This is a genomic window from Saccharopolyspora aridisoli, assembly GCF_004348445.1.
Classification (GTDB): Bacteria; Actinomycetota; Actinomycetes; order Mycobacteriales; family Pseudonocardiaceae; genus Saccharopolyspora; species Saccharopolyspora aridisoli.
In genome coordinates, this window is sequence record NZ_SMKV01000023.1 from 1 (window position 1) to 56,287 (window position 56,287).

Annotated in this window: 54 protein-coding genes (1 of these 54 cut by a window edge); 25 read left to right on the plus strand and 29 right to left on the minus strand. The window is 69.1% G+C overall.

What is annotated here, in order from left to right; translation table 11 throughout:
- Both E1161_RS18045 and E1161_RS18050 read right to left on the minus strand, forming a co-directional pair.
- Nucleotides 1–874: AMP-binding protein (locus E1161_RS18045; protein ID WP_165939854.1), on the minus strand; the 874-nt coding region annotated here is incomplete at its 3' end.
- Between the two features lie 95 nt (nt 875–969).
- The gene (locus tag E1161_RS18050; protein WP_235875123.1) at nt 970–1,887 is read right to left on the minus strand and encodes a response regulator transcription factor; all 918 of its coding nucleotides are present in this window, start codon (nt 1,885–1,887) and stop codon (nt 970–972) included.
- Nucleotides 1,888–2,329: 442 nt separating this feature from the next.
- On the opposite strand from E1161_RS18050, the gene E1161_RS18055 reads away from it, so the two are divergent.
- Both E1161_RS18055 and E1161_RS18060 read left to right on the plus strand, forming a co-directional pair.
- Entirely contained in the window at nt 2,330–4,702 is a 2,373-nt protein-coding gene (locus E1161_RS18055) for a molybdopterin cofactor-binding domain-containing protein (RefSeq protein WP_132624787.1), read from the plus strand.
- Between the two features lie 9 nt (nt 4,703–4,711).
- Nucleotides 4,712–5,188 carry a (2Fe-2S)-binding protein gene (locus E1161_RS18060; protein WP_132624789.1) on the plus strand — a complete coding sequence of 159 codons (477 nt, stop codon included), beginning with the start codon at nt 4,712–4,714 and terminating at the stop codon, nt 5,186–5,188.
- 60 nt (nt 5,189–5,248) lie between these two features.
- Here the strand turns inward: E1161_RS18060 and E1161_RS18065 are convergent, their stop codons facing one another.
- Both E1161_RS18065 and E1161_RS18070 read right to left on the minus strand, forming a co-directional pair.
- Complete coding sequence (locus E1161_RS18065; RefSeq protein ID WP_132624791.1) at nt 5,249–7,540, minus strand: FdhF/YdeP family oxidoreductase; 2,292 nt, start codon at nt 7,538–7,540, stop codon at nt 5,249–5,251.
- A 399-nt stretch (nt 7,541–7,939) separates the two neighbouring features.
- Complete coding sequence (locus E1161_RS18070) at nt 7,940–8,230, minus strand: hypothetical protein (RefSeq protein WP_235875124.1); 291 nt, start codon at nt 8,228–8,230, stop codon at nt 7,940–7,942.
- Between E1161_RS18070 and E1161_RS18075 the strand changes: the two genes are divergently transcribed.
- Nucleotides 8,218–8,460 carry an SDR family oxidoreductase gene (locus tag E1161_RS18075; RefSeq protein WP_165939855.1) on the plus strand — a complete coding sequence of 81 codons (243 nt, stop codon included), beginning with the start codon at nt 8,218–8,220 and terminating at the stop codon, nt 8,458–8,460. The two genes, E1161_RS18070 and E1161_RS18075, sit on opposite strands and share 13 nt — an antisense overlap.
- A gap of 586 nt (nt 8,461–9,046) precedes the next feature.
- Here E1161_RS18075 and E1161_RS18080 read toward each other — a convergent pair.
- Genes E1161_RS18080 through E1161_RS18095 form a run of 4 tightly spaced genes read right to left on the minus strand, consistent with a single transcriptional unit; the run spans nt 9,047 to nt 13,380 of the window.
- Entirely contained in the window at nt 9,047–10,426 is a 1,380-nt protein-coding gene (locus tag E1161_RS18080) for an Nramp family divalent metal transporter (RefSeq protein WP_132624795.1), read from the minus strand.
- Between the two features lie 25 nt (nt 10,427–10,451).
- Nucleotides 10,452–11,612, minus strand: a complete 1,161-nt coding sequence (locus E1161_RS18085; protein ID WP_132624797.1) for a sialidase family protein — start codon at nt 11,610–11,612, stop codon at nt 10,452–10,454.
- The gene (locus tag E1161_RS18090) at nt 11,609–12,370 is read right to left on the minus strand and encodes an HpcH/HpaI aldolase family protein (RefSeq protein ID WP_132624799.1); all 762 of its coding nucleotides are present in this window, start codon (nt 12,368–12,370) and stop codon (nt 11,609–11,611) included. The genes E1161_RS18085 and E1161_RS18090 overlap by 4 nt, the downstream gene beginning before the upstream one ends.
- Before the next feature lie 26 nt (nt 12,371–12,396).
- A complete protein-coding gene (locus tag E1161_RS18095; protein WP_132624801.1) occupies nt 12,397–13,380 on the minus strand; it encodes an aldo/keto reductase in 984 nt (327 codons plus the stop codon).
- 187 nt (nt 13,381–13,567) lie between these two features.
- Here E1161_RS18095 and E1161_RS18100 point away from each other — a divergent pair, with 187 nt between their 5' ends.
- The 4 genes from E1161_RS18100 (at nt 13,568) to E1161_RS18115 (ending at nt 19,591) form a co-directional block, all read left to right on the plus strand.
- Complete coding sequence (locus E1161_RS18100; protein ID WP_207920288.1) at nt 13,568–14,767, plus strand: four-carbon acid sugar kinase family protein; 1,200 nt, start codon at nt 13,568–13,570, stop codon at nt 14,765–14,767.
- A complete protein-coding gene (gene pdxA / locus E1161_RS18105) occupies nt 14,764–15,762 on the plus strand; it encodes a 4-hydroxythreonine-4-phosphate dehydrogenase PdxA (RefSeq protein ID WP_235875125.1) in 999 nt (332 codons plus the stop codon). Before E1161_RS18100 ends, pdxA begins: the two co-directional genes overlap by 4 nt.
- 20 nt (nt 15,763–15,782) lie before the next feature.
- Nucleotides 15,783–16,538 carry a DeoR/GlpR family DNA-binding transcription regulator gene (locus E1161_RS18110; RefSeq protein WP_132624803.1) on the plus strand — a complete coding sequence of 252 codons (756 nt, stop codon included), beginning with the start codon at nt 15,783–15,785 and terminating at the stop codon, nt 16,536–16,538.
- 257 nt (nt 16,539–16,795) lie between these two features.
- Nucleotides 16,796–19,591 (plus strand): type 1 periplasmic-binding domain-containing protein, encoded by a 2,796-nt coding sequence (locus tag E1161_RS18115; RefSeq protein WP_132624805.1) that lies wholly within the window; start codon nt 16,796–16,798, stop codon nt 19,589–19,591.
- Nucleotides 19,592–19,697: 106 nt separating this feature from the next.
- Here the strand turns inward: E1161_RS18115 and E1161_RS18120 are convergent, their stop codons facing one another.
- Both E1161_RS18120 and E1161_RS18125 read right to left on the minus strand, forming a co-directional pair.
- The gene (locus E1161_RS18120; RefSeq protein ID WP_132624807.1) at nt 19,698–21,002 is read right to left on the minus strand and encodes a family 43 glycosylhydrolase; all 1,305 of its coding nucleotides are present in this window, start codon (nt 21,000–21,002) and stop codon (nt 19,698–19,700) included.
- A 77-nt stretch (nt 21,003–21,079) separates the two neighbouring features.
- Nucleotides 21,080–22,225, minus strand: coding sequence for a damage-control phosphatase ARMT1 family protein (locus E1161_RS18125; RefSeq protein ID WP_207920289.1), 1,146 nt, complete (start codon nt 22,223–22,225; stop codon nt 21,080–21,082).
- 385 nt (nt 22,226–22,610) lie between these two features.
- Here E1161_RS18125 and E1161_RS18130 point away from each other — a divergent pair, with 385 nt between their 5' ends.
- The 4 genes from E1161_RS18130 to E1161_RS18145 all read left to right on the plus strand — a co-directional run bounded on the left by E1161_RS18130 (nt 22,611) and on the right by E1161_RS18145 (nt 27,118).
- Nucleotides 22,611–23,492 carry a crotonase/enoyl-CoA hydratase family protein gene (locus E1161_RS18130; protein ID WP_132624809.1) on the plus strand — a complete coding sequence of 294 codons (882 nt, stop codon included), beginning with the start codon at nt 22,611–22,613 and terminating at the stop codon, nt 23,490–23,492.
- A gap of 437 nt (nt 23,493–23,929) precedes the next feature.
- Nucleotides 23,930–24,856 carry an esterase/lipase family protein gene (locus tag E1161_RS18135; RefSeq protein ID WP_165939856.1) on the plus strand — a complete coding sequence of 309 codons (927 nt, stop codon included), beginning with the start codon at nt 23,930–23,932 and terminating at the stop codon, nt 24,854–24,856.
- 244 nt (nt 24,857–25,100) lie between these two features.
- A complete protein-coding gene (locus E1161_RS18140; RefSeq protein ID WP_235875126.1) occupies nt 25,101–25,634 on the plus strand; it encodes a TetR/AcrR family transcriptional regulator in 534 nt (177 codons plus the stop codon).
- Nucleotides 25,631–27,118 (plus strand): MFS transporter, encoded by a 1,488-nt coding sequence (locus E1161_RS18145; protein WP_132624813.1) that lies wholly within the window; start codon nt 25,631–25,633, stop codon nt 27,116–27,118. The genes E1161_RS18140 and E1161_RS18145 overlap by 4 nt, the downstream gene beginning before the upstream one ends.
- Nucleotides 27,119–27,363: 245 nt before the next feature.
- On the opposite strand, the gene E1161_RS18150 is transcribed toward E1161_RS18145, so the two are convergent.
- The 3 genes from E1161_RS18150 to E1161_RS18160 all read right to left on the minus strand — a co-directional run bounded on the left by E1161_RS18150 (nt 27,364) and on the right by E1161_RS18160 (nt 29,997).
- Nucleotides 27,364–28,677, minus strand: a complete 1,314-nt coding sequence (locus E1161_RS18150) for an MFS transporter (protein WP_132624815.1) — start codon at nt 28,675–28,677, stop codon at nt 27,364–27,366.
- Nucleotides 28,678–28,888: 211 nt separating this feature from the next.
- Nucleotides 28,889–29,146, minus strand: coding sequence for a DUF397 domain-containing protein (locus E1161_RS18155; RefSeq protein WP_132624817.1), 258 nt, complete (start codon nt 29,144–29,146; stop codon nt 28,889–28,891).
- Nucleotides 29,146–29,997 (minus strand): helix-turn-helix domain-containing protein, encoded by an 852-nt coding sequence (locus E1161_RS18160; protein ID WP_132624819.1) that lies wholly within the window; start codon nt 29,995–29,997, stop codon nt 29,146–29,148. The genes E1161_RS18155 and E1161_RS18160 overlap by 1 nt, the downstream gene beginning before the upstream one ends.
- A 52-nt stretch (nt 29,998–30,049) precedes the next feature.
- Between E1161_RS18160 and E1161_RS18165 the strand changes: the two genes are divergently transcribed.
- Nucleotides 30,050–30,331 carry a zinc finger protein gene (locus E1161_RS18165; protein ID WP_235875127.1) on the plus strand — a complete coding sequence of 94 codons (282 nt, stop codon included), beginning with the start codon at nt 30,050–30,052 and terminating at the stop codon, nt 30,329–30,331.
- Nucleotides 30,332–30,452: 121 nt separating this feature from the next.
- On the opposite strand, the gene E1161_RS18170 is transcribed toward E1161_RS18165, so the two are convergent.
- Entirely contained in the window at nt 30,453–30,752 is a 300-nt protein-coding gene (locus tag E1161_RS18170; RefSeq protein ID WP_132624821.1) for a DUF4190 domain-containing protein, read from the minus strand.
- Nucleotides 30,753–30,864: 112 nt separating this feature from the next.
- Nucleotides 30,865–31,875, minus strand: coding sequence for a hypothetical protein (locus E1161_RS18175; protein ID WP_207920290.1), 1,011 nt, complete (start codon nt 31,873–31,875; stop codon nt 30,865–30,867).
- Nucleotides 31,876–32,176: 301 nt separating this feature from the next.
- Between E1161_RS18175 and E1161_RS18180 the strand changes: the two genes are divergently transcribed.
- Both E1161_RS18180 and E1161_RS18185 read left to right on the plus strand, forming a co-directional pair.
- On the plus strand, nt 32,177–32,800 hold the full coding sequence (locus tag E1161_RS18180; protein ID WP_132624823.1) for a ClpP family protease: 624 nt from the start codon (nt 32,177–32,179) through the stop codon (nt 32,798–32,800).
- Nucleotides 32,797–33,387, plus strand: a complete 591-nt coding sequence (locus tag E1161_RS18185; protein ID WP_132624825.1) for a ClpP family protease — start codon at nt 32,797–32,799, stop codon at nt 33,385–33,387. Before E1161_RS18180 ends, E1161_RS18185 begins: the two co-directional genes overlap by 4 nt.
- A gap of 116 nt (nt 33,388–33,503) precedes the next feature.
- Here E1161_RS18185 and E1161_RS18190 read toward each other — a convergent pair whose 3' ends face one another.
- The 4 genes from E1161_RS18190 to E1161_RS18205 all read right to left on the minus strand — a co-directional run bounded on the left by E1161_RS18190 (nt 33,504) and on the right by E1161_RS18205 (nt 36,875).
- Nucleotides 33,504–33,824, minus strand: a complete 321-nt coding sequence (locus E1161_RS18190; RefSeq protein WP_132624827.1) for a helix-turn-helix domain-containing protein — start codon at nt 33,822–33,824, stop codon at nt 33,504–33,506.
- Nucleotides 33,825–33,988: 164 nt separating this feature from the next.
- Entirely contained in the window at nt 33,989–34,849 is an 861-nt protein-coding gene (locus E1161_RS18195) for a PI-PLC domain-containing protein (RefSeq protein ID WP_132624829.1), read from the minus strand.
- 353 nt (nt 34,850–35,202) lie between these two features.
- Complete coding sequence (locus E1161_RS18200) at nt 35,203–35,862, minus strand: YdcF family protein (RefSeq protein ID WP_132624831.1); 660 nt, start codon at nt 35,860–35,862, stop codon at nt 35,203–35,205.
- Between the two features lie 50 nt (nt 35,863–35,912).
- Nucleotides 35,913–36,875 carry a S1C family serine protease gene (locus tag E1161_RS18205; RefSeq protein ID WP_132624833.1) on the minus strand — a complete coding sequence of 321 codons (963 nt, stop codon included), beginning with the start codon at nt 36,873–36,875 and terminating at the stop codon, nt 35,913–35,915.
- 317 nt (nt 36,876–37,192) lie between these two features.
- Here E1161_RS18205 and E1161_RS18215 point away from each other — a divergent pair, with 317 nt between their 5' ends.
- Nucleotides 37,193–37,876 carry an MFS transporter gene (locus tag E1161_RS18215; RefSeq protein WP_235875129.1) on the plus strand — a complete coding sequence of 228 codons (684 nt, stop codon included), beginning with the start codon at nt 37,193–37,195 and terminating at the stop codon, nt 37,874–37,876.
- Between the two features lie 11 nt (nt 37,877–37,887).
- A complete protein-coding gene (locus tag E1161_RS18220; protein ID WP_235875130.1) occupies nt 37,888–39,060 on the plus strand; it encodes an FAD-dependent monooxygenase in 1,173 nt (390 codons plus the stop codon).
- A gap of 12 nt (nt 39,061–39,072) precedes the next feature.
- Here E1161_RS18220 and E1161_RS18225 read toward each other — a convergent pair whose 3' ends face one another.
- Nucleotides 39,073–39,831: an ABC transporter permease gene (locus E1161_RS18225; protein WP_132624841.1), complete on the minus strand. Its 759-nt coding sequence runs from the start codon at nt 39,829–39,831 to the stop codon at nt 39,073–39,075.
- A gap of 36 nt (nt 39,832–39,867) precedes the next feature.
- Entirely contained in the window at nt 39,868–40,845 is a 978-nt protein-coding gene (locus tag E1161_RS18230) for a LacI family DNA-binding transcriptional regulator (protein WP_132624843.1), read from the minus strand.
- Nucleotides 40,846–40,961: 116 nt separating this feature from the next.
- Between E1161_RS18230 and E1161_RS18235 the strand changes: the two genes are divergently transcribed.
- Nucleotides 40,962–41,873, plus strand: a complete 912-nt coding sequence (locus E1161_RS18235; protein WP_132624845.1) for a dihydrodipicolinate synthase family protein — start codon at nt 40,962–40,964, stop codon at nt 41,871–41,873.
- Nucleotides 41,874–41,994: 121 nt separating this feature from the next.
- A complete protein-coding gene (locus tag E1161_RS18240) occupies nt 41,995–43,278 on the plus strand; it encodes an Nramp family divalent metal transporter (RefSeq protein WP_235875131.1) in 1,284 nt (427 codons plus the stop codon).
- On the opposite strand, the gene E1161_RS18245 is transcribed toward E1161_RS18240, so the two are convergent.
- On the minus strand, nt 43,275–44,279 hold the full coding sequence (locus E1161_RS18245; RefSeq protein ID WP_132624847.1) for a tetratricopeptide repeat protein: 1,005 nt from the start codon (nt 44,277–44,279) through the stop codon (nt 43,275–43,277). The two genes, E1161_RS18240 and E1161_RS18245, sit on opposite strands and share 4 nt — an antisense overlap.
- A 363-nt stretch (nt 44,280–44,642) precedes the next feature.
- Here E1161_RS18245 and E1161_RS18250 point away from each other — a divergent pair, with 363 nt between their 5' ends.
- The gene (locus E1161_RS18250; protein WP_132624849.1) at nt 44,643–45,530 is read left to right on the plus strand and encodes a LysR family transcriptional regulator; all 888 of its coding nucleotides are present in this window, start codon (nt 44,643–44,645) and stop codon (nt 45,528–45,530) included.
- 9 nt (nt 45,531–45,539) lie between these two features.
- Here the strand turns inward: E1161_RS18250 and E1161_RS18255 are convergent, their stop codons facing one another.
- The 3 genes from E1161_RS18255 to E1161_RS18265 form a co-directional block, all read right to left on the minus strand.
- Nucleotides 45,540–46,283 carry an SDR family oxidoreductase gene (locus tag E1161_RS18255; protein ID WP_132624851.1) on the minus strand — a complete coding sequence of 248 codons (744 nt, stop codon included), beginning with the start codon at nt 46,281–46,283 and terminating at the stop codon, nt 45,540–45,542.
- 28 nt (nt 46,284–46,311) lie between these two features.
- Nucleotides 46,312–47,067: an oxidoreductase gene (locus E1161_RS18260; protein WP_132624853.1), complete on the minus strand. Its 756-nt coding sequence runs from the start codon at nt 47,065–47,067 to the stop codon at nt 46,312–46,314.
- A 208-nt stretch (nt 47,068–47,275) separates the two neighbouring features.
- Entirely contained in the window at nt 47,276–48,091 is an 816-nt protein-coding gene (locus E1161_RS18265) for an oxygenase MpaB family protein (protein ID WP_132624855.1), read from the minus strand.
- Between the two features lie 237 nt (nt 48,092–48,328).
- Between E1161_RS18265 and E1161_RS18270 the strand changes: the two genes are divergently transcribed.
- From E1161_RS18270 to E1161_RS18285, 5 genes are all read left to right on the plus strand, one after another.
- Nucleotides 48,329–48,787, plus strand: coding sequence for an AMP-binding protein (locus E1161_RS18270; RefSeq protein WP_235875133.1), 459 nt, complete (start codon nt 48,329–48,331; stop codon nt 48,785–48,787).
- Entirely contained in the window at nt 48,679–48,951 is a 273-nt protein-coding gene (locus E1161_RS28155; protein ID WP_235875139.1) for a hypothetical protein, read from the plus strand. Before E1161_RS18270 ends, E1161_RS28155 begins: the two co-directional genes overlap by 109 nt.
- Before the next feature lie 117 nt (nt 48,952–49,068).
- Nucleotides 49,069–49,689 (plus strand): TetR/AcrR family transcriptional regulator, encoded by a 621-nt coding sequence (locus tag E1161_RS18275; protein WP_207920291.1) that lies wholly within the window; start codon nt 49,069–49,071, stop codon nt 49,687–49,689.
- A 267-nt stretch (nt 49,690–49,956) separates the two neighbouring features.
- Nucleotides 49,957–50,610, plus strand: a complete 654-nt coding sequence (locus E1161_RS18280; protein WP_235875137.1) for an ABC transporter permease — start codon at nt 49,957–49,959, stop codon at nt 50,608–50,610.
- A complete protein-coding gene (locus E1161_RS18285) occupies nt 50,589–51,482 on the plus strand; it encodes an oxygenase MpaB family protein (RefSeq protein WP_132624857.1) in 894 nt (297 codons plus the stop codon). Before E1161_RS18280 ends, E1161_RS18285 begins: the two co-directional genes overlap by 22 nt.
- Before the next feature lie 597 nt (nt 51,483–52,079).
- Here the strand turns inward: E1161_RS18285 and E1161_RS18295 are convergent.
- Nucleotides 52,080–52,562: a GAF domain-containing protein gene (locus E1161_RS18295; RefSeq protein WP_165939857.1), complete on the minus strand. Its 483-nt coding sequence runs from the start codon at nt 52,560–52,562 to the stop codon at nt 52,080–52,082.
- A 285-nt stretch (nt 52,563–52,847) separates the two neighbouring features.
- On the opposite strand from E1161_RS18295, the gene E1161_RS27285 reads away from it, so the two are divergent.
- Entirely contained in the window at nt 52,848–53,012 is a 165-nt protein-coding gene (locus E1161_RS27285) for a hypothetical protein (RefSeq protein WP_165939858.1), read from the plus strand.
- Between the two features lie 214 nt (nt 53,013–53,226).
- Here the strand turns inward: E1161_RS27285 and aztD are convergent, their stop codons facing one another.
- The 3 genes in view from aztD to E1161_RS18310 are tightly spaced (at most 25 nt apart) and all read right to left on the minus strand, a layout consistent with a single transcriptional unit that may run on beyond the window.
- The gene (gene aztD, locus E1161_RS18300) at nt 53,227–54,387 is read right to left on the minus strand and encodes a zinc metallochaperone AztD (RefSeq protein WP_132624863.1); all 1,161 of its coding nucleotides are present in this window, start codon (nt 54,385–54,387) and stop codon (nt 53,227–53,229) included.
- Nucleotides 54,388–54,412: 25 nt separating this feature from the next.
- Nucleotides 54,413–55,324, minus strand: a complete 912-nt coding sequence (aztC, locus tag E1161_RS18305; protein WP_132624865.1) for a zinc ABC transporter substrate-binding protein AztC — start codon at nt 55,322–55,324, stop codon at nt 54,413–54,415.
- Nucleotides 55,321–56,287 carry the 3' portion of a hypothetical protein gene (locus tag E1161_RS18310; protein ID WP_132624867.1) on the minus strand. The gene runs 191 nt beyond the window's last position, so only the last 967 of its 1,158 coding nucleotides appear in the window; its start codon lies beyond the right edge, outside the window — the gene reads right to left on this strand; the stop codon is at nt 55,321–55,323. The genes aztC and E1161_RS18310 overlap by 4 nt, the downstream gene beginning before the upstream one ends.

The window sequence follows — 56,287 nt, forward strand, 5'->3', positions numbered from 1 at the left end:
GATGATCCAACTCCGCGATGAACATCGTCGGCACCCCGTACAACGACGTGCACCGCTCCTGCGCCACCGCCCTCAACGCCGACCCCGGATCAAAACCCTCCGACGGGATCACCATCGCCGAACCATGGCTCGTGCACGCCAAGTTCCCCATCACCATCCCGAAGCAGTGGTAGAACGGCGGCACGATCGCCACCCGATCCACCTCCGAATACCCGCACAACTCCCCCACGAGGAAACCGTTGTTCAAGATGTTGTGATGCGACAACGTCGCACCCTTCGGAAAACCCGTCGTACCCGACGTGTACTGGATGTTGATCGGATCATCCGCCGACAGGGTCGACTGCGCCGACCGAACGCGCTCCGGGTCGGCCGCGCGCCCCGAATCCAGCAACCGCTGCCAGCTCGGGTCGTCGAAGTGCACGACCTCGTCCAGTGCCGCGCACCTGCTGCGCACCTCGTCCACGATGGCTGCGTAGTCGGAGCCCTTGAACGACTTCGCCGAGATCAGCATCCGGACCCCGGCCTGGTTGAGCACGTACTCCAGCTCGTGCGACCGGTAGGCGGGGTTGATGTTGACCAAGATCGCGCCGATCTTGGCGGTCGCGTACTGGGTCAGCGTCCACTCAGCACGGTTGGGCGCCCACACGCCCACCCTGTCCCCCTTGACGATGCCCGCTTCGAGCAGACCGGCCGCGACGACGTCCACCTCCGCGAGGAAGTCCCGGTAGGTCCAGCGACGCCCCGTGGACACCTCCACCAGCGCGTCCTGATCGGGGAAGCGGGCGGCCGTGCGTTGGAGGTTCTCCCCGATGGTGTCGCCCAGCAACGGCTCGTCTGAAACACCGGACGCGTAGGACAGCTCGACCGCAGGCACGATTTCCTCCCGGCAGGTGGCGTGTGTTCGTGCCCGCACACAGTAGGGACCGGGGTCGTGCCCGCGTTACACCCGAATTGGGGTAGACCCGGGCTTCAGGGCAGCAGCCAGGCGGATCGCGCGCGCACGACGGCCTCGTGCCGGGTGCGCGCGCCCAGCCTGCGCATCGCCGCGCGCAGGTACGCCTTCACGGTCTCGGGTGCGAGCGAAAGCCGTTCCGCCACCTCGGCATTGGTGCAGCCGAGCGCCACCTGCGAGAGGACGTCGATCTCCCGGCGGGACAGCCGGAGCTGCGGTGCCGACTCGGTCTCGCCCGTCCTCAGGTCGGTGAGGCGCTGCGCGACCTCGTACATCCGGGTCCGCAGGTTCACGTCCTCCACCGAACCGGCGATCGCGCACAGCTCCGAGTGCACCGACCGCAGCTCTTCCAGGTTGGCCACGTCGGCGACGTCGGGGCGCCGGGTGGCCGCGACCGCTTCGGCCATCGACATCCGCCGGTCGACCTCGTCGCGGACCGCCAGTTCGGCGGCCAGGCGTCGCCCCGCCGCGATCAGCGAGTCCCGCGCCCGGTCCCCGACGGCGACCCGCTGGCGGATCGCTCCGTAGAGCACGGCACGGCACTTCCCGCGCACCCGCACGGGGACCGCGAGCACCGCAGACAGCCGCTCGGCCATCACCGGGCCGTCGTAGTCGTGGGTGATGTGCCTGGCGGCTCCGTAGTCGACGACGCCGATGGGCCTGCCGAACGCCAGCGCCTGGCCGCCAACTCCCCTGCCCTCCTGCACTTCCAGGTCGCGCAGGCGCGTGGTCAAGGTGCCGAAGCACTCGGTGAGCCGGACGCTGGAGCTGGTGACCTCGCCGCCGAAGGCGACCGGGAAGTCCGATCCCGTCGACACCGAGCGCAGTTCAGCGCGCAGCGCGTCGCGATCGTCCGGTCGCAGACGAGCTTCCCCGCCCATCCGGTCGTCGGGTCTCCGCGTCACGGCGCCGTTGCCGTCTCCGCTGCCGGCCATAGTGTCCGTCCTCCATCGGCTGATCGACGCGTTCCGGTTCACGCCGAAGACACCCACCACCCGTAGTGGCACTGAGTTGTACGACCATACCCGCCATTTGGCCGCTGGAACGATTTCCTCCGCGCACAGCACGCCCCACCTACCCACTTACGGGGGCATCCGTACGGGTGGTTGTTCGAGCACTTCCAGTAACGAGATCATGACGCCGGTCACAGTCCCGAACCGCTGACCTCCGGTGTTCCGGTTCCGTTCGTCCGGCACTGTCCGTGACCTCCCGATCACCCCATCTCGGGGGTATTGGAGGCGGAATCCGGTCCTGCAACATGACTCGCCAACCGACTCGCACCGACGAGTTCCCACCATCCGGAAAACCACCGCGACACCGAGTTCCCGAACCTCGCGACGCTTCCGAACTGACAAGCCCGTCGAAAGGTTGAGCCCCATGCGCTCCAGTCGCACGGACACCACCGCACCCGGCGCCACCAACCCCAGCAGGCGCCGCTTCCTCGGATACCTGCTGGCTGCGCCGACGCTGGTGGCCGCCGCCGAGCTGGGCGGCGGATCCCTCCTCGGCTCCCCCGCGGCAGCAGCCGCGACCGGCGCGGGCGTGCCGCCGACCCCGCAGGTCGCCGATCACGTCGACCTCACCGACGGACTGGTCTACGCCGCACGTCCCACCGCGAACCTCATCTCCATCCAGCTCAACGAGGACGGCTCCGCCACCTTCGCGCTCCACCGCACCGAGGTCGGTCAGGGCCTGACCACTGCGATCGCGATGCTCATCGCCGAGGAACTCGAGTTGCCCCTGGAGAAGGTGCACATCACCCTCGCCGACGCACGGCCCGAGCTGGTGTTCAACCAGCTCACCGGCGGTTCCGCCTCGATCAGCGCGCTGTACTGGCCGGTGCGCACGGCGGCCGCGATCGCCAAGGGCCGGCTGCTGGAAGCCGCCGGCCACGTCCTCGGCGAACAGGCTGACCTGCTGACCGCCAAGCTCGGGACGATCACCTCGGCGGCGGGCAACGCCATCGCCTACGGCGACCTCGTCCACAAGGCGGCCAGCGACACCACGACCGAGGTCGAGGTGGACCTCAAGCCCGAGTCGGAGTTCAAGGTCGTCGGCAAACCGACCAGGCGCATCGACGCGCTGGAGGCGGTGACCGGGCGCAAGGAGTTCACCACCGACCTGCAGGTCCCCGGCGCGAAGCCGACGATGGTCTGCCGGCCACCGACGATCAACGGCACCGTGCGCGCGGTGAACAACATCGACCAGGTGCGCACGATGCCGGGCGTCACCGACGTCGTGCAGATCAGCAGCGGTGTCGCGGTGCGCGGCGAGACCTTCGGGCAGTGCATCGACGCGGTCAACGCGCTGGACGTGTCGTGGGGACCGGGCCCGGTGGACGGCGAGTCCGACGCGACGGTCGAGCAGAAGCTGAAGGCCGCGACACCGCCACCGGTGATCCCGCCGACGCCGGCGTCGCAGACCTTGGAGCGCCAGTACACCTTCGGTTTCGTCAACGGCAGCGCGCTGGGCGTCAACTCCGCGATCGCCGACGTCCGACCCGACCGAGCCGAGATCTGGTCGACGGTCAAGATCCCGATCGTCGCGCAAGCGGCCATCGCCCAAGAGCTCGGGCTCGCGCAGCCCCAGGTGACCGTTCACGTGGTGCCCGGCGGCGGTTCGTTCGGCCGCTGCCTGTTCCACGACGCCGCTTCCGAGGCCGCCGAGATCTCGAAGGAGGTCGGCAAGCCGGTCAAGCTCATGTGGCACCGCGCCGACGACTGCAGGCAGGGCCGCGTCCACCCGATGTCGGTGGGCACGATCCGGGCGTCGTTCACCAACGACGTGATCAGCCTGGAACAGCACCTCGCCAGTGTGCGCACCGATTTCAGCCACGGCTTCGGCGAAGCGCTGACCTCGACGGCGACCCGGCTGCCGCTGGCCGGGTACTCGGTCTCGGAGGTCATCTTCACGCTGACCACGCCGTCGCTGTACAACTTCGGCGTCACCAAGACGTTGCTGACCGAGACCCACCAGAGCCCGTCCAACAACCAGAAGCGCGGCGGCTTCAACACCGGCAGCACGCGCAACGTGTACTCGCCGGACGTGGCGACCACGCGGGAGCTGTTCGTCGACGAGCTCGCCGAGAAGATGGGCATGAACCCGTACGACTTCCGGCGCAAGTACGTCAAGAACGAGAACCTGCTGAAGGTCCTGGACAAGGCCGCTGAGGTCGGCGGGTGGGGCCAGCCCACCCCGGACGGCGTCGGCCACGGCATCGCGCTGCACCACGAGTACAAGAACACCATGGCCTGCTTCGTGGAGATCGACTGCCGTCCGGAGACGGTCAACCGGCCGGTCCGCGACGGTGTCACGGGGCCTCGGGTGACGCGGGGGGTGCTCGTCACGATCCCCGGGCACATCGTGGTCAACCCGCTCGGGCTCGAAGCCATGATGCAGGGCGGCTTCATCGACGGTCTCGCGCAGGCGCTGACCGCCAGCGTTCACCTCGACGAGGGCCGCATCGCCGAGGCCAGCTGGGACAACTTCTTCTACTGCCGGCAGTGGAACCTGCCGTTCGAGTTCACGCCGGTGATCCTGCCCGCCGAGGAGAGCGAGATGCCCTCCGGTGGCGGCGAGATGGGCGTCGCTCCCGCGTTCGCGGCCACCGCCTGCGCCTACCGCGCGGCCACCGGCAAGACGCCGACGTACTTCCCGATCAACCACAACGATCCGCTCGCGTTCGAGCCCTACCCGCACGTCCCGCCGTTGCCGCCGTCGCCGACCAACGGCCTGGACCACACCTACTGAGGAGGCAGAATGCCCGAGCACACCTTCAAGCTCAACGGCAAGCAGATCACCGTGGACGTCGAGGACGACGTGCGGCTGCTGTGGGTCATCCGCGACCTGCTCGGCGTCACGGGTCCGAAGTACGGGTGCGGGATCAACGTCTGCAAGGCGTGCACCAGCCACATCAACGGCAAGGCGTTCAACCCCTGCTCGGTGCAGGTCAAGGACGTCGGGGAGTCCGATGAGATCACCACGATCGAGGGCCTGCCGGACACCGTCGGCGAGGAGTTGCACCCGATGCAGGAGGCGTGGCTCGACCACGACGTCGTGCAGTGCGGCTACTGCCAGCCGGGCCAGATCATGGCTGCGGTCGCCAAGGTGAAGCAGGCCCGCGCGAAGGGCCGTGAGATCACCGACGCCGACATCGAGGAGATCCGCAACGTGTGCCGCTGCGGCACCTACTTCCGGATCCGGGAGGCCATCAAGGACGGCTCCACCAGGATGTGACCCCACCCGAAGGGGCCGCGCCGCACCACGTGCGAGGCGGCCCCTTATCGGGTTCCGGGGTCAATCCTGCCCGGCGACCGGTTCCAGGCGGACGATGACGCCCTTGGACGTCGGCGTGTTGCTGACGTCGGCGACGCTGTCGAGCGGGACGAGCACGTTGGTCTCCGGGTAGTACGCGGCCGCCGATCCCCGCGCCGCCGGGTAGGCGACCACGCGGAAGTTCGGCGCCCGCCGCTCGACCCCGTCGTGCCACACGCTGACCAGGTCCACCGCGGAGCGGTCGGCGATCCCGAGCTCGTCGAGGTCCGCGGGGTTGACCATGACGACGCGGCGGGCGTCGTGGATGCCGCGGTAGCGGTCGTCGTTGGCGTAGGGGATGGTGTTCCACTGGTCGTGCGAGCGCAGCGACTGCAGGACCAGGTACCCGTCGGGCGCCGCGAGCCACTCGAAGTCGTTGGAGCTGAACACCGCCTTGCCGCTCGGCGTGCGGAAATCACCGCTGTTGACCGGGTTCGGCAGCGTGAATCCCGCCGGGTCGGCCACTCGCCGGTTGAAGTCCTCGAAGTCGGGCACGACCCGCGAGATCCGGTCGCGGATCGCGTCGTAGTTCGCCTCGAACTCCTCCCACGGGATGGCCGGGTCCTCCCCCAGCGTCCGGCGGGCCAGCCGGGACAGGATCGCGACCTCGCTGAGCAGCGCCTCCGAAGCCGGTTCGAGCCGGCCGAAGGACGCGTGCACCATGCTCATCGAGTCCTCGACGGTGACGAACTGCTCGACGCCGCCCTGCACGTCCCGGTCGCTGCGCCCCAAGGTGGGCAGTATCAGGGCGGTTTCACCGCACACGGTGTGGGACCGGTTGAGCTTGGTGGAGATGTGCGCCGTCAGCCGGCATTGGCGCATCGCCTTCTCGGTCACCTCGCTGTCCGGCGTGGCGCGGACGAAGTTGCCCGCCACTCCGAGGAAGAACCGCGCGCGTCCGTCGAGCATCGCCCGGATGGAGTCCACCGAGTCCCAGCCGTGCTCCTTCGGCGGTGCGAAGCCGAATTCAGCTTCGAGGGAGTCCAGGAAGGACTGCGGGACCCGTTCCCAGATGCCCATGGTGCGGTCGCCCTGGACGTTGCTGTGCCCGCGCACCGGGCACGCACCGGCGCCGGGTTTGCCGATGTTGCCGCGCAACATCAGGAAGTTGACGATCTCGCGGATGGTGGCGACGCCGTGCTTCTGCTGGGTCAAGCCCATGGCCCAGCAGGCGATGACGCTGTTGCTGGCAAGGACGCGGTCGCGCACCTGCTCCATCTCGGCGCGGGTGAGCCCGGTCGCGGCGTGCACCTCGTCCCAGGACAGCTCGCGCGCCTGGCGGGCGAACTCCTTGAAGCGGGTGGTGTGGGTGCGGATGAACTCGTGGTCCAGGACGGTGCCCGGTGCGGCGTCCTCGGCTTCGAGCAGCAGCAGGTTCAGCGCCTTGAACAGCGCGAGGTCGCCGCCGGGGCGGATCTGCAGGAACTGGTCGGCGATCGCGGTGCCCCGGCCGAGCACGCCGCGGACCTTCTGCGGGTTCTTGAACCGCATCAGCCCGGCTTCGGGCAGCGGGTTGACGGCGACGACCTCGCCACCGTTGTGCTTCGCGCGTTCCAGCGCGGTCAGCATCCGCGGGTGGTTGGTGCCCGGGTTCTGGCCGATGACGAAGATCAGGTCGCAGTGGTGCAGGTCGTCGAGGCTGACGGTGCCCTTGCCGACGCCGAGCGTCTCCTGCATGGCCGAGCCGCTGGACTCGTGGCACATGTTGCTGCAGTCCGGCAGGTTGTTGGTGCCGTAGGCCCGCGCGAACAGCTGGAGCAGGAACGCGGCCTCGTTGCTGACCCGGCCCGAGGTGTAGAACAGGGCCTCGTTCGGCGAGTTGAGCGCGCGCAGTTCCGCTGCGAGCAGGTCGAGGGCGTCGTCCCAGCTGATCGGCTCGTAGAAGTCCGAGTCGGAGCGCTTGACCATGGGTTCGGTCAGGCGCCCCTGCTGGTTGAGCCAGTAGTCGGACTTCTCGTCGAGCTCGGATACCGAGTGCTGCTGGAAGAACTCGCGGGTGACGCGGCGCGAGGTCGCCTCGTCGTTGACGTGCTTGGCGCCGTTCTCGCAGTACTCGTTCATCGGCCGGTGCTTCGGGTCCGGATCGGGCCACGCGCAGCCGGGGCAGTCTATTCCCTTGCCCTGGTTGAGGTTCAGGAGTGTCAGCGCGGTCCGCCGCGGCGAGGTCTGGCTGAGCGAGTACTGCAACGCATGCCCGACCGCCGGCGCCCCGGTGGCCCACGTCTTCGGTGCGGTCACCTTCAAATCGTCGACCGGATCTTCCCCACGACTCATGCTCTGGCCGTTCCCCTGTTCATCCCTCGCGCACCGTTGCGCCACTGTGGAATCGCGACTACCGCCAGCTAATGCCGATCTCGAACCGAAGTCAAAGAACCGACACCTATGGGGCGATAACCACTTCTTCTCATCGCGCCACGAAACGGTTCGGAACCACGAAACGGCAGGTCACGGCTTCACGTCGCCCCGCATTCCCATTCCCGAAGAAGGCCGAACTGTGCCCGGCGTCACTCCGTCAACCGGCACCCCGCGAGCAGCCCGTCCCCGATTTCAGTGGAAATCCGAGTCCGGATTTCCACTGAGATCGGGGACGGATTCGATGAGGGTCCGGATCGGCGGGCCTTTGCCAACCTGATCGCGCACCGGCGGAGGAAGGGTCGGTTCGTGCCTGTCGGTTCAGTCGCCGGAGCGGTCCGGCAGGAGCTGTGCCGCCAACGACCGTGCCGTGGCGGTGAGCGCGGCCACGTCCAGCCCGGTCCGGTTCATGAACACCAGCCCTTGCTGCGCGGCCAGGAGGGCCCGTGCCAGTGCGACCGGATCGTCTCCGGCAGGCAGGTCGCCCTCCCGTTCGGCGCGGGTGACGCAGTCGGCGATCAGCGCGGTGATCGTCTCGTAGGTGCGGCGAGCGTGATCGAGGGACTTCCGGATCGGCGTTACCGAGCTCGCAGGTGCTGTTGGCCACCGCACGAGATCTGGCGCGCCGGGGCATCACGGTCAACGTCATCCAGCCCGGGTTCGTCGACACCGAAGGAAACCCCGCCGACGGCCCGGCGGCATCCACGTTCCTGCCCGACGACGGCGATGGGGCGGTACGGCAAGCCGGAGGAGATCGCCGCAGGCGTCGTCTTCTCGCCAGCCCGCAGGCCTCCTACGTCACCGGCTCAGTGCTGAGGGTCGACGTCGGATACGCCGCATAGCCCGACCGCGCAGCCGACGGTGAGCACAGCCCCTCCTCAGCCCGCATCACGACCGGTCAACACTGCCCGCTCGCCACGCACGCGGCCCGACATCACCGCGTTCCACCCCGGGTTCACCCTCGCGACGGCCGAAACCGGCCAGCGCACGAGCAGACCGTCCCCGATCTCAGTGGAAATCCGGAGTCGGGTTCCCACTGGAATCGGGAACGGTTTCGCATTGGCGATGCCTTGGTCGATGACCGGGGGAAGTCAAAAGAACCGACGCCTACGGGTTGATGAGCAGCGTTCTCCAACCTGGGCAGTCAGCGGCCTGACCGCCCAAGAACCGCAGATCGCGAGGCTTCTCCGCACAGGCCGGAACCGCCGAACCCAGTCGGGTCGTGCTCAGGATCGCCCTCATTCGCGACAGGTCAATCGATCCGCGAAAGAATGGGGTGCACGGCGATGAGCGATGGTCATCGGGCCTCCGGAGGATCCGATTTTCCCGCCGAGCGGCGGGGGCTCCTGCGCGCTCGGGCACGCGCACAGGTGAAACATGCTTCGCAGTCCCGGACTCTGCTCGCCCGGGACTGCGAAGCACGTGGTATCAGCCAGCGAGGTTGCTCGCGATGCTCGTGCACAACTCGTAGGTGGCCCAGAGCCCGACCGCGCCGATGAGGGCGAGGACCGTGGTCTCCCACCACTTGTTGGCGTAACCGTCGGTCATCAGGGAGCGCTTCGTGGTCATCACGATGAGCCCGACAATGATCATGGGCACGGTCAGCACGTTCACCGAATTGCCGAGCAGGGTGATGATCACCATGCCGGGCATTCCGGGCAACGAGAACACGATCGGCACGGTCATGATCACCGTGAGGATGATCCAGAACAGCGGGTCGTAGGAGAACGTCTCCTTGTCCGCCACACCAGCCAGATCGCGGTTGGCGCGCAGTCGCTCCAGCCGTTCGGGACGCGACTTGTGCAACGACTCCACGAACATGCGCACGAACACGCGCGGCTGGGTGACGATGTTGTTGAACACGGTGAAGAAGATCGCCAGCCACATGATCGGTGGCCCGGCCGGTCCGATCGCCTTCTCCATCATGCTCGCGAGACCGTCCGCAGAGGACACGCTTTCGCCGGTTCCGTGCAGGGTTTCGGCCGCGACCACCCAGACCGCCAGCACCAGACCGAACATCACGAAGCTGCCGAAGCGCAGGTCCAGCCGCTGCAACTTGAGGTATCCGGGTCCGCGCCAGCCCTTCTCGTGCATCAGGTACGGGTAGAGCAGGTTGGCCGCGGAGCCGCCGACAGCACCGATGAGACCGACCGCTGTGCTCGCCGCCGTGATGTACCCGGCTTCACCAAGTGGCATCTCGAACAGCAACCCGCCGAACAGCTTCGGCACGTCGAGACCGGTGCCGATCAACGCCAGCAGGAAGCAGACCACGAGCACGGCCATGGTGATCTGGGCGACGATCTCGAGCCCGCGGAAGTGTCCCTTGCGCCGTGAGGCCAGCGCGTAGGCCACGGCGGTGGTGAACACCGCCCACAGCGGGATGCCCCAGCTGCCCAGCGGCAGGATCGGCCAAAACAGGGCGTCGAGCGCGGTCGCCGCGGCCAGGGTCAGGAAGGAGACGTAGACGAAGCCGAGCACGCAGGTGGTGGCCCCGATGAACATCGGGAAGCCCTTCCACACCCTGCCGTAGCCGTCCAGGATGGTTTCGTCGCCAACTGCGTTGCACAACTGGTACTTCGACATCGCCGAGACGATGAAGTACCGGGAGAAGGTGGCGACCACCAGAGTCCAGATCAGCGCGTAGCCGAAGGTGGATCCGGAGACCGAGGCGCTGATGAAATCGCCGGTCCCCAGCCAGGACATCACCACGACGATGCCGGGCCCCATGCTTCGCAGGTAGCCCGACCAGGTTTCGGGTGGGCCCGGGTGATTCACCGCCGCGGGTTTCGCGTTGAGTTCACTAGCCATGGCTGCTCCATTGCAAGGCCGAGGTTCAGCCGCCGAACCAAGTGGGCGACACGCGAACGTGCTTGATGGCCCGGCGGAAGTAGGTGAATGCGACGTGCAGGTCGCCGTCGTCGGTCTGCGTGATCGAGGGGTAGGACAGCTCGCGGTTGAGGCCGTCGCGGGAGTTGTTGGTCAGGCAGTAGCCGTCGCCGACCTCCACGTCGCGGCGAACCGGCCAGCTGCGCCCGCCGTCGTCGGACAGGGCCACGGACAGCGGGGCGCGCGGGGCACCCCAGAACGCGGTTCCGGGCGGTCGTTCCTGCGCCGCAGCGGGGTCGGTGATCGAGTCGCCGTCGATCTCGTCGTAGAGGGAGGCGCGGCGCTCCGTGGCGTCCGCGGCGCTGCTGTGGTTGTAGGCCAGCGCGAGACGCCCATCGCGCAGTGCGGTGACCTGGATCGATGAGTTGTTGTTGGGCAGCCCGGTCGGTTCGGGCTCGCTCCAGGCGATGCCGTCGGTGGACCGGCTGGCGAAGATGGCGTCGGCCTGACGGCGTCGGAACAGCGCGAGCAGGCCTCCCTCGGCCAGCGGCACCACGTTCATGTGCACGCACCCGGCGCTGCCCGGGACCTCGTGGTGCGACCAGGTGGTGCCCTGGTCGTCGGAGACCAGCACCGCGCTGGTGTCCTCGTCGCCGCGCCACCGGCCCGTCTCCGGACGCACGCAGTGGAAGACCGGGAGCAGCCAGCGGCCGGATTCCAGCACCACGACGGGTTGCCGGACGAACACACCACCGGTGTCCGAAGCGGGGATGAGGGTGCGCGGCGAGCTCCAGCTGCGTCCCTCGTCGCCGGAGACGACGAGGCGAACCTCGGCGGTGTCTTGGTCCCCGGAGTGCTGCGCGGTGTACAGCAACCAGAGATCGCCACCGGGCGCGGGGAAGAGGACCGGATTCTGCTCGGAGCGTTCGGGGTCGGCCGAGACCTGGACAGGTTCGCTCCAGCGTCCCGCGCGATCGAGGCGGGCGAACCAGACGTTGATGTCGGAGAGCCCTTCCTGCGTCCCGGCGAACCAGGCGCAGCCGAGCTCGCCGCTGGCCAGCGGCATGAGGTTGGCGGCGTGCGATTGCGCGGTGCCCGCGCTCAGGTAGGTCTCGAACCGGCTCGGCTCGACTTCGCGGAGCACGCCGTCGACGATCAGGTCGGTCATGACTTCGCCGCCTCCAAGTGCTCGCCCGCCACCCGTTCCAGGTGCACCAAATCGCAGGCGACGCTGGCGAACGTGTAGCCCTGTTCCAGCCTGCGCGCAGCGGTCGCACCATCGGGCGTGTGGATGCCGGCCGCGATTCCCGCTTCGGCTGCCGCCTCCTTGATGTCGGCCACCGCCTGCTCGAAATCTTCGGCCACGGCCGGATCGCCCGGGAACGCTCCGCCGACAGCCAGGCACAGGTCCGACGGGCCCACGTAGACGCCGTCGATGCCCTCGGTCGCGCAGATCTCGCGGACGTTGGCGAGGCCCTGCGGGGTCTCGATCATCGCCAGCAGCACGGTGCTCTCGTCGGCATTAGCCGGGCGCGGACCGATCCGCAGTCCTGAGCGCATCGGCCCGTAGGAGCGTCGTCCGCGCGGCGGGTAGCGCGTGGCGGCCACGGCCGCGCGGGCGTCCTCGGCCGAGTCGATCAGCGGGACGATGATCCCACCCGAACCCGCGTCGAGGGCGTGCCCGATGGCCGCGGGATCGTTGGCTTCCACCCGGGTCAGGCCGACGGACCCACCGCCGGCGTCGATGGCCATCATGGCGTTGAGCAGCCCGGAGTAGCCGAGCAGGCCGTGCTGGGCGTCGACGGCGACGTAGTCGTAGCCGAGCCGGGCGATGCGCTCGGTGCCGATCGGGTTGTCGAGCACCACCCAGTAGCCGACGACCCTCTCGCGGGCGCGCAGCTTGCGCGCGAATTCCGCTGCGGACACGGATTTTCCTTTCGTTCGCGACGATCTCAGCGGTTGTAGGCGGGCATCGGACCGCGCAGGAGCTCCCCGACGGAGTCGCACGCCTCGACCACGTCCGGCGGGAGCGGTCCGGCGCCCAGCGCCGCGATGTTGGATTCGAGCTGGGCGACCTTGGATCCGCCGAGCAGCACGGCCGCGGTGGCCGATTTGCTGAGCACCCAGCGAAGCGAGAGCTCCACCAGTGGGATCCCGGCGTTCTCAGCGACGCCGTCGAGGCGTTCGATCGCACCGAAGAGTCGCTCGTCCCAGTAGCGCTTCCGGTACATCTCGGCGAGCCGCGAGTCGGCGAAGCGTCCCGAGGACGGATCGCGCTCGAAGCTGTGCCTGCCGGTGAGCAGCCCTCCGGCCAGCGGGTTGTAGACCACGGTCAGCAAACCTGTCGTGTCGGCGAACTCGACGTACTCGTCCTCGACGCGACGGGCCAGCAGGTTGTACAGCTGCTGGGCGATGACCGGGCGCGGTGCACCGACCTCGTCAGCGACGTGGTTGAGCTCGGCGATCTGCCAGGCGGCGAAGTTGGAGACGCCGAGGGCACCGATCTTCCCCTCCTCGACCAGGCTCGCGACCGTGGTGAGCGTGTCGGCGAGCGAGGCCGCGCGGTCGGGCTGGTGCAGGTAGAACAGGTCGATTCGCTCCGCGCCGAGCCGCGAGAGACTCCCGTCGACGCTGGCCCGCAGGCCCTCCGGCGACAGCGGCGAGTGGTCGCCCGCGTCCGGGTGCGGCATGCCCGCCTTGGTGGCCAGCGAGATGCGGTCGCGCCGAGCAGGTAGGAGCTCACCGAGGATCCGCTCGGTCTCGCCGCCCGCGTATCCGTTGGCCGTGTCCACCGCGGTGATGCCCGCGTCGAGCGCGGTGTCGAGCATCTTCGCCGCTCCGGCGGCGTCGACGGTGTCGCCGAACGTCATCGTCCCGAGCACGAGGGACGACATGGGCACCTCGACGCCAGGCACCTCCAAATGGGAAAAGGTCATGCGGGGACTCCTCGGGGGAATGCGGTGGCCACCCGGCCTCGTTGCGTGGATCACCATCGCAGGATTGCGTGTTTCGCGCAATAGCATTGGCGCGAAACACGCAATTCCGCTAGCGTGGCCGCCACGTCGCAAGACCGACGCCGGACGAGCCGCAAGAACCGCGCTGAACTACGACGAGGAGCCGGAATTGCTCGAAAACGGACTTCTCGTCCTGGCCGACGACTTGTCCGGAGCCGTGGAGACAGCTGCGTGCCTACGACCCCTCGGGCAGTCCACGACGGTCGAACTCGCGCGGCAGGACCCTGCCCCAACTGCGCACAACGCGCAAGCCGTGGTCGTGATGGACCTCGACATCCGCGCGCTCCCCGCCACCGAAGCGGGTCGGATCACCTCCGTCGCACTGCGTGGTGCGGGGGACCGCGTCTTCGTCAAGATCGATTCGCAGCTTCGCGGCAACGTCGGCGCGGTGCTGAGCGCCGCCGCGGATCGACCGCTGGTCGTCGCACCCGCGCTGCCCGCGCTGCGCCGGTCCGTGGTGGGCGGTGTCGCGCACCTGCACGGCGTCCCGCTGCACCGCTCGGACGCGTGGCAGGTCGAGGGCACGTCCCCGCCACGCAGCATCGCCGAGGCCCTCACGCCGCTCCCCTGCCGCACCATCGCGCTGGAGACGGTCCGCTCGGCATCCCTCCGCGCCGCCTTGGCCGAATGCATCGCCACCGGTGAGGTTCCGATCTGCGACGGTGAGATGGACGCCGACCTCGATGCCGTGGTGGCCGCAGCTCCGGATGGGGCTCGACTCGCCGGTTCAGGCGGCCTGGCCGCGGCCCTGGGCCGCACCGCGCCAGAACCTGCCGACGAAACTCCGATCACACCGACGGGAAACCCGCTGCTCCTGGTGGTCGGAACGGCTTCACCCGAGGCCGCTGAGCAGTTGCGCATCGCCGAGCTGCGCGGAATGCGCACCGTGGCCTGCAGCACCACCGACCTCGTCGGTCAGGGCACCAGCGAGTCCGCGCTCTCCCGGGCGCTCGTCGCACTCGAACGCGGACCGACCGCCCTGCGCATCGACCCGTCCGAGCCGGTCGCACCCGGGCAGTCGCGAAACCTGGTGCGGGGGCTGGCTTCCACTGCTGCGCGCATCGTCGAACGCCAACCCGGCCCGGTCGACATCGTTCTCACCGGCGGTGAAACCGCGCGGCTGGTGCTCGACGCGCTCGGCGTGCGCAGGCTGGTCCCGGTCGGCCAGATCCACCACGGTGCCGTGCACAGCCGCACCCCCGCCGGTACGTCCGTGGTGACGCGTCCCGGCAGCTTCGGCGAGAGCGACAGCCTCGCCCGGATCGTTGAACACCTCCGCCCCGCTGGAATCGAAAGGTTGCCGAAGTGAACAGTGCCTCCACCACCCCCGTGATCGCCGTGACGATGGGCGACGGCGCCGGAATTGGACCCGAGGTCACCGTCGGGGCGCTCCTCGACGAGCCCACCGCCGGCCGGTGCCGTCCCATCGTGATCGGCGACGCCGACCGGTTGCGGAAAGCCGCCGGCATTCTCGGTGTCGATGCCGAGGTGGTCGCGGTCGACTCCGTCGACGACGCGGTCTTCACCCGGGGCCGGATCAACGTCATCGACCTCGATCTGCTGCCCGCTGATCTCCCGTGGGGCGCGGTGTCCCCGGTCGCCGGTGACGCCGCCTACCACTACATCCGGGTGGCGAGCGAGCTGGCGACGAGCGGTGCGGCACAGGCCATCTGCACCGCGCCGCTGAACAAGGAGGCGCTGCACGCCGCCGGGCACGCATTCCCAGGCCACACCGAGCTGCTCGCGCACCTGACCGGTACCGACGAAGTGTCGATGATGCTGGCGACCCCGGCGATGAAGGTCATCCACGTGACCACCCACATCGGACTGATCGACGCCGTCGCCGCGATCGAGCCCGGCATCGTCGAGCGCACCGTGCGCCGCGGCGACCGAACGCTGCGCGACTCGGGCATCGAGTCCCCGCGCATCGGCGTCTGCGGCATCAACCCGCATGCCGGCGAGAACGGCCTGTTCGGCTACGGCGAAGAGGACGAGAAGATCGTTCCCGCGCTGGAGAAGCTGCGCGCCGACGGCATCGACGTCCAGGGCCCGCTGCCCGCCGACACCGCGTTCTTCCTGGCCACGCGCGGCGAATACGACCTCATCGTCGCGATGTACCACGACCAGGGCCACGGGCCGGTGAAGGTGCTCGGCATCGAGACCGGCGTGAACATCACCGTCGGCCTTCCCGTCATCCGCACCTCGGTCGACCACGGCACGGCCTTCGACATCGCGGGCACCGGCAAGGCAGGCAGCGAAAGCATGGTCGAAGCCATCCGCCAGGCCGCGAACCTGTGCGCGTGAGCTGAACGGGAGGCGAAGCGATGCCCTATGGTGCGCGGGAGCGCAGGGCCGCGATCCTGCGCTTGGCCGGCTCCTCCGGATTGACCAGCGTCGACGAGCTGTCGAGCACGTTCGGGGTGACGGCTTCGACGATCCGGCGCGACCTCGCGCAGCTGCAGGCCGCAGGCAGGCTGGCCCGGACCTACGGCGGCGCGATGCCGCTGGCCCACGAAGCGTCACTGCGGCAGCGCAACGGCGAGGCGACCGAGGCCAAACAGGCCATCGCCCGCTGGGCCGCCGATCAGGTGCAGCCCGGCGAAACCGTTCTGCTCGACTCCGGCAGCACCACCACGGCCCTCGCCCGCGAGCTGTCGCACCGCAGCGACCTGACGGTCGTCACCACGGCGATCACCGTGCTCCACGAGCTCGCCCACGCAGATCTGCACGTCGAATGCCTGGGCGGGGCGTTGCGGCAGCTCAGCCAGGGGTTCGTCGGTCCGCTGACCGCGGCCGTCCTGGAACGCCGGACGTTCGACCGCGCGTTCCTGGGCGCCGACGGCGTCACCGCCGAGCACGGCATCTGCGAGGCGGATCTCGAGCAGACCCGCCTCAAGGAGCTCATGGCGCAGCGAGCCGACCACGTCTACGTCCTGGTGCACGCCGACAAGCTCGGCCAGCGGCCCTTCCGCGCGCACACTCCGTTGAGTCCGCACTGGACTCTCGTCACCGACGACTCGGTCAGCCCCACGACCTCAGCCCACTTCCACGCCCAGGGCCTCAGCGTGGTCGTCGCCTGAATCAGCTCGCCTTCGGGCTGAGGCCGGGTCACCATCCTCGGTGACGTGCCGAAGGGCGAAGGAGCACGCTGGCCGCACCTCACCGACGCGACCACGGCAGCGGACTTCCGGGAGGACTCCTGACCGGGGCGCTCCCCGGGCACTCGCTAGGGGAGCGCCCCGCCGTGACCGGATCGGCGCATTGTCACGCTCACACCCCCACCGCTACGCTCATCGCTCCTTCATCTGCCCTAGTGCGCAATGTGGGGATTGGGCTCATGAGCAGAACTCTCGCTTCGGTGAAGGACGACGGTCCACCGTCCTTACCGCTGTTCCACGGGGTCGTGCAGGTCCTGGAGCTGATCCGCGCGCTCTACGGACGGCGGCCCGAGCGGACCAGCAGAGGCAGCGACAGCGGCGGTGGGCTGCCGATGCTGTGCCTCGTCCGGCCGCGAGAGCTGGAGGACCTGCTGCCGGCGATCGGCGAGAGGCTCAAGAGCGCCGTCCCGCACCGGGTGCCGCACGCCTACATCCGCCTGGAGCCCTCCACCGCGGATCCCAGGGACGGCGACCACACCGCGCAGGCCCCGCTGCCACCGCCGGAGGTCGACACGATCCGCGGACTGCTCGCCGACATCGCCGAGCAGCTCAACGGCCCGCTCAACGCCCAAGCCGGGCGGATGCGCTTCCCCCGGTTCAGCCTGGCGCTGTGGCTGATGCGGCAGGACCTCTCCGGAACCGAGATCCCGAGGCGAGAAGCCGAGCTGCGCAGACGACTGTGGCGTCGCGACCCCGCGCAGCGGATCGCGGAGTTGATCAACACCAACACCGCCGACGCCCCGGACCGGACGATCTGGTCGGTCCTCAAGGTGCTCGCCCTGGTGCCGTGGCTGTGGTTCCAGCTCAAGATGCACTGGCGGCTGCCGTTGACCGGCGGCTACCGGTGGTTCCGGCGGCAGAGCTACCTGGCGCCCGAGGTCCCCGGGAACTTCCTCGGATTCGCCGAGCGCCTCACCGAGAACGAGTGGAACAAGGAGGTTCCCGAGCAGGTCGCGAAGTTCCTGATCAACACGTTGCTGGAGGACCTGCGTCGTTCCTACCGCCGCTTCCCCTGGCGGCTGCGCGGCAAGTGGCGCACGACCTACACGACGGTGCTGCTGGACAACGTCACCCGCTCGAACGGCGGTTACGCGCTTCTCCAGCTGGTCAACGACATCCGCAACGAGACCGGGCTGGTCGATCCGCTGCTGCTGATCACCACGAGCTCGCTGGTCCCGCCGCACGCCGTCGAGCCGACGGTGGACAACGTCCAGGACGTCGTGTCCCGCGCGCACGAGGCCGACGAGCAGGGGTACCGCGCGTGGCGGCACAAGCTCGACGAAGCTCGGCGGGCGCGCACGGACATGACCTGGTACCTGCCGGTCGAGATCCCCCCGGCGGCGACCGGGGATTCCAGAAAGAGCGAGATCCGGCGCCACTTGGCCGCGGCCGACAAGTACGCGCTGCCGCCCCCGCCGTGGTGGTCGCGGCGAACCCTGCCGGTCACGCTGCTGCTGGGGCTGGCCGGCGTGGGGGTCTACTTGTACTCCTCGTTCAGCGTCGGCTACTGCGGCATCCTGTTCCAGCCTCCGTGGTACTGGTTCGGCGCCGCGCCCGGTCTGACCAGCATGGAGAACAAGGCGGGTGAGTGCGTCGGCGTCACCGACGGCACCTTCCTCGCGGAGTTCATCGACGACGCGCCGCCCGGCCAGACCCAGCAGGCCGCGCAGGAGGCCGATCCGATCCTGACCGGCCTGCGCGCCATCGGCGACACGATCTCGCGGCAGAACCAGGCGGCGCTGGACAAGGCCGCGGAAACGGGCCGCCCGGTCCTCACGCTGGTCTACCTCGGTGATCTGTCCCCGGGCGCGGGTGCCTTCAACCTCTCGGCCCAGCACGAGACGCTCGCCGGCATCGCGGTGGCCCAGTACGACCAGAACTTCGAGCCCAACACGCCGCTGGCCCGAGTGCTCATCGCCAACGGCGGCAAGGACATGGGCCACGGCGTGGAGGTCGTCGACCAGCAGATCGCCGAGCTCGCCGAGCAGGATCCGAGCACCATCGGCGTGATCGGCCTCAACTACAGCCGCGAAGAGACCTTCGAGGTGATCGAAAGGCTCGGTGCCGCAGGGCTTCCCACGGTCGCTTCGACGCTGTCCTACGACAAGATCCCCGAACGCTCACCGCTGTACTTCCAGGTCTCGCCGCAGAACCTCACGCAGGCGCGGCGAGCCGTCGAGTTCGCGGGCGAACGAGGCCGCACCGCCGGGGTCAAGATCTACAGCGACGGCGTCGACCCCTACAGCCACAACCTCGGGACCGATGTCGAGAACGAATTCCGCCGGGTCCACCCCGAGGCGACGGTCCAGTGGCTCGACGAGGACCCGCACACCGCGGGCCTGGAAGCCTGCGAGGCCGGGAAGGACGAGCTGGTGTACTACGCCGGGCGTGGAACCGAGTTCCGGGAGTTCCTCACCGGCGTGGGCATCGGCTGCCCGACCGACGTCCCGCCCATGATCCTGGGCAGCGACGACGTGGCCAGTCACGTCGCCAACCGGGCGACGCGCTTCGCCAAGATCGGCATCCCGTACTACTACCAATCGTTCGCGGTGGCCCCGAGCACGCCGGACCCGAACGACTCCGGGGCAACCGTGGTCGGCCCGGCGCTGGACTTCTACTGCACGCTCAACATCATCATCGCCGGGTACGACCCGGCGATGCCGCCTGACGAATGCCCACCCAGGGAGGGCAACCTGTCCTTGGACGGGCACGCCGCGCTCGCCCACGATGCCGCGAGCGTGCTGCTCAGGGCCGCGAACCAGCTCTACCGAGGCGGACCGATCCCGATCACCGCCGGCACCGTGTGGCGCCAGATCAACGCCAACCAGCACCAGACCGACGAAGACCTGCCGTCGAAGTACGGTCTGGTGACCGGACAGATCGACTTCGGCAGCGACACGAACAACCGAGTGCCCAAGGACAAGGCGGTCTGGACCCTGCACGTGGACCAGGCCGGCCAGGTCTCAGTGCCGTAGCTCCTAGGGGCTGCTGTGGTCTTTCGCTCGGCGGTGCGGGTGGCAGAACTCGAGCGGTGCAGGCCGAGCCCCAGACCTGGAACAGCGGCTCCGCCGCGAGGAGCTCCTACTCGGCTCGGCGCTGGACGTAGACGCGGTCACCTTCGGGACCGGTCCACTCCATGCGGACCACACCCGCCACGGCGGCGTGCGGCAGGTTGTCGGGTTCGTGCCAGTGACCCGCCACCGGGTTCCGGAAGAACGTGGCCCACAGCTGCCCGTCGGCGTCGGCGAACAGGTTGTTGTGGCCCGCGCCGATGCCGCCGGTCCAGCGCTTCGAGTAGGGCCCTTCGAAGTTGTCCGAGACGGCGATGATCGCGTCGTACTGATCCCGTTCACCGTCGGGCGCATAGGCGTGCCGCGTGGTGTCGCCGCTGACCGTGATCTTGCTCCAGGCCGCGTGCACGAGGAAGTACTTCCCGCCGTGCTTGATCACGTGCGCACCTTCGAGGTACGGCTCGGGCTCGTAGCGCGCCTGCTGGAACTTCGGGAGGTTCGTCTTCTGGACGATGTCCTCCATGTCGTCCTGGAACTCGGCGTAGAGGTCGTTGTGCAGCACCAGCCAAGCCTTGCCGTCTTCGGCGTAGAGGCCACCGTCGATGTGGTAGTACACGTTCGGATCGATGGAGTCGGGAGCTCCGGGGTTGAGCTCGCCGAAGGGCTTTTCGAGGTTGCCCTCAACCACCCGGTACGGACCCTCGACCCCACCCTCGCTCTTGAGCATGAACGAACCGACCTTGCGCGAGTGGTCGCCCATGCACGCCACGACGTACCAGGCTCCGCGGAAGTGGTGCACCTCCGGTGCCCACACGTTCCCGCGCTTGTCAGCTCCCTCACCCGAGTACCGCTGCCACGGCGCGACCACGATCCGCCCGGCTTCGTTCTCGCCGACGAACTCCGGCGACCACACCTTGCCCTTCTCCGCGCCGGGCCGGATCCCGGTGGTGTCCACCAGCTTCCACGGCCCGTCCAGGGACTCGGCGGTCCACACGAAGATCCCATCGTTCCACGGCGCCGCGGCAGGCAGGCCCGGGACCCGAGTCGTGCCGGTGGCGACGTAGACCGGCTGGTCGTCGACGATGAAGCAGTTGACGTAGGTGTCGCGCACCCAGACCCGGCCCAGCTCCTCGTCCCGAGGCCGGAGTTCGAGGTCGAGGATCCGGGAGTTGTCGTCCCTGGGCTCCAGGTCCACGCGGGTGTCGGCGGTCCCGTAGGGCTCCATCGGAGGCCAGTTCGGCGGATGTTCCTGCTGCGACGACATCACCTTGCCCCATCCGGTAGCGGGCAGGAAGGTCGCCATCCCCAGTGCACCGGCGGTTCCCAGCAGCAGGGACCGCCTGTTCAGATGCGAGCGGGTCTCGAAGTCCGACATCAGGATCTCCTTCGCAGCGCGCCACTGACCGACATGCCCCCATCGGCCAGTTGACGACGCTACCGGCTGATCGCCGTTCAGGAGCGGGTTTGGATCAGGGCGTGCGAGCCCGACGTCCGCCAGGGCTGTCCGCCCGCGTCCAACGACGTCGCGGTCGCGCGCTCCAGACCTACGACGGCCTCCGACTTGAGGACGCGAAGTGCGGCCAGCGGCCCCGGGAAGTGCGACACCGCGTCCGCGAACGGCCGATCGACCGGCCAGTGGCGGTCGCCGACGAGGCGGCGGTAGTTGAGGTCGCCCTTGAAGATCGTCACGGCGGCTGAGGCGAACTCGGCGCGCAGGTCGTCCGGCATGGCGCCGAAATCGAACGGCGCGCAGAAGAAGGGATGCGCTCGAACCGCGATCTCCCCTGCTCGCAGGGCGTTCTCAACACGGCTGCCCACCTGCCCCGCCTCACCTCCCAGCCCGCAGAGGTGGTGCAGCACCACCAGCACGTCGGTCGGGGTGGCGTCGGAGACGTAGTAGGGGCCTGGCTTGACGTGCAGGACGACCCGGGCGGCACGCCCGGTGGTGAGCAGCCGGTCGATGACCACGAGGTCGGCGGCGAGCTCCCCCGCCGAGTTGTCGGCGACGAGGTGGACCGGGCCTGGCTCGTCGAACAGCGACCAGAACTCCTCGGGCGAGCCCGCGACCAGGCCCGACGTGGAACCGCTCGCGTCGGTGGACAGCTGGAACGCCAGGTCGGCCTGATTGCCCCACACCGCGGCCTGGACCACGGCGGCGTCCCGTTCGGGGTCGCTGAGGTGCGGGAGCTCGTCGAGTGCCTTGAGCGTTTCGGCGGTGGCCGCGTTGTGCAGCTCGGCCCGCTTCATCGGCGCGAACGGGTCCACACCCCGCCAAGGCCCCGGCGCGAAGAACCCGGTCGCCGCCAGCAGCTTGCGGAAGAAGTAGCTCTCGGCCCACAGGAACGAGGCTCCCGCCCACGGCCGACCGACCTGATCGGCCATCCAGCCCGCCCAGACACCGTGGTCCGGCGCGTCGTCCTCCAACGGCTCGACCACGCCCTCGGTCGACTCCCGCAACAGCGCGGACAACGCCTCCCGCACGTCCGGCCCGAACGGGTGCGCCGCGCACAACCGCTCGATCATCACCGGATGGCGTTCGTGGAACACCCGCCACCCGAACGATCCCGGCTCCTCGATGGTGATCAACGGCGCGTCCACGGTTCCTCCTCCGGTTCAGCCCACGTGCGGCCGGGTCGATTCGATCATGTTCTCGCGGAACCGGCGCATCGACGGGGCCTCCACGCCGTCGGCACCGTGGTAGGTGCGGGGCGCACGGCGCACCGGCATCGCGCGGACGACGAGCGTAGTCGGTCGTGCTCGAAGCAGACCTGGGATCAGCTCCGGCGACCACGGGTAGATCCCGGAGCTGAGCGCCCACGTGCGCCTGCGCCGGCGAGGAGGAGCGGGTATCCCGCTCAGACCTCGCGGTCGAGGTGAACCGCTGCTCGTGATCAGGACCACGTCGCTTCCGAGCACGGCTGTGTCAACATCGGTGAACCATCCGCCTGCGCAGGGTCCACGACCAGACCACGAGGAGACGAGTGTGCAACCGAGCACCATCGGACACGACGTCACCGACGGCGTACTCGTCGTCACGCTCAACCGCCCGGACCACCTCAACGCCTTCACCCCCACCATGGCCGACGAGCTGGAGGAGACGTTCGTCGAGGTCAACGACGATGACTCCATCCGGGCGGTCGTCGTGACCGGCGCTGGCCGCGCGTTCTGCGCGGGGATGGACCTCAGCAGCGAGGGCAACGTCTTCGGCCTGGACGAGTCGCAGTCGCCCACGCTCGCCGACATGCAGGACCTCTCCTCCCCCGAACTCCGCCGCATCCGGGACACCGGCGGCCGGGTCACGCTGGCGATCCACGATTGCCGCAAGCCGGTCATCGCCGCCATCAACGGCGCCGCCGTGGGCATCGGCGCGACGATGACGCTGGCCATGGACGCACGCCTGATGTCGAGCAAGGCGCGGTTCGGCCTTGTCTTCGGTCGTCTCGGCATCGTGCCCGAGGCCGCTTCGACGTGGTTCCTGCCGCGCATCGTCGGCATGTCGAAAGCGCTCGACCTCGTCTACCGCGCCGACATCCTCGACTCCGCCGCCACCGCGGAGGCCGGGCTCGCCGACGCCGTCCACGCACCCGAATCGCTGCTGGACACCGCGCTCGAACTCGCCGACGCCTGGACCAAGGGCAGGTCACCGGTCGCCACGGCGCTCACCCGGCAGATGATGCGCCGCAACAGCGCCCTCGACCACCCCCGCGACGCGCACCGGATCGATTCGCTGGCGATGTTCTACACGAGCGTCGGTGACGGCGCCGAAGGCGTCGCAGCCTTCACCGAGAAGCGCGACCCGCAGTTCCGCGGCCGTGCCTCGGACCTCCCCGCCTTCTACGACGAGTGGCTGCACGACGACCGCTGACCCAGCCTTCCAAACTCTTTCTCAGGTCGTTCACCGGGAACGCCCGCACTCCGCACCTGTTCTGATGCTCGCAACGGTGCGCGGCGAGGGAGGGCGTTCATGGGCGGTCACCGCAGGCGAGCCGCGGAGCTGCTGAGAGCGCTCCGCGGCCACGTCGTCGGGCAGGCCGCGATGTTGACAGCGCTCGGGGCGGGACCACCCTGGCCAACGCCGCGCTCTACGTGCTGCGCGGCACGTTCCTGGCGGTCTTCACCCGCCGAGCGAGGTCGGCGCCTCCGGTCAGCCCTGGTGTCCCGGTGTGATGAGCGACCGTTGTGATCGCTCAGAACGAGGATTCGTGCTCCTCATCTCGGTTGCGCGCCTGGTGAGATCGCCCTAGCGTTGATCGAACGTCGATCTCTGGGGGATGTTCGATGCGCGATCAACGATGGCGCCGAGTGTCCGCGGCAATCCTTGCCGCGGGCTTGGGCATGACCGCACCCGCTGTCGCCTCGGCCGAGCCGGCCGCTGCGGATTCCGAACCGGTTCTGCTGGTCCACGGCTACAACGAGGGCGCTGACGCGGACTGCGAAGACCTGTGGGGCAACGCCCGAGCGGAGTTCGACGGGCGCTCGGTGCGCACGATCGGCTACTACGAGGGCGATGAAGGCTGTGACGAGTTCGTCGGCGGCCGGGGCAACAACGACAACGACACACCGATCCAGGACCTCGCAGAGGAGTTCGCCAACCACATCTACACCGACTACACGAGCAAGGGGCAGTCGGTGGACGTCGTGGCCCACTCGATGGGCGGCCTGGTCACCCGAGTCGCGGTGCTCGGAACGCGTGAGGGCTGGGCGGGTTTCCCACCGGAGGTCGAAGTCGACGACGTAGTCACGCTCGGCACACCGCACGGCGGGATCACCAAGGACCCGTGCTCGGATCCGGCCCAGTGCTCGCACCAGTGGTGGCAGATGACGCGGGCGCAGGACGGCGGCTCGGGATTCATCAGCAAGCTGCACGAGTCCGCGGACGGCGCGAAGGACCGGGGGTTCGACGATCCGTGGGCCGAGGGGATCGACTGGAGCCTGGTCGGGTCCGAGGAGGACACGACGGTCGACTACGACCGCGCCATCGACGAGGGCTACTGGGCCCACCAGAAGTACGGTTTCGACGAGGACTTGAACAACAACGGCGATCCCGACTGCACGAGCCCGGAGAACATCGACCACCAGGCGATCCGGCTGGTCCGCAACGGCGACTTCTGCCTCAGGTACTGGCACCACGGGAACGACGGCGGCCCGTTCACCACCGACGAGGGCTGGGCCCCGCTGGAGATCGCCCGCAACGCGATCAATCACGAGGGCGACAACCTCCCCCGCTGAGGTTCCGACCCTCGGTGGTGCCACCACGGCGACGACGCCACGGCGAGGACGGCCGTGATCACGCTTGTTCCGATGCGTGTCAAGGAGATTCGCATCCGGCGTCGACGTGGGCTTATCTAGTCGACCCGCCCCTCGACGGGCAACGAGGCGTGGGTAGGCCAATGGCGCTTTTAGTTAGTAGTTAGTAACTGGTAACTTGCTTGTTGTGGCTGAACGGATGAGCGGCGCCCAGCGACGCGCCCAGGTGCTCGCCATCGCGGCGCCGGAGTTCGCGGAACACGGGTTGCACGGAGCATCGACCGAAGCGATCGCGAAGAAGGCGGGGATTACGCAGGCGTACGTCTTCCGAATGTTCGGGACGAAGAAGGCCCTGTTCCTGGAGCTGGTCCGGGCCGCGTTCGAGCGCGTCAGCGACGGGATGAGAGAGGCGGGCGAGGATAAGACGAGCCTCGATGCGCTCTCGGCGATGGGCGCCCAGTACTTCGACCTACTAGCCGACCGGACACGGTTGCTGCTTCAACTCCAGGGCTTCGCCGCGTGTGGCGACCCTGGGGTGAGGGACGCGGTGCGGGAGTGCTTCGCGCGGATGTGGAACACGACCGAGGAAGGCACCGGCCTCGACCCGGTCACCGTGAAGACCTTCCTCGCGTTCGGGATGCTGTTGAACGCAGGCGCCGCCATGGACGTCGAGCAGGTCGACGAGGCGTGGGCGGATGGTGTTCGCACCCGGATCCAGTCGGGCCTGTTCTCGCACATCACCACCGAGGCGAACCGATGAGCAGCCGCACCGCCTTCTCCGCCCAGCGCGATGGACGGTTGAGCATCGCGTTGGTGTGCACAGCGTTGGCGGGGGCTGTGATTGGCAGCGTCGGAGCTCCCCTCATCACTCCGGTCGCCACCGGAATGCACGTCTCCCTCGACGCTGCGCAGTGGACACTGACGGTGACGCTGTTCAGCGGTGCGATCGCGGGCCCCATCCTCGGCAGGCTCGGCAGCGGCCCGTACAGGCGTGTGACGATCTTGGTCACCCTCGCCCTGGTCGTGGTGGGTGGGCTGCTGACCGTGCTCCCGCTTCCCTTAGCGGCGTTGCTGATCGGACGCGGTTTGCAGGGGCTCGGAGTGGCGGTCGGAGCGCTGTTGATGAGCGTCGCCCGCGCACACCTGCCATCGGAGCGCTCAGCGCCGACCATCGCCGCGTTGTCGGTCGCATCAACCGTCGGCATCGGTGTCGGCTATCCGGTGATCAGCCTCCTCGACCAATTCGCAGGCCTGCGCGCCGCGTACGGACTCGGCCTCCTCCTTTCGGCCGTCGCGCTCGCCATCGCCTGGCGGGCACTGCCGGCTGAAGCACTCGGGGAACGACCCCGGATCGACGTCGCGGGCGCCCTGCTCCTCGCGCTCGGGACCCTCGGGATCCTCATCGTCATCGCCACGCCCTCGATGTGGTCGAACGCGTGGCTGGCCGGTGGCGTCCTCATCGGCACCACCACGATCTTGACCGTGTGGGCGTTCATCGAGCTGCGCACCACAGCGCCATTGGTGGACCTTCGATTGCTCAGCCAAGGGCCCGTCCTGCGCGCGAACCTGGCGATACTCGTGGCGGGAACGGGCCTGTACCTGCTGTTCAGCCTGTTCACCCGCTACGTGCAGACCCCGGCGGGGGCCCACTACGGATTCGCACTTCCCGGTGTCGCCGCGGGTGCGGCGCTGATTCCGTTCTCGCTGCTCGGGTTCGCCGCAGGAAGTGCGGTGCCCCGCCTCAACGCGCGCATCACCGAGCGTGGGACGTACGCGCTCTCGGTCGCGCTCGCCGCCGCCAGCGCGCTGCTTTTCGCTTTCGGCAACCGATCGTTGCCGGCTGTGCTCGCCGCGATAGCCCTGCTCGGCTTCGCCGTCGGAGGACTGTTCGCAGTCATGCCCGAACTCATCCTCGTCGGGGTTCCGCAGGAGGAGACGGCCAGCGTGCTCTCGATCAACCAGATCGCTCGCAGCACCGGTATGAGCATCGGAAGCGCACTCGCCGGTTCGCTGCTCGCCGCCACCACCCAGAACGGCGCGCTACTGCCCGACCAGAACGGCTACATCACCACTGCTCTGTGGGCACTTCCCCCACTCGCCGCCAGCGCACTCATCATCGCCGCCCAGCGAAAACGCACATCGAGAGGTACTGGTAACCACGGGAAACGAAGAGGGCGGCAGCCTTCCTCGTTGAGCGGCGGCGTCACCACTGCGACGACGCCACGGCGAGGACGGCCGTGCTGATCCTGCGCCGATGAGGGCGGTTGCCACCCGGACGCTGCGGAACTTCCTCGCGCCGAGCCGGGAGAGGGTCAGCAGCTGCCGTCGGACCAGCGCTGAGACCGCCTGCCGCAGCGCCACCCACCTCCACAACCCGTTCCGATCGCGGCCGGTCCGGCTGCTGACAAGGGCACGGTGACGATGCGGCGAGGAACCGCTGTGGGTGCGGGGGTTTCGCGCGCGATACCCCCGCACCGCCGAGGACGGGACTACGCGTTCAGGTCGGCTCCGCGGGGTTCGCGGACCATGGTGACGGCGATGATCGAGATGACGCTGAGCACCATGATGTACGCGCCGACCGCGTAGGCGCTGCCCGTGGCCTGGGTCAGCGCTTCGGCGATGGTGGGCGCGAAGGCCCCGCCGAGGATGGCGCCGAAGGCATACCCGATGGACACACCGGAGTAGCGCACGTTGGCGGGGAACATCTCGGCGTACATCGCCGACATCGGCCCGTAGGACAGCCCGATGCCGAACGACAGCACCACGATGGCCAGCGCGAACAGCACGCCGCTGCCGGTTCCCATCATGAGGAACATCGGCAGCATCCACACGAACACGGCCGCGTAGCCGATCTGGAACGTGCGCACCCGCCCGATCCGGTCGGACAGCGCACCGGAGTGGACGGTGAACACCAGCCATCCGACGGCTCCGACGATCGTCGCCAGCAGCACGGTCGGCCGGGACAGCCCGAGGGTCTTGCCGTAGCTGAGGAAGTAGGCGATGACCAGGTAGCCGGCGGCGTTGTTGGCGACGAAGATCAGCGCAGCCAGCACGACGTTGCGGGTGTTGCTGCGGAACAACTCCTGCAGCGGTGCCGAGGAGTGGGCCTTGCGCTCCAGCATCTCCTGGAACACCGGGCTCTCCTCGACCATGCGGCGCACGAGGTAGCCGAACACGATGAGCACGACCGACAGCAGGAACGGGATCCGCCAGCCCCAGGCGAGGAACTGCTCCTCGCTGGTCGACGAGCTGATCACCCACAGCACGCCGGTGGCCAGGATCAACCCGAGCGGCACGCCGGTCTGCGGGTAGGAGCCGAAGTAACCGCGCTTGCCGAGCGGTGCGTGCTCGACGGCCATCAGCGCCGCACCACCCCACTCACCGCCTGCGGAGAAGCCCTGCACGACCCGCAGCACGATGAGCAGGATCGGCGCCGCGACCCCGATCTGGGCGTAGGTCGGCAGCAGCCCGATCAGCGCGGTCGCCGCACCCATCATGATCAGGGTCATGACCAGCATCGCCTTGCGCCCGAGCCGGTCCCCGAACCGCCCGGCGACGATCGCCCCGAGCGGCCGGAACAGGAAGCTGATGCCGATGGTCGCCAGCGACAGCAGGCTGGCGACCCCCGGTGCGTCCGCGCTCAGCGGCTTGAAGAAGTGCGGTGCGAACACCAGGCTCGCCGCCTGCGCGTAGATGAAGAAGTCGTACCACTCGATGGTCGTCCCGACGAGCGTGCTGGCGAGCAACCGCTTCTCATCCCGGGTGCGACCAGGGCCCGCAGCGTGCTGCACGGAGTCCGACATGGCTGAACCTCGTTGTTCCGTCGTCCTTGTGTTGGGTGCCTGTCTAGTCGGGACGACGCGCCAGGTCGAGAGCTCAAGCGCAACGATTCACGGCGAATCGGGTCCACACCCACAGCCCGGAAGATCCGCTTCAGGCGAAATGGCGTTCCGTAGTTAGACGTGCACGCTCCGTAGGATCGCGGCACGGTTGACGCACCGTGCCCGCAGCGTCTCAAAGCGAGAACCGGTCACCCTTCACCGCGTCGATGAACACCCCCCACTGCGACGGCGTCGCCGTGAAGTACCCCGCGTCCGGCGCCTTCGAATCACGCACCGCAGCGTGGCCGGATAAGTCCCCCACCTCGATGCAGTCACCGTTGGGGTGGCTGAAGCTCGACTTGCGCCAGCCGACCACGCGACCAACCTCCACGCAGTTTCCATTCGGTTGACTGCGGGACGACTTGCGCCAACCAGCCACGACCTCGTCCATCACTGCTCCTTGCCCTTCAAGAGACCCTTGATCAGCTTGATACTCGCATCAGCACCGAGCGCGACCTTACGGATTCCGGAGATGGCCTGGCGATAGGCGAGCACGTCGTCGGCATCGGGGACGAAAGCACCCGAGCTGAAGTGCTCAAAGTGCAATACGGGTGGGGCATCCGGGAAGTCGTAGAGCACAAACGGCCCAGCATGCCCGGGATGCCAGCCAATGCGGGGTTTGACCACCTGGATCGTGACGTTCTCCCTCTCGGAGAACTCCAGAAGATGGCGCAGCTGATCCTCCATGACTCCTGATGTACCGATCTTGTCCTTGAGCGCATCCTCGCCGATCAGCGCGATGAGTTCGACCGGATTCCGCTTGGTGAGCGCTTCGCGTCGGGCAATCCGCAGCGTGACTCTCTGCTCGATCTCGCTTGCGGGAAGGCCGCTCGCCACAGCGAGAGCCCTTGCGTAGTCAGCTGTCTGGAGCAGCCCAGGAAGTCCGAGCGGCGCCCATTCGACGATCGCCGAGGCGGAGCGCTCACACTCAACCGCTCCGGCCAACTGTTGCGGAATGCCCGGCATGCCAACAGTGAGCCAGTTCGGCTCGCTGGCATCCCGAGCCAACTCGATCAACCGTTGCTTCTCCCGGCCTGTTACGCCGGCAGCGGTCAGGAACGACGCCACATCTTCTGGAGTCGGCACTCGGCGTCCGGTCTCCCAGTGCGAAATCGTCCCGTGGCTCATCCCCAGACGTCGGCTCAGCTCACGCCCACTCACACCGGATTGCTCTCTGATGGTCCTGATAGCCGCTGCCAACGCGCGTGCGCGTGGCGTCATCAGATTGGTGTCTACAGGCATGAGACAGATCGTAGCTTCGTCGCCTGAACTGCACAGTCATGCAATCGGGTAATTGATCAGTGTCTACAAGACAGACATGCTGGTTCGCGACAACCAAACTATCTGGGGGGTTGCGATGTATTCGTTCCATTGGGTTCCGGCAAACGCAGCACGCCACGCGAGCACTGACCGCCGACCGGAAGGCGCGCTGGTCTATCCGAGCGGAACCGCGGTCACGACGTTGTGCGGCAAGGTCGATCAGATCTCGGACAACTCCGAGATCGCATGGCTGTGGTCGACGTGCCCGGAGTGCTACGAAGCGGCGTTGCGGATGGCGAGGGCAGCAGACGGATGACGACACGTCCCTGAATCAGGAACCGCTCGGCTGACTCCCCACCGAGATAGCGGTTCCAGGTCGGCCGGTGCGCCTTCCCCTCCCCGGCACCGGCCGACCACCCCTCAAGGCAGAACGCCAGCTACGCGCCCAGCGCGCTGGTGGTGGACGCTCCGATCATGACGACCAGGAAGAAGAGCAGGATCATCGCCCACGCCGCCAGGACCACGTACCCCAGCACCAGTCCGGCGATCGCCATGCCGTACCCGGACTGCGGCGGGTTCTTCCTGATGTCGCGCACGGCGATGTGACCGAAGATCACCGCCAGCGGTGCGACCCCGAGAATGCCCAGGACCAGCGCGGCCACCGACATGCCGTTGGTGGGCGCTGGGAACGCCATCGCGGGAGGCACCGGTCGCGGGTACGGCTGTTCGGCGGTCATGTTCGGATCCCCTCAGGCTGGTGTCCGGCTCTAGTACGGAAGGGTCCCGGCGGATCTTCCCGGCAGGCAGGGGCGAAAGGCCCGGCCGCAGGCAGTGCGCTGCCGACTCCGACTAGGACCGCCCGGCGGGTTCGCGCTGCTGCTCCGGCCTGCGGAGCAGGCGCAAGCCGCGCAGACCGAGCCAGGTGAGCAGCGCGAGCACCGCCACGACCAGGTATTCGATCAGCGGGATGCGCACGATCTCGTCGAGCTCGGTGAGCGACCTGGTCCAGTACACCGCGATCGCCGCACCGAGGTGGAGGACGACCAGCACCCAGCGGGTGCTCCTCGCCAGGCCCAGGCCGTGCATCTGGGAGATGACGAAAACCCCCAGGAAGCCGAAGAGGAACATCGGCCACAGGCCGTCGGGCCCGGTGTTCATCACCGCGACCAGGGTTCCGTGCACGACCACCAGCAGCTCCAGGGTCAGCGTCCACCAGCGGTTGGTGTGGGACCGGGTGAAGAACAGGCTCCCCTGCAGCAGCAGGAGGAACATGTAGACGAAGCCGATCAGGTGCCCGCTCGTGGTTTCCATCGGGTGGTACCAGAACGTGTAGACCGCGGCCCAGCTGAACAGGAAACCGTGGTACTTCCGGAAGAACCGCGTGATCTCCGCGGAGATCGGGGCGGGCCGACCGAAGAACATGCCCCTGCGCCGGTTCTCCATGATCAGCACGACGATCAGCAGCACGATCACCGAGCCCTGCGAGCTGAAGATCGAAACGTCCTGCGCCAGGCCGTCGTAGAACACCTGCGTCTGCACCTCGTGCAGCACGATGAAGCCGAGGTTGGCCACCAGCGCAACCACGTTCACCGGATGCAGCCCGCCGGTGTAGGTCCGGACGTGCCGCTGCGCGTGGAAGATCAGCCACCAGCTGACCAGCTGGTGCGCGGTGTAGCCGGCCCACGCCGATGCCCTGGTCCACAACGTGGGCTCGGGGAGCTTCCAGTAGTACCAGGAAGCGCCCTGGTCGGGCAGCAGAGCGACATCACCGAGCCACCAGCCGCCCGCCCACACTCCAGCGGTGAGCACCAGGCACACCGCCACACCCGCGCCGAGCACGGTGCGCGCGTTGGTCAGCATGCCGGCCATTATCGCCCCGGCCCGAGACGATCCGTCCCGCCCCGATCCCCAAGGGGTACCGGATCCACTGAAATCCGGCGCCCGGGACCGGGCTGGGTTGTCCGTTCTTGACCTGGGATGGTCGGCGCGTCGCTTGCCCAGCAAGCTCATCCGCGTCACCAAGGGACAACTCATCGACTCGCCCGCGGAACTGTTCACGGCCATGACCGGCAGAGCCGGCACGATGGCACGCCGCTGACGGCGGATCTGCTCTGAGCAGCAGGGGACTCCGGGAGCGGGGTTCCGGCGGCATGGTCGGGTCATGGCCAACGATGAGAAGCAGCCGATGTTCGACAACCGGCTTCGCGAACGGTTCTTCAGCCAGCGGGTCCTGGTCCTCGACGGTCCGCTCGAAGACGACAACGGGACGGTGCTGATCACGCAGGTGCTGTCCCTCGCCCACTCCGATCCGGGCAAGGACATCGCGCTGTGGATCCACTCCCCCGGCGGCTCGGTGCCCTCGATGCTCGCGATCCGCGACGTGATGCGGCTCGTGCCGTGCGACGTGTCCACGCTCGCCCTCGGACTCGCGTGCAGCGCGGGACAGTTCCTGCTGTCGGCGGGCACTCCCGGCAAGCGCTTCGCGCTGCCGCACGCGCGAATCCTGATGCACCAGGGTTCGGCGGGGATCAGCGGTTCGGCCGTCGAGGTCGAGGTGCAGGCCGACGACCTGCGCTACACGCGGGACACGGTGCTCGGCATCATCGCCGAGGACACCGGCCAGCCGGTCGAGCGGGTCTTCGCCGACTCGTTGCACGATCGCTGGTTCAGCAGCGAGCAGGCACGCGAGTACGGGTTCGTCGACCACATCGTCGACGGCCTGGGCCAGGTGATGCCGATGCGCACGCCCATGGGGCTCAGCGCGGAGACGGGGGTTCGAGCATGACCAGCTACACGATCCCCAACGTCATCACCCGCAGCACCAACGGCGAGCGGATCATGGACGTCTACTCGCACCTGCTTGCCGAGCGCATCGTCTACCTCGGCACGCCGATCGACTCCGGTGTCGCGAACGCGCTGATCGCTCAGCTGCTGCACCTGGAGGCCGACAGCCCCGATCGGGAGATCAACCTCTACATCAACTCCGAGGGCGGTGACCCGTCCGCGATGCTCGCGCTCTACGACACCATCCGCTACATCAAGGCCCCGGTCGCCACGACCTGCGTCGGCCAGGCGGTCGCGGCCAGCGCGGTGCTGCTGGCCGCCGGTGCACCCGGCCATCGCGCCGTTCTGCCGCACACGCGGGTGGTGCTGCACCAGCCGGCCGCGCAGGGCCGGGGCACCATTCCGGACCTGATCCTGCAAGCGGACGAGGTGGTCCGGGTCCGCACCCAGCTGGAGGAGATCCTCTCCGAGCACACCGGCCAGGACGTGCCGACGCTGCGGCACGACACCGACCGGGACCGCGTCTTCGACGCGCAGGAGGCCGTCGCCTACAACCTCGCCGACCACGTCCTGGACGAGCGGAGTTAGGCGTTGTTGAGCGATCACCGTGCGAACCGGGTGGCGCAAAACCCGTCGGGGAGCGCAGCGACGGCGAGCTGAGTCCCGCACCTGGAACAGCGGCAGCCGCCCTCCCCAGCAGCCTCTCAGGCCGCCAGGAGGACGGGGCCCGAGGGACGGGCTGCCGGGCGGTTGCGCTGGACGTGGCCGGCGATGTTGATGAGCAGGTCGGGCAGCTCGACGCCGAGGGCGCCCGTGATCGCGGCGATCATCTCGCTCGACGGCTCCTTGCGGCCCCGTTCGACCTCCGAGAGGTACTGCGGCGACACACCGGCTCGCTCGGCGACGTCGACGAGCCGGTCACCGCGGTCCTCCCTGGTCGCACGCAGGGTGCGGCCGAGCTCCTCACGCCACAGCGGCTCGGGCGCGGCCTCGCGCTTGCGCTGGAAGTCAAGAACGTCCGCCATGCGCTCATCTTGACACCGGTCGGGCGCTCGGGATCGCGGTTCCGCTGACGGCGGAACAGGGATCTGCCGAGGAGGAGCGCCGGACTCGGACCGAGGCCGTGCTCATGGACGATTTCCGCTCGTCACCGCCAACGACCTGATCGATCTTCGCGACGGCGGCGGGGTCACGAGTTCTGTTCGGCGGGATCGTGGGACTTCAGGAACTCCTCGAGCGCGGTGAGGTGATCGGTGTTGATCTGGTCGACGTCGGCGTCGACCAGTTCGCGCCAGACCGCTTCCCGGGCGCCGGGCTCGATGTCCGGAGTGGCCCAGAACCGCACCTCGTAGCCCCCGGCGTGGGCGCGATCGACGAGCTCGTGCAGCTCCTGCCGTTCGTTCTCCGGCATGGGGCCGACGCCTTGCCAGGTGAACAGCCGGGTCCAGTTCTCGGAGAGGACCACGAGGTCGGCACTGGTGGCATCGGCCGGGGGCGGAGTGGCGATGCGGCCGTCCCCGGACGCCCAGCGGACCGGGTCTTCGAAGGTCTGGTTGGCCAGCTGGCCGGAGACGACGACCTCGACGGCGCGAGTGGTCTCGCGGTCGTTCGCCCACGAGCTGACCAGTTGCGGGCGGTCGTTGAGCTGGTCGGCGAGCACATCCCACACCGCCTGGCCGCCGTCCTTGACGTCGACGTAGAGGCGCAGCGGCTCGGTGGCACCGTCGTAGATCTCGCCGCCGTTGGCACCGGCGATCTCGGCCAGGGGCTCGAGGTAGAGCGACTCCAGGGTGCGGCTGCAGTCGGGCGCGTCGTGGCCGATGCACAGCTCGCCGTCCACCAACCAGACATCGGCCTCGACACTCCGGAAACCGTGCGAGAGCGCGTCGAACAGCGGCTGCTGGTGCTCGTAGTCGTTGTGAGCGTGGGCTCGCTCCAACGGCTGCACCCCGTCGGTGGGGCCGGCCACCGGCTCCGCGTGGGCATTGATGGGCACGATGAGCGCGAGAGCGGTCTGGGCGGCCAGGAAGGATGTCCGAGATGCACGCATGTGCGCTATCCGAGCAGCGCCAGCGGGCGCCGAGGTGGCCTACCGGTAGCGGATGGGCAGCGCCCGGTCGACTGCGGCGCGAACTCCACCACCGGAGTTCGCGACCGTGCGAGCGAGAGCTGCGCGGACGCGGCCGACCGACGCCGCCCGCCTGCTCGGCACCCCGGCTTCAGTCGATCGAACGCTTCCGCGGGAGAAGTGGTGCCTGATCGGAACAGGAGGACCGAGAGCGGCACCACGTCGGAAGGACCAGTCCCGGTACTCGTACCCGCAGCGTCCTGGTCCCCAGCTCTGGCCACCTCCACACCTACGGCACGGACGAGCACGGCACGCTGCGTCAACTGCCGAACCGATCATTCCTGCGCGAGACGGCGGGTGTACCCGGCCTTGCGCAGCCGCCGGTAGGCGTCGTCGACGTCGTCCGGAACCTCCTGCGCGATCGCGAAACCGCGGTCGGCGTAGAGGGTGATGCGCTGGGTGTCGCCGACGAGCATGTCGATGACGCGGTCGGCGTCGCCGATGGCTCGGACGTAGTCGTCCAGCGGGGTGCGCTGCGAGCTGCAGACGACGTCGGCCTCGGGCCAGACCTTCTTCGCCGTGGCGAAGGCTCGTCGCTGTTGGTAGGGCTTGGACACCAGCAGCAGGGACTCGACCTCGCGGCCTACCAGGGCCTGGCGGGTGAACTCGATGTTCTCGGCGGTGTTGGTGGCCTTCGGCTCGACGACGATCGCCGCGTCCGGCACGCCGCGTTCGATCGCGTGCTCGCGGTAGTGCACGGCCTCACCGCGCGGGAACCGCTCGACGGTCGTCGGGGCGTTGGCGCCGGTGAACACGACCAGCGGGAACCACCCGCCGCCGTAGAGCTCGACGATGTGGTCCGCGACGCCGAGGTCGTGGCTGCCCAACCCCACCCCGACGTCGCAGGGCCGCAGCGCGTGCCCCATGTCGTGGTAGTCCCACAACAGCTCCGCGTCAGCTCGGTGCTCCCCCGGAACGGCAGTGCTGATCCCCATCGACGCCTCACATCACGTGCTCGAGCTGACACCGCGAACCTATCGCCCGGTCAGGCCGCTGCGTCCTGGAGCTCGGTGGGTTCTGCGATGACGTCGACCATCGCACCGTTGCGGGTGACGGTGATCTGCAGCGGTTTGCCGATGGCTTCGGCGAACATGAGCCGTTGCAGTCCCTGGGCGTTGCGGACGGGTTCGCCCGCGGCGGTCAGCACGAGGTCGCCGGGGTGGAGGCCCGCGCGGTCGGCCGGGCTGCGGCGCACGACGTCGACGACCCGCAGACCGGTGCGCTGGTCGATGCGCCGGGCCAGCTCCTCCGGCAGCGGCGCGGGCGTGGTGACCAGACCGAGGTAGGCGCGGCGAACCCGCCCGGTGCGCATCAGCGAGTAGATGATCCGGCGGGTGGTCGAGTTGATCGGGATCGCCAGTCCCACACCGATCCCGGCCACGGCCGTGTTGATACCGACCACGACACCTCGCGCGTCGGCGAGGGCGCCGCCGGAGTTCCCGGGGTTGAGCGCGGCGTCGGTCTGGATGACGTCCTCGATCATCCGACCGGCGTGACCGCCACCCGAGGGCATCGACCTCCCGAGGCCGCTGACCACACCGGCCGTGACCGAGCCGGTCAAGCCGAGCGGATTGCCCACCGCCACCACCAGCTGGCCCACGACGAGCTCGTCGCTGTCCCCGAGCTCCACCGGTTTCGGCGTCTGCCCGTCGACGCGAACGACGGCCAGGTCCGAAAGGGGATCGGCGCCCACCAGGGACATCTCGGCGCTGGTGCCGTCGGCGAAGTAGGCGGTCCCTCCGCGCGAACCGCCGAGGACGTGCGCGTTGGTCAGCATGAAGCCGTCCTCGGTGAACACCACCGCCGACCCCGTGGCCTCACCCCACGCTCCGCGGGTGCGCAGGCTCGCCACGCTCGCCGTGATCTCGGCGGCCACCGAACTCACAGTGCGCGAATAAGCGTCCATCGCCCCCGCGTCGGACGATTCGGGAGCCCCGTGCTCAGCCATCTCGACCTCCCCGCCTCGAGCCGTTGCCGGGATAACACCGCCTCACCACCAGGGCATTCCCGAAACGGGCGGGCCGGGTCAGACGTAGGCGCGCAGGAAGGCGTCGACTCCGTCGGCGATGAGGGCGTGGAGCTCTCCGGCGTTGAGATCCGGGTTCTCGTCGATGACGTCGAGGGCCAGGCGCATGGTCAGTGCGATGAAGTGCTGGACCGCGCGGCGCGGGTCGGGGACGTGGAGGTCTCCCCTGCAGCCTCGGATCCGAGATCGGCTGGCTGGAGATCGGGCCGGTCGCACTGCTCCTCGCCGGAACAGCGGCTGTGGGCCGGTGGTGGATCGCGTCCGGCCGCACCCCGGAACCGCTGATCGACCTGCGCCGGCTGGGCGGACCGCTGCTGCTGACGCTGCTCATCATCGTGCTGTCCACCGGCTCGTACCAGAGCGTGCTGCAGCTGCTGCCGCTCGTCGGTGAAGTCCCGCTGAGCCAGGGGCTCGGGTACGGGCTCGGCGGGCAGGGGTCGCTGGCGATGCTGCTGGCAGCGCCGGCCATCGGCGTCATGATCGGCGGTCCGCTGGCGGGCATCCTGGCGGGGCGCTTCGGCCCGGTGGTGACGCTCGCGGGAGCGGTGGGCCTCGGAACGATCGGCACCCTCGGCATGTTCGCCGGTGTCGCGTCCTTCCCGGCCGCCCTCGTCTTCGCGCTGCTGCTCGGGTTCACCGTCGGGGCGCTCGGCACTTCGGGGTTCAACGTGGCGGGCAGCCTCGCGCCCGCGAGCCAGCAGGCGACGGTGTCGAGCCTGGTCATGGTCATGGTCGCGGTCGGCTCCGTGATGCTCAACTTCGTGGGATCGGCGGTGCTGCACTCCACGGCGCTGCCCGCGGGTGGCGGAACCGTGAACTCGGGGCTCGGGGTCTTCACCTATCTCACGATCGCCGCCGCCGCGTTCGGTCTGTCCACAGTGACCGCCGTCGTGCTGACCCGTCGGCAGAAGTCCATCAAGTGAAGGAGGAAGACGTGCGAGTTCTGGTTTCTGGTGCGAGCATCGCGGGATCTGCGGTCGCGTTCTGGTTGCACCGCAACGGGTTCGACGTGACGGTAGTCGAGAAGGCCGCATCGGTGCGAACCGGCGGGTATCCGATCGACGTGCGGGGAACCGCCCTGGAGGTCGTCGGCCGGATGGGGGTCCTGCCACAACTGCGGCAGGCCGACATCAAGACGCAGCGGCTGACGTTCCTCGACGCCGACGGATCCGTCGCGGCCTCCGTGCACCCCCAGCACGTGGTGGGCGGTGTCGACGGGCAGGACCTGGAGATCCGCCGCGGTGATCTGACCGAGGTGCTCTACGAGGCCGTTCGCGACGACGTGGAGTTCGCGTTCAACGACTCCATCGACGCGCTCGACGAGCGCGAGGACGGCGTTCGCGTCACCTTCCGCAGCGGTGCGCAGCGGAAGTTCGACCTCGTGGTCGGCGCCGACGGGCTGCACTCCCGGACCCGGGAGCTCATCTTCGGGCCCGAGCTCCAGTTCCACCGCTACCTGGGGTTCTGCTTCGCCGGGTTCACCACGCCCAACACCCTCGGGCTCTCCCACGAGGGCGTCATGTGGAACGCGCCCGGCAAGGCGGCGGCGCTCTACGGCGTCCGGGACAGCGACGAGCTGCACGGCTTCCTCAACATCGCCCGCCCGCACCCGCCGATGGAACTGCTGCGCGATCCCGACGCGCAGCGAGAGCTGGTCACCGACGCGTTCGCCGGGGAGGGCTGGGAGATCCCGACCATGGTCAAGGCGATGCGCGAATCCGATGACCTGTTCTTCGACACGGTCAGCCAGATCCACCTGCCCGCGTGGTCGCGCGGCCGGGTCGCCCTGGTCGGCGACGCGGCCCACGCGCCGTCCTTCCTGACCGGCCAGGGGTCCAGCCTCGCGCTGGTCGGCGCCTACGTGCTCGCCGACGCGCTGGCCGCCCACCCCGACCACACCGAGGCCTTCACCGCCTACGAGGCCACCACCCGCGAGTTCGTCAAGCTCAACCAAGCCCTCGTCGGCGAAGGCGACGCCACCCTGTTCCCCACCACGCGGGAGGCGCTGGAGAAGCGCAACGCAGGCCTGCGGGCACTCGCCGAGATGCCACCCGCGACCGGCAGGCCGGAGCACTCGGCCTTGACCCTGCCCGCTCCCAGGCGTTGACCGGCGGCCGGATCACGCCTGGTGCGCCGCCGGGCGGGTGACCAGGCCGCGCGCGACGATCTCCAGCACTGCCGCGATCGCCACCGCCTCCACCGCCAGCAGCCCCACCAGCACGAACAGCTGCACGGCACCGGCCTGAATCGGGCTGGCACCGCCCAGCAGCATGCCGACGAACGCGCCGGGCAGGGTCACCATGCCCACGGTGCGGGTCTGGTCGAGCGCGGGCACCAGCGCCGTTCCGGCCACGGGACGGGCGATTTCGAGCCGCGAGTCGCGTTCGGACAGACCCAGCGACAACGCAGCCTCCACCTCGCCGCGGCGCTGCGCCAGCTCGTCGAGGAGCCGCCGACCGGCCAGCCCCGTGGCGGTCAGCGCTCCCCCGATCAGCTGGCCGATCAGCGGGATCAGCACCAGCCCGGTCAGCGGCACGGCCCGCGACGCCAGCAGCACTCCCGCGACCGGGGCCACACCGGCGGCGATGGGCACGGCCCCCCACCACCACGTCCGGTTGCGGGTGATCCGCCGTCCCGCCGTGCGCGCGGCGACCGCGAACATGACCACGATGAACGCCGCCACGAGCCACGGCCAGCGCACCACGGAGGTGATGATCAGCGACACCAGCAGCAGCTGCGCGGCCCCGCGCGCACCGGCGGTGATCACGGCCCAGTGCCGCGCGAACCCGCCGAGGCGCACCACCGCAGCGGCCACGACCAGCAGCAGCACGACGACGGCACCGAGCACCGGCGTCACCGGAACAGTCCCAGAACCCACCCGGCGACCTTACGACCAAGGCGCTCCGGATTCCAGCTACCGGGGAGCGGCGGTGGAGCCGCGCGGGATGAGGGTCGGGGCGCTCACCAGGGTTTCGCGGCTCCCCCGCCCGTCGTCGAGCAGCAGGCGCAGGGCGTCGGCGGCGATCTGCCTGAACGGCACCCGCACGGTCGTGAGCGGGACCGGCAGCCTGCTGACCACCGGGATGTCGTTGTAGCCGACGATCGACACGTCCCGGGGCACTTCCAAGCCCAGCGCGTGGGCGGCGGCGAGCACACCGATCGCCGTGTTGTCGTTGACCGCGAACACCGCGCTCGGCCGGTCCGGACGGTCCAGCAGCTGACGCCCTGCGAGTTCACCGGCCTCGATCGAGAACGCATCACCGGCGACCAGCACCGGGTCGAAGCAGAGTCCACCGCTTTCCAAAGCCTCCCGGTAGCCCGCTGCGCGCCCTTGCGCGCTCGACGCGTGCGCGGGTCCACCGACCAGGCCGATCCTGCGGTGCCCGAGATCGATGAGGTGCCGCGTCGCCAACTGCGCTCCGAGGCGGTCGTCGCCGATGGCGGCCGGACTGCTGCCGTCGGTGCGCAGGGCGAGCGCGTAGGAGGTCTTGCCGACGTCGACCGGTTCGCCGACGCGCGCCGTGGTGAGGATGAGCCCGTCGACCCTGCGCCGCCGCAGCGACTGCACCGCCTTGTCCTGCACTTCCGGAAGGTCTTCGGTGGTCGCCACGACCGTGAACAGGTCGCGTCCGGCCGCGGCCTCGGTGATCGCCTCGTAGAGCATCGCCATGACCGTGTCGGTGAGCCTGGGGACGATCACCCCGACCGTGCTGGTGCCGGAACGGCGCAGCCCGGAGGCGAGCGGGTCGCGGACGTAGCCGAGTTCGGCCGCGACCTCGCGAACGCGCTCCGCCGTCGCGTTGGTGGAGCGCGGGAGGCGCTCGTCGAGCACGCGGGAGACCGTGGACTTGCTGACCCCGGCCGCCCGGGCCACATCGAGAATCGTCACCACACCCGGAGCCTACCCGAAGCTGGGAACGTTCCCGGGATCGGTCTTGACAGCCGGCGAGCCGTGACGCATGGTTCTGGGAACGTTCCCGCGACCGTTCCTAGAATGGAGCCCCTGGCATGTCTCTCGATCTCCGCGGCCTCAATCCCGCTCCGGTCACGCCGTTCACGCCGGACGGCGAGGTTGACCACCAGGCGATGGCCAAGCTCGGCCAATGGCTAGCCGGCCACGACGGCGTCACGAGCCTCGTAGTGCTCGGCCACGCCGGCGAGGGGACATTCCTGACCCAGAACGAGCAGGTCACCACCATCTCCCAGCTTGTCGACGCTGTCGACGTCCCGGTCATCGCCGGGATCACCGGCGAAGGCACGCACGTGGCGGTGGACGAGGCCAAGCGCGCGGTCGCCGCCGGAGCCGAGGCGGCGCTGGTGTACCCCTCGCACGGCTGGCTGCGGTTCGGCTACCAGCAGGGCGCCCCGCAGGAGCGCTACCGCGCGATCTACGAGGAGGCGGGCCTGCCCTGCATCCTCTTCCAGTACCCGGACGTCACCAAGGCCAACTACGACCTCGACACCCAGCTCGAAATCGCCGCCCAGCCGGGCGTTTTCGCCACGAAGAACGGCGTCCGGAACATGCGTCGCTGGGACACCGAGATCCCCGTCCTGCGACGGGAGAACCCTGATCTCCAGATCCTGTCGTGCCACGACGAGTACCTGCTGCACACCATGTTCGACGTGGACGGCCTGCTGGTCGGATACGGCAACATCGCCCCTGAACCGCTGCTAGAACTCATCGCGGCTGGGAAGGCCGGGGACTACGCAGCGGCCCGCGCGGTGCACGACCGCCTGCTGCCGGTCACCAAGGCCGTCTACCACCGCGGCTCGCACATGGAGGGCACCGTGGCCCTCAAAGTCGCGCTCAAAGCGCTCGGCGTGCTGGAGAACGCGACCGTGCGCTCTCCCCTGATCGACCTCTCCGCCGGAGCCGAGGAAGAGATCGTCCGGGCGCTGCGCAGCGCGAAGCTCATCTGAGCCAACCCGCGGGGCCGGGTGCGCGAGTGCATCCGGCCCTTGCCGGCCACCCGGCCGGTCCGGTGACAATGCCGTCCCCGAACGACCCCGCGACAATGCCGCGTGGGGGTGAGGAAGCACGATGTCCGACGCAGTACCCGCCCGGTCGAACAACGGGCCCAGCGACACCTCCGGTTCCGCTTCGGTCGGCAGTGGCCGCCGAATCCTGCGGATGCTGGCCCTGATGGGGCCTGCCTTCATCGTCGGCGCCTGGCAGTTCGGGCCGGGCAACCTCACCGCGGCGGTGCAGGCCGGCAGCCGCTTCGGCTACTCGCTGATTTGGGTCATCGCCATCTCCACAGTGCTGATGCTCATCTACGCCGACATGAGCATCCGCATCGCCCTCGTGTCGAAGGGCTCCGTCATCCAGACCATCAAGGAGCACCTCGGCCATTGGGTCGGCGGGCTCGCCGGGTTCGGCGTCTTCGCCATCAGCCTGATGTTCTCCGTCGGCAATGCCGTCGGCTCGGGCCTGGGGCTGTCGCTGGTGTTCGGCGGCTCGCCGATGTGGTGGACGCTGGCGTGCACGACCGTCGTCGTCGGCATCCTCTTCGCACGACGGCTCTACACCCTCATCGAGAAGCTCGTGCTGATCATCGTCGCGGTCATGGCGGCATCGTTCGTCGCCACCGCGATCATCGCCCGGCCCGACTGGGGAGCCGCCGCCATCGGGTCCGTCGTCCCGGTCGTGCCCGCAGGAGTCGGTCTGCTGATCGTCGCCCTCGTGGGCACCAACTTCTCAGTCAACGCCGCGTTCTACGCCGGCTACGCCTCACGTGAGCGCGGACTGCGCCGCGATCAGCACCGCGAAACCACCATCGCCGACACCATTCCCGGCATCGTCGCACCCGGGATCATGACCGCCCTGGTCATCATGGCCGCAGCCGCAGTCCTGCCCGGCGTTGGCGGCGAGGACGGCGCCACGCTCAAGCAGTTCTCCACCGTCCTCACCCCGCTCGCCGGCGAAATCGGGCGGACCATCTTCTCACTCGGCTTCACCGGCGCCGCTCTCTCGGCGATGATCGCCAACGCAACCGCAGGAGGCACCCTGCTCTCCGACGGCCTCGGCTTCGGCAACCAACTCGCCTCGTGGCGAGTCCGTACCGGCATACTGGGCGTGCTCGGCTTCGGCGCCCTGGTCACCGTTCTGGCCCGGGGTGAGTCGCCGGTCCAGCTCATCATCGCCGCCCAAGCGTTGACGGTCGTCGTTGCACCTGTCCTGGCGGTGTTGCTCGTCGTTCTTGCCAACCGGAGCGGCCTGATGGGCGACCTCCGCAACAGGTGGTGGCAGAACGGTCTGGCCGCCATCGGACTCGTCGCGATCGCCGCCGTCTGCTACCAGCTGGTGGTCACCACCATCTCCTAGTCGAGGAGTTCGCGACGGGCGGCTTGGGCCATGTCGGCTGCGTGGTGCAGACCGCTGTCGGTGAAGCGGGTGTGGAGGGCCGAGAGCGCCTGATCGGTTTCAGCGGGTGCGGCCCCTCGGCGGGCTCGGCTCTTGACGAGGCCGAGTCGGGCGAGGGCTTCGCCGCGGGGTTCGCTGATGCGGGCGAACTCCTCGACGGTGTCGCGGTAGACCCGCTCGGCTTCGGCGTAGCGGCCTGCCCGGTAGAGGACGTTGCCGCGCATCTTGTGGTTGTAGGCCAGGGCCGCTTCCAATCGCATGTCCCGGCACGTGCGTTCGGCGTCGGCCAGCAGGTCCAGGGCCTCGTCGGGTTCGCCGCGCAGCGAGGTGAGGTCGGCGATGCCACGCAGTGCCCAGGCCCGTCCCCGCTGGTCGGCGCCGTCGGTGGCGATCTGGCAGGCCTCGGTGAACATGGCCAGCGCGGTGTCGTAGTCGCCCCCGTGCCGGTGGATCTGCGCGATCCCCTCCAGCGCCCACACGACGTGCCTCGGCTGCCCGACCTCCCGGGCCTCGGCCAGCAGCTGCTCGTGGAGGCGCAGCGTTCCGGCGAAATCTCCTCGCACGCGGCCCGTTTCGGCGAGCCCGGCCAGCGCGTACCCCCGCGCCATGGGATCGGTGCCGCGCTCGGCGGCCTCGACCGCGCGGGTCAGCAGGCGGTGCGCCAGCACGTAGCGCCCGCGCTGCCGGGCGAGGGTGCCGCCGCTCCACAGCGCCCAGGCCATCGCGTCCTGGTCGCCGGCACCTCGTGCGGTGCGGTAGCTGGCGCGCCAGGCGCGTTCAGCGCGCTCCACTCTGCCCAACCGCCTGCACGCCTCGGCGATGGCCAGCAGCGCGCCCGCGCGTTCGCCCGGCGTGGTCGCCGCCGCGTCGTGCCGTTCGGCCTGTTCGAGCACCTCGTCCAGCGACGCGTTCACCGACAACGCCGCGAGGCCACCCCGGTACTCATCCGCCTTGGCGTGCATGGAACTCCCTCCAGTAGACCGACCACACCGGTCCGCGAGGGGGAACGGCATGATCATTCCTACTGAGGACGCTACGGAGAACACGACCCCCGCGACCTCAGGTCTCACCCCGGGAACCGCCCCGAGGCCCCCTAGGGGCCGCCCCGTACATCGAAAGTCGGTCTCCCCCTACCACTCACCCCACCCGACCGCCGCAAGAGCGCAGAAGGCCCCACCAAGCTCCCCAGCTCACGGCCCACCATGAGCACTCCACACCCGGTAGCGAACACGGCAGCAATCCGTGCACCGATCACGGCCGTGCTCCGGGAACAGGTTCTGGGTGCGGGGTGTTTAGGCCTGGTGGGTCTCGTGGAGGGGAAGCCGATGAGTCTTCGTCAGTTCGAGTACGCCTTGGCGGTCGCCGAGGAGGGGTCGGTGACGGCTGCCGCCGAGTCGCTGCGCGTCGCCCAGCCGTCGGTGTCGCAGCAGATCCGGGGGCTGGAGCGCGAGCTCGGGGTGACGCTGTTCGCCCGGACCCCGAGCGGGCTGGTGCCGACCTCGGCCGGGCGGGCGTTCCTGCGGGAGGCCGAGGTCGCCGTGGTCGCAGCGCGGCGGGCGAGGGCGACGGCGCGAGCCGGTGATGAGGAGCTCGTGGGCGAGCTGGTGGTCGCGGCGCAGATGGGCTTCGGCACGCGCCAGCTGCCCAGCGCGCTGGGAGCTCTTGCGCGACGGTTCCCGCGCGTGGAGGTCACCGTCTTCGAGGAGCCGAACTCCGCCGAGCTGGAACGGTTGTACCGGCGCGGTTCCTTGGACCTCTCCCTGATGGCGGCGTGCGAGCGGAGTCCCGAGCGCGCGCACCACCTCGGTGACGAGGCGTTCGTGGTGGTGCTCGGTGAACAGCATCCGCTGCTCACCGCCGACAAGGTCGATCTCCAGGACCTGGCGAGCGAACCGTGGCTGCGGTTCGATCGTGACAGCGCCCTCGACGGCGTGCTGCACAGCGTGCTGCGGGACAACGACCTGACCCCGGCCACGGCGGCACGCGTGACCCAGACCGCAACGGCCGTCCGCTGGGCCGCCCACGGCCTGGGCGTCGCGCTCGTCCCCGCCTCAACGGTGCCCGACGGCTACAGGCACCTGATCCGCCCGGTCTCGCCGGTGGTCGCGCAGCCCGTCATCGCGGTGCTGCGCCCCACCCCGGGCCCGGCGGAGTCGGCCCTGCTCGACCTCCTGCACCGGGAGCCGTGGCACCTCCCGGCTCCGCCAGCCTGACCGCGTTGCTCAGAGCTGGGTGAGCCCGCCGTCGACCGGGAGTTCCACACCGGTGGTGAAGGTGGCGTCGAAGGCCAAGAACGCCGCGGCCGTGGCGATCTCGTCGGGATTGCCGAACCGTCCCATCGGGTTGTCGGCCATCACTCGTGCCTTGATCCGGTCGGCTTCCTGCTGGCTCATGCCCTTCTCGAGGATTCCCGTGTCGACCGGTCCCGGGCTGATGGCGTTGACGCGGATGCCGCGCGGGAGCAGTTCGGCGGCGAAGGTGCGGGCCATCGAGCGCATCGCGGCTTTGCCCGCCGCGTAGGCGCTCACGGCCGGCATGCCCATGACGTTCGCCGCCGAGGTGGTGAGGACGACCCCGGCACCCGGGTTCAGCAGCGGCGCGAGCTTCTGCACGGTGAAGTAAGCGCCCTTGACGTTGACGTCGAACTGCTCGTCGTAGGCCTCCTCGGTCATCGACTCCAGCAGCACGGAGCGCGCGACCCCCGCGTTGACGAACAAGCCGTCGATCGTGCCGAGTTCGCGCTTGACCCGCTCGGCCAGCCCGTCCAGGTCCTCCAGCGACGAGACGTCGCCGCGAATGGGCACCGCGTTGTCGCCGAGCCGTTCCTGAGCGGCGTCGAGCGAGGCCTGCGAGCGGCCGGTGATCGCCACCCGCGCTCCACCGTGCACGAGGAGCTCCGCCATGGAGAATCCCATTCCGCTCGCACCGCCGGTGATCACCGCGCTCTTCGTCGAACGGTCGACCATTTCATCCCCTCGATCCTTCACCTGGTACTCAGCCTCGGTGGAATTCGCCGCCGTCGGCGATCAACTTGCTCCCGGTGACCCAATTCGCGCGATCCGAAGCGAGGAACAGAACTGCGTTCGCGATGTCCTCGGGCCTGCCGTCGCGGCCCAGCGGGACCGGCGCGCCGTCCTGCCCCGGCTCCAGCCGCGCCCACTGCTGTCGCGTCTGCTCGCCGCCGGGGGTGGTGACTCGGCCGGGAGTGACGGTGTTGACGCGGACCCCGTGCGGGGCCAGGTCCGAGGCGAGCCCGCGGCTGTAGGTCTCGAGCGCCATCTTCGCCGCCGCGTAGTGCAGGAACTGCGGCGGCGGGCTGTAGATCGCCGCCGAGGAGATGTGCACGATCGCCCCCGTTCGCCGCTCTCGCATCCCCGGCACGAGCAGGGCGTCCAGGCGCACCGCGGCGAGGAAGTTCAGGTCCAGCGCGTCCTGCCACTCCTCGTCGGGGATGGCGGTGGCGTCTTCGTGCGGCTGCGCGCCGCCAACGTTGTCGACCAGCACGTCCACTCCACCCAGCACGTGCCGCGCCGCGTCCGCGAGCTCCTGCGCCCCCGCGCGGGTGCGCAGGTCGGCGGTGACGAGCGCGGCCCCGTCCGGCGCACTGGTCGCGGTCCTGGCCGTCGTGAGCACCTGGGCACCGGCGTCGAGGAGACCGCGCACGACGGCCTCTCCGATCCCGCGGGTGCCACCCGTGACCAAAGCCCGCTTGCCCCTGAACTCCTGAATTCCACTTCCGAACGCGTGCATGTCGCCGCACCTCTCATCAATGACTCGACTCGGCGAATTCCAGGGCGGGGGTTTCATCGCGTGAACGCCGCGCCGAGTGATTTCACGCTACGTCCGGAAAAGCCGTGTGATCAAAGACGAAGATGCAGCGGAGGCCATAGGCGAGTCCTATGGCCTCCGCGCGACGGGCAGCTCTGACCGGAACCGTTCGTTCGCTTGCCCGGCCAGTTCAGACCAGGGGCTTGCCCGCGCGCATGCGGCGGCGCAGGTCCCAGAGGTAGTAGTTGTAGGGGAAGCGGCGCAGGGGGCTCGGGAGGCGCAGCGCAACGGCGCCGATCGCCCGCGTGAGTCGGTCGAAGCGTCGCTGGTCACGGTTGTTCCAGGTCAGCCCCATCTGGTGGCGGAAGGTCTGGGGCAGGAACCCGGTGGTGATGAACTTGTTGAACGGCGCGAGCGGAACGCGCAGGACCGCCGGGAGGAAGCGGAGTTCCGCGATGTCGAGGAGGTGCCTCCGGACGGGCTCGTCGATGCGGACCTCGGCGAGGTTCTTCTCCCAGTAGTCGTCGAACTCGGCTCGGGTCGACGGCCACATCTCTGGCTTGACCTGCAGCGTCGTGCCCAGCGGGGCGGAGGCGGCGTAGATGGCCTCGCGGCGGTCGGCCGGGATGGGACGCCCCGTCATGGCCACGAAGGTATCCTCGTACCCCTTGTAGAGGCAGGCCGCGACCCACAGCTGGAGCTCCGGGTCGAAAGCGTTGTAGGACACCGGGCTCGACTCCCCGGAACGCACTCGGGCGTGGGAGCGGTTCACCGACCTGCGATACGCCTTCTTCTCCTCCGCCGTCCCCAGCGTCGCCACCGACAGGTAGGTGAAGGTGGTGCGCGTGCGCTTGTACGGGCGATTGAACAGGTTTCCGCTGTCCACTGTGCTCTCCAGGACTCCGTAGCCGACCCCCGGTCGTCCCAGTTGCATGATGACGTTCGCCGCCCCGGCCATCAGTCCCGCTCCGACGATGACGTCGTCGACCTCTTCCACCGGTGTCATGGCCACCTCCCTGTCGCCGCTGGGCCCAGTCCTGACCCCGTCAAAAAATCATGACTTCTGTTGTCTTCATGTCAATAGGTCCGAGTGGGTTACTCATGGACTGCAGGAACGCCGCTGGAAGATGTTTCCTGACTTCGCGAACGATCGAGCGACGGCTGTTGACATCCGGGCAACAGCCGGTTCAGCGTGTGTCGACGCAGTACGTGCGCGCCTGGTTCACAACGGAGGGAACATGCCGTGACCACAGCTGAGCAGGTACGCCGGTCAGTCGAGGGGCTGACCATCCCCGCGCTGCTGCGCCGCAACGCACAGGACTTCCCCGACCACCCAGCGCTCACCAGCGGGATCGGCCCGAACACCACGACCCTGACCTGGTCGCAGCTGCGCACCGAGGTCAGCGCGCTGACGCGTGGGCTCACCGCTCTGCGCCTGCGACGCGGCGACCGCATGCTCATCGCGATTTCCAAGCGGCCCGAGCACTGGGTCTGCGACCTGGCGGCGATCCACATCGGCGCGCTGCCCTGCACCACCTACGACACGCTGAGCACCGAGCAATCCACTTCGTCGCCCAGCACAGCAACGCTGCGGTGCTGGCCCTGGAGGGCGCCTGGGCCAAGGCCAACGGCATCGGCACCACCGACCTCGACGAGATCGCCGCCCATCCCGAGGTGCGCGCGGCGCTGGACGAGGCGGTGACGGCTGCCAACCCGAACCTCGCCCGGGTGGAGCAGATCAAGACCTACCGAGTCGTGGCAGGCCCGTGGACCGCCGAGTCCGGCGAGCTGACGCCGAAGCTCAGCCTGCGGCGCACGGTGATCGCCGAGCGCTACGCCGAAACCATCGAGGGGATGTACCGGTGAGGTGTTGGCGGTGGGCCAACACCGCGCGACCCACCTCCGACCAGCACTGCTCGCCGCGTGAGCAAGACCGCTGCGGTACCTTTTTGACGTCGGAGCAGTCACCTGTGAGGAGTCGAGATGAACGCCCAGCGCCCGGTCCAGCGGCGACGGATGGAGCCCGACGCGCGGCGCGCCGAGATCCTCGCGGTGGCCCGCAAGCTGTTCGGCGAGGGCAGCTTCTCGACTGTGTCCACTTCGGACATCGCGGCCGAGGCGGGCGTGGCGCGGGCGCTGATCAACCACTACTTCGGCAGCAAGCGCGAGCTGTACCTGGAGGTCGTGCGGCAGATGATGGTCATCCCGGCCTCGGTCTCCGAGCGGCTTCCCCCGACGACGGCCGAGGAGAGGTTGTCGATCTGCGTGGACCGCTGGCTGGACGTCGTGGAGCGCAACCGCGACATGTGGCTCTCGGCGATCGGTGCGGAAGCCATCGGGCACGACGACGAGGTCGAGCGGATCATGCTGGAGGCGGACGAGATCGCGACCGACCGCGTGCTGGAGGCTGCGATGATGGCCGATGTCGCGGTCGGGCGCGAGAAGCTGCGCGGGATGATCCGAGCGCACAGCGCCATGCTCAAGGCCGCTTCCCGGGAGTGGCTGGTGCGCGGCAGCCTCAGCCGCAGCGACCTGCACGTCATGCTCACCCGCACGGCGCTGCACCTGGTGAACACGGTCTTCCCCGCCGTGCGCGACGCCTGAGCCGGAACCGGTTGCCCGCCGGCGTCCTTCCACGCGATCCTGCCCAACGGGTCTGCGTGGCAGGTTCACTCACCTCGACGACGGGGGAGCAGCGGATGACCCGATCTCCAGGGCCCGTCGCAGGCTTCAAGCCGGACTGCTGGTGGACTTCGGAGCCAGGACCGTCGCGGCGACCGCGCGGTTCTGGCGCGAGCGCGGCTGGCCTGGCGGGAGTGCCTGCACCAGGTGCACTTCCTGGCCGCGGTCACCACTCTTCCCGCGCTGCTGGTGACGATCCCGTTGGGGGTCGTGGTGGCGCTCAACGTCGGATCGTTGGCCAGCCAGATCGGCGCTGAGGGGTACGGCGGGGCGGTGGTGGCCTTCGTGGTGGTCGGCCAGGCCGCTCCTCTGGTGTGCGCGCTGATTGTGGCCTGTTCCAAGGGGATGCCAGAACCAGGCCACCTCGCAAGGAACGGTCCTCACCGCGGCCACGGTCGAAGCCGACCAGAACCGGGCGGTCATCGCACTCTTCGTCGATCAGGAGATCACCAACAGGAACGACCCGGAACCCCGCATCGACCGGAACCGCATGCGGATGACACTCATCCACGAGAACGGCCGCTGGCTCATCGGAGGAATCGAACTCCTCTAACCCACGTCCGACCCGCCCAACACCCCCGATCACCCGAAACACCCGCCGAGGGGCATCATCGGTCAGGACTCTTGGCATGGCGTGGCCTCCGTGGCTGCGATGTAGCTGTGGCGGAGTCTGCGACTCTATTGTCTCGCTGTCAACAACCATGGCTACCTAGACGGCGACTAGCACGAGATTCATTCTTCACCAACATGTTCCGCACTGTTGACCGTCGCCCAACAAGGAGCTACTTTCGATCTACGGGATGCGACGGGAGGTACCTGAGATGCGGCGCTTCGACCGCCTGAAGACGATCCTCGCGATGGACCCCGAGCGGGATTGCGATGAGATCTACCGATTGCTCTCCCAGTACGAATTCCCCTGGGACTTCACGCGTTCCCTGGAACTCGCGCTGTTCCGCACCTACGCGGTCCCGACGATCGGCCGACTGCTCGACCGCACCGGCGAGTTCACCCGCTGCACGCAGAAGCGCTACGACGACACCGTCCTGGTGCTCTACGAAATCCTCATCCCGAATTCCGAACGCTCGCGCGAGCAGGCGGTGGACCACCTCAACCAGATCCACTGGCGCTACCGGATCAGCAACGACGACTACCTCTACACGCTGGCAACGTTCGTGGTCATGCCCGTGCGCTGGATCAACGAGTTCGGCTGGCGCGCACTGCACCCCCACGAGATCCGTGCGCTGACGACGGTGTGGCGCCGGATGGGCGAGGACATGCGCATCGAGGCCATCCCGGAGACCTACGCGGAGTTCGAGCGCCTGCTCGACGACTACGAGCGCGACCGCTTCGCCTTCAACGACGGCGGCAGGCGCGTCGCCGACTCCACCATGCGCCTGTTCGGTTCCTGGTTCCCGCGTCCGCTGTCGGGCCCGGTCAGCGACGCGACCCGCCTCCTGATGGCCCCGCACCTGCTCGACGCGCTGAACATCCCCCGGCCTCCCGGAATCGCCCGCCGAGCCGTCCGGCACGCCCTCAAGGCCCGGGGCCAACTCCTCCGACTCGGCCCACCCCGTCCGGATTCCAACCCGGTCATCCCCCGCCCGGCCAGCTACCCCGACGGCTACCGCCTCGCAGACCTCGGGCCGGACTCCTTCCACCGCAACCGTTCCCGGCGCGACGCCCCACCTCCGGCGGCCTGCCCGGTTCCCCGGTGACACCAGGGGAACTCCACTCCTCGCGTCCGGCCGGTTCGCACGCGAGGTGAGCACCCTCTCGGTCGCCGTCGGGGTGGGTGTGCTGAGCCGGACGCTGGATCGCCTGGCAGTCGGGCCCGCAGTTCGCTCACATGGACGGACCCGACGGGGCCAGTGACCTGATCCCCTGCCCCTTTCCTCCTCCTGGTCGGCGAGGCGGTCGCAGATCGCTTTCGGTGGGGGGCTCTGTGATCAGCGGGGACCTCGCCAAGTCCTGCGGTAACCCTCGCGAACCTCCCCACCGACGAGCTCGAGGACCTGGCTGGCTGCTGCGGTCAGCGCCGCCGCGTCGCCGGACTCGCACAGCTGGTGGTGTCCCTGGAGCAGTGCGGCGCCGCGCGCATGGTCGGCTTGGAGCAGACGTCGGGGCAGCCACTTGCCACCGCCGACCCAAGCTCCGCGGTGGTCGCAGAGCAGATCAGCGGCGGCGTGGAGCACGTGTCCGCCGAGCGACCGCTTGGACCTCGTGCGCGTGGAAGAGCGCCTGCAGCGCTTCGCGGTCGGCGCGCTCGACGGACTCCCGTCCCGCTGCGGACCGCGAGAGCGCAGCGTCGGGCATCACCGCGCGAGTTCGGCGATCTGCTCCGTCGAGGAGCAGTTGAGCGCGACGGCCGCGTGGGATGCGAGGATTCGTCCGTACTGCTCACACAGGGTTGTGAAGCCGTACGGTTGGGTGGAATAGAGGTCCAGAGCCGCGATCCCGTCCTGCTCCGCGTAGAGCTGGTACCCGATCATGCTTCCGATCCCCAACTGCCGCGCGCCCGGGATGAAGTGCGGCCACCGCTTGTCGGTGCGCATGTCCACGACGCGGTACGACGTCTCCTCCCAGGCGGCGTCGAAGCACGGGCCTTCCTTCAGCTGCCCCTGGAGGTGGTTGGTTTCGACGACCAGGGTGCTGCTGGCCATCGCCGTGACGACCTCCTTCTCGAACACCAGCAGGACGCCTGAGTAGTGGCACGACGGCACGAGCTCCACCGCCAGGCTGGTGATGCGGGCCAGGATGTTCGGCAGCGTCCGCTCCACGTGGATCGCCCGCGCCATTGATTCCATCGTCTGTGGAATTTCTTCCTTCGTCTTGTCGAACCACATCCCCAGCACCTCCGACCTCACTACCCGGGCCCTGAACTCGTTCGTCGACGACCTGGGGTTGTTAGAGCACCCCTGGACCCCGGTTACCCGGCATGCCGCTCCACATGCGGTACCCGGCACGAACAAGCCGCCCCTCGCGCAACAACCAACGCACGCGCCACATGCGGTCCAAGCAGCGGGACGTCGGCTCCGGGGTGATCGGAGCGGTGCCGAAGAGGCCTTCCGCACCGCTTCCCGATGCACCTCTCCGGTGCCTGCGGTTGTTCGGGCGGTAGCGCGGCACGTCCGAGACGTGATTCCCGCGAGGGCCGGGGTGACGTCTACGAGGTCGAGCCCCTCGACACCCCCGACCACTACCTGTTCCCCGAGGTCGTCCCGCGCTGCCGCAGCGCCCGAGAGTGACGCCGCCAACGGGAGGCACCGAGGTCAGGTAGGGCGCGATGTAGGTGTGACCTACGACCTCCGCGACGATCCCGACGGCGCCCGCACCCGGGCTCTGCTCGGCAACCGCATCACCGACCTGGAACTCGTGAACAGCTCACATCCACGTCCGCCCGCTCGAGCGCCGAACACAGGGCCGACATCGATCCGATGCCGGCCCCTCCCCGGTTCAGCGTCAGTGACCCGCCAGCGGCGTTGCGATCTCGTTCGGCGACCGGGGGAGCGCGCCGGTCGCGATCTCCTGACCGGAGGCGATGTCGATCGCGTGGATCTCCCGCTTGGCCGGGTCGGTCACGTACGCCGTGCCGCCGCGGACGAACAGCGCCGGGCGGGGCTGCTGCCACTCCAGCGGCTCCTCCCACTGGCCGATCACCGGGATGCTGCGGACCACGCGGGCCTGAATTGGGTCGATCACGTGCAGCTGACCGTCGGTGCCCAGCACCAGCGCCTCACCGGCCGGGCCGCGGCCCAGCGAGCGGAAGGTGTAGCTGGTGCCGAGGTCGACCAGCTTCAGCGAGGAGTCCGCGGTGTTGACCAGCGCGACCTGCTGCGGGCGTTCGAGTTCCGCGTGCTCGTCCTGCTTGTAGTCGCCGAGCACGACCGGCGAGCGCTCGCTGCCCGCCTGGTTGCCGATCCGCCCGTACGGCGTGGGGCTGGTGATCTTGGTGATCGCGCCGCCGCTGTAGACCAGCGCACCGTTCTCGCAGCCGATGACCACGGCCTCGCCTTGCGCGACGGCCTCGCCGTGCACGCCGGGGCAGTCCTCGTTCCGGGTGATCTCGTGGCGGTGCTCGTCGAGGACCGCGATGCCGGTGCGGTCCTCCTCGTTGCCCAGCGACAGCACCATCTGGCCGTTGGACAGCTCGACCGCGACGCCGTGGTGGGCCTCGGCGGCCGTGTGCTTGTCGGTGGCCGGCTTGCCGGCGAGCTCGGCTGTGTCGAACGAGGTCACCTCGCCCGTCCCGTCGGAGAACAGGACCGTGCGGCCGGCGTTGCGCACCACGTGACCCGGCTCGGGAGCCGGGAAGTGCACGTCGGTGAGCTGGGCGCGCACGGCGTTGAGCGCTTGGAAGCCCGTCGAGGTCGACACCATGACGTGCTCGGCGTCGCCGGCCGGGTTGAGCCGGTTGAAGCCCGGCAGCGGGATGTCCTCGGCCACGGCCAGGGTCCTCCCGTCGAGCACCAGGACACCGCCGTCGTAGGTGGTCACGATCGGGTCGGGCACGGCGGGGCCGGACCCGGCGGGCGCGGCGGCCTGCTGGGCGCCGGAACCGCACGCGGTCAGGGCCAGCGCCATCGTGGCGATGGCCACGGGTGGGCGAACCGGTTTCACCATGGTCTTCTCTCCTTCTCCGAGGGGGTCAAGCGCCGAGCCCGGAGGCGATCGCCTCGGTGTTCGCGCGGGTCATCTCCAGGTAGGTGGCGGCGCCCCCACCCGGCTCGCTCAGCGATTCGGTGAACAGCGGCGTCACGCGGACGTCGATGCCGGCCTGCTCGGCCAGCACCCGCGCCAGCCGGTCCGGCTGCGAGGAATCGGCGAAGATCGTGCGCACGTTCGCGCGGCGGACGGCGTCGGCCAGCGACGACAGGTCGGAGGCGCTGGGCGAGGCCAGCGTCGTGCCGCCGGGGATCACGGCCCCGATCACCTCGAACCCGTAGCGCTGGGCGAGGTAACCGAACACGTGGTGGTTGGTGACGAGCTTGCGCTGCTCGGGCGGGATGCGCTCGAACCGCTGCGCCGTCTCGGCTTCGACCGCCAGCACCTGCTGCTGGTACTGCGCGGCGCGGGTTCTGACCGCCGCCGCGTCGATGCCGTCGACGTGCGCCACGACCTGGTCGGCGATCAGGTCGACGGCGCGGGCGACTCGCGACGGGTCGGTCCAGAAGTGCGGGTCCGGTTGGGTATCCGGTCCGGCGATCTCCAACGGGTCGACGTGCTCGGCGACCGCGAAGGCCGGAACGCCTTCCCCGACCGCGGCCTGGACGTTGCGCTGCACGCCGCCCTCCAGTCCGAGTCCGTTGTGCACCACGAGGTCGGCCTGTTCGAGTTCGGCGGCCTGCTGCGCGGAGATCCCGAACGAGTGCGGGTCGGCTCCGGGCGTCATCAGCACCGACACCGGCACCTGGTCACCGACGATCTGCCGCGTGATGTCGCCGAGGATGTTGGTCGTCACGACCACGTTGGGCCGCTGCTGCGCTCCAGCGGAGCAGGCGGTGAGGATCAGCAGCGCGGTGATCAGCGCGAGGACCGCGCGGGGTGCGGTGCGCTTCATCGGCCGGTCTCCACCACGTGCGCGGCTTGCCCGCCCAGCCGGAAGCTGCGGGCGATGCGCAAGCCGTCGTTGTAGTCGATCTCGTGCACGGTTCCCGCGACGACGTCGTTGACGTACGCCCGCGACGTGTCGACCTGGATGCTCGGCGGCGGACTGCCGGGCGGGATGACTTGGTTGCGGGCGATCTCGGTGCCGTCCTCCCGGTAGGCGCGCATCGTCCCGTCGGTGCCGACGGCCAGCAGCGAACCGCCCGCACCGACGGCGTTGACCGCCGCCACCGGGCCCGTGGGCACGTGCTTCCAGTACCGCGACGACAGGTCCAGCAGCCACGCGCCGTCCTCACCCGCCAGCGCGGCCAGGGTGTCGCTGCCGGGACGCTGGTGGAACGCGCTCGCGCGAGGAGCCGCACCCGGCGGGTAGGAGACCTTCTCGCCGAGGAACTGCCCGTCGGCGGTGGTGACGAGCAGCGCTCCGCCGGCGCACCCGAACACCACGCCGCGACGCGTCACCGCCGTTCCGGCGGGTTCGGGGCACGGCTCCGGGATGCGGCCGGTTTCGGCGCCGGCGCGGTCCAGGACGCGCACCGCGTCGCCGGACATGGCGAGGACGTGCTGCTCGAAGGGCACGGCGACGGTCCCGGGCTCGACGCGCAGGTCGGCCACCCGCTCGATCCGGCCCTTCTCCAGCGGCTCTCGGTTCAGCAGCACCGTCGCCCCGTCGGCGCCGGACAGCGCGACGATCACCTTGTCGCTCTGCGCCTGCACGGGCGTGGCGAGCGGGACCTCACCCAGCTCGCGGATCTCCGCGCGGTAGTGGTGGATGTGGTCGCCGTGATCGACCGTCCACGCGCCGCTGTCGACGACGTGCACTGAATCCGCGTCCGACACGTAGCCGAAGCGGCCGTCGGTGACGACGTCCCGGACTCCCGGAACGGGTTCGAGGTCCCGGGTCTCCTCGGTGAGC

What these genes read in the sequence shown, in the direction of transcription:
- E1161_RS18050 (WP_235875123.1), bottom strand. Translation starts at nt 1,887, where the DNA reads ATGGCCGGCAGCGGAGACGGCAACGGCGCCGTGACGCGGAGACCCGAC.
- E1161_RS18055 (WP_132624787.1), top strand. Translation starts at nt 2,330, where the DNA reads ATGCGCTCCAGTCGCACGGACACCACCGCACCCGGCGCCACCAACCCC.
- E1161_RS18060 (WP_132624789.1), top strand. Translation starts at nt 4,712, where the DNA reads ATGCCCGAGCACACCTTCAAGCTCAACGGCAAGCAGATCACCGTGGAC.
- E1161_RS18065 (WP_132624791.1), bottom strand. Translation starts at nt 7,540, where the DNA reads ATGAGTCGTGGGGAAGATCCGGTCGACGATTTGAAGGTGACCGCACCG.
- E1161_RS18080 (WP_132624795.1), bottom strand. Translation starts at nt 10,426, where the DNA reads ATGGCTAGTGAACTCAACGCGAAACCCGCGGCGGTGAATCACCCGGGC.
- E1161_RS18085 (WP_132624797.1), bottom strand. Translation starts at nt 11,612, where the DNA reads ATGACCGACCTGATCGTCGACGGCGTGCTCCGCGAAGTCGAGCCGAGC.
- E1161_RS18095 (WP_132624801.1), bottom strand. Translation starts at nt 13,380, where the DNA reads ATGACCTTTTCCCATTTGGAGGTGCCTGGCGTCGAGGTGCCCATGTCG.
- E1161_RS18110 (WP_132624803.1), top strand. Translation starts at nt 15,783, where the DNA reads ATGCCCTATGGTGCGCGGGAGCGCAGGGCCGCGATCCTGCGCTTGGCC.
- E1161_RS18115 (WP_132624805.1), top strand. Translation starts at nt 16,796, where the DNA reads ATGAGCAGAACTCTCGCTTCGGTGAAGGACGACGGTCCACCGTCCTTA.
- E1161_RS18120 (WP_132624807.1), bottom strand. Translation starts at nt 21,002, where the DNA reads ATGTCGGACTTCGAGACCCGCTCGCATCTGAACAGGCGGTCCCTGCTG.
- E1161_RS18145 (WP_132624813.1), top strand. Translation starts at nt 25,631, where the DNA reads ATGAGCAGCCGCACCGCCTTCTCCGCCCAGCGCGATGGACGGTTGAGC.
- E1161_RS18150 (WP_132624815.1), bottom strand. Translation starts at nt 28,677, where the DNA reads ATGTCGGACTCCGTGCAGCACGCTGCGGGCCCTGGTCGCACCCGGGAT.
- E1161_RS18155 (WP_132624817.1), bottom strand. Translation starts at nt 29,146, where the DNA reads ATGGACGAGGTCGTGGCTGGTTGGCGCAAGTCGTCCCGCAGTCAACCG.
- E1161_RS18160 (WP_132624819.1), bottom strand. Translation starts at nt 29,997, where the DNA reads ATGCCTGTAGACACCAATCTGATGACGCCACGCGCACGCGCGTTGGCA.
- E1161_RS18170 (WP_132624821.1), bottom strand. Translation starts at nt 30,752, where the DNA reads ATGACCGCCGAACAGCCGTACCCGCGACCGGTGCCTCCCGCGATGGCG.
- E1161_RS18175 (WP_207920290.1), bottom strand. Translation starts at nt 31,875, where the DNA reads ATGCTGACCAACGCGCGCACCGTGCTCGGCGCGGGTGTGGCGGTGTGC.
- E1161_RS18180 (WP_132624823.1), top strand. Translation starts at nt 32,177, where the DNA reads ATGGCCAACGATGAGAAGCAGCCGATGTTCGACAACCGGCTTCGCGAA.
- E1161_RS18185 (WP_132624825.1), top strand. Translation starts at nt 32,797, where the DNA reads ATGACCAGCTACACGATCCCCAACGTCATCACCCGCAGCACCAACGGC.
- E1161_RS18190 (WP_132624827.1), bottom strand. Translation starts at nt 33,824, where the DNA reads ATGGCGGACGTTCTTGACTTCCAGCGCAAGCGCGAGGCCGCGCCCGAG.
- E1161_RS18195 (WP_132624829.1), bottom strand. Translation starts at nt 34,849, where the DNA reads ATGCGTGCATCTCGGACATCCTTCCTGGCCGCCCAGACCGCTCTCGCG.
- E1161_RS18200 (WP_132624831.1), bottom strand. Translation starts at nt 35,862, where the DNA reads ATGGGGATCAGCACTGCCGTTCCGGGGGAGCACCGAGCTGACGCGGAG.
- E1161_RS18205 (WP_132624833.1), bottom strand. Translation starts at nt 36,875, where the DNA reads ATGGCTGAGCACGGGGCTCCCGAATCGTCCGACGCGGGGGCGATGGAC.
- E1161_RS18235 (WP_132624845.1), top strand. Translation starts at nt 40,962, where the DNA reads ATGTCTCTCGATCTCCGCGGCCTCAATCCCGCTCCGGTCACGCCGTTC.
- E1161_RS18240 (WP_235875131.1), top strand. Translation starts at nt 41,995, where the DNA reads ATGTCCGACGCAGTACCCGCCCGGTCGAACAACGGGCCCAGCGACACC.
- E1161_RS18245 (WP_132624847.1), bottom strand. Translation starts at nt 44,279, where the DNA reads ATGCACGCCAAGGCGGATGAGTACCGGGGTGGCCTCGCGGCGTTGTCG.
- E1161_RS18250 (WP_132624849.1), top strand. Translation starts at nt 44,643, where the DNA reads ATGAGTCTTCGTCAGTTCGAGTACGCCTTGGCGGTCGCCGAGGAGGGG.
- E1161_RS18255 (WP_132624851.1), bottom strand. Translation starts at nt 46,283, where the DNA reads ATGGTCGACCGTTCGACGAAGAGCGCGGTGATCACCGGCGGTGCGAGC.
- E1161_RS18260 (WP_132624853.1), bottom strand. Translation starts at nt 47,067, where the DNA reads ATGCACGCGTTCGGAAGTGGAATTCAGGAGTTCAGGGGCAAGCGGGCT.
- E1161_RS18265 (WP_132624855.1), bottom strand. Translation starts at nt 48,091, where the DNA reads ATGACACCGGTGGAAGAGGTCGACGACGTCATCGTCGGAGCGGGACTG.
- E1161_RS18275 (WP_207920291.1), top strand. Translation starts at nt 49,069, where the DNA reads ATGAACGCCCAGCGCCCGGTCCAGCGGCGACGGATGGAGCCCGACGCG.
- E1161_RS18285 (WP_132624857.1), top strand. Translation starts at nt 50,589, where the DNA reads ATGCGGCGCTTCGACCGCCTGAAGACGATCCTCGCGATGGACCCCGAG.
- E1161_RS18295 (WP_165939857.1), bottom strand. Translation starts at nt 52,562, where the DNA reads ATGGCGCGGGCGATCCACGTGGAGCGGACGCTGCCGAACATCCTGGCC.
- E1161_RS27285 (WP_165939858.1), top strand. Translation starts at nt 52,848, where the DNA reads ATGCACCTCTCCGGTGCCTGCGGTTGTTCGGGCGGTAGCGCGGCACGT.
- aztD (WP_132624863.1), bottom strand. Translation starts at nt 54,387, where the DNA reads ATGGTGAAACCGGTTCGCCCACCCGTGGCCATCGCCACGATGGCGCTG.
- aztC (WP_132624865.1), bottom strand. Translation starts at nt 55,324, where the DNA reads ATGAAGCGCACCGCACCCCGCGCGGTCCTCGCGCTGATCACCGCGCTG.